The 42,727-nt window shown below is 33.2% G+C and carries 44 protein-coding genes and 3 tRNA genes; 26 read left to right on the forward strand and 21 right to left on the reverse strand.

What is annotated here, in order from left to right; translation table 11 throughout:
* The first annotated feature begins 482 nt into the window (after positions 1 to 482).
* The 7 genes from thrS to ACRBBL_RS23730 all read left to right on the forward strand — a co-directional run bounded on the left by thrS (position 483) and on the right by ACRBBL_RS23730 (position 8,624).
* The gene (gene thrS, locus ACRBBL_RS23700) at positions 483 to 2,426 is read left to right on the forward strand and encodes a threonine--tRNA ligase (RefSeq protein ID WP_431371583.1); all 1,944 of its coding nucleotides are present in this window, start codon (positions 483 to 485) and stop codon (positions 2,424 to 2,426) included.
* A 59-nt stretch (positions 2,427 to 2,485) separates the two neighbouring features.
* A complete protein-coding gene (gene infC / locus ACRBBL_RS23705; RefSeq protein WP_431371624.1) occupies positions 2,486 to 2,998 on the forward strand; it encodes a translation initiation factor IF-3 in 513 nt (170 codons plus the stop codon).
* Positions 2,999 to 3,033: 35 nt separating this feature from the next.
* Complete coding sequence (rpmI, locus tag ACRBBL_RS23710; RefSeq protein WP_077405387.1) at positions 3,034 to 3,231, forward strand: 50S ribosomal protein L35; 198 nt, start codon at positions 3,034 to 3,036, stop codon at positions 3,229 to 3,231.
* A 132-nt stretch (positions 3,232 to 3,363) separates the two neighbouring features.
* Positions 3,364 to 3,708, forward strand: coding sequence for a 50S ribosomal protein L20 (rplT, locus tag ACRBBL_RS23715; RefSeq protein ID WP_046756034.1), 345 nt, complete (start codon positions 3,364 to 3,366; stop codon positions 3,706 to 3,708).
* A 204-nt stretch (positions 3,709 to 3,912) separates the two neighbouring features.
* The gene (locus ACRBBL_RS23720; protein ID WP_431371584.1) at positions 3,913 to 5,835 is read left to right on the forward strand and encodes a tetratricopeptide repeat protein; all 1,923 of its coding nucleotides are present in this window, start codon (positions 3,913 to 3,915) and stop codon (positions 5,833 to 5,835) included.
* A 249-nt stretch (positions 5,836 to 6,084) separates the two neighbouring features.
* Entirely contained in the window at positions 6,085 to 6,267 is a 183-nt protein-coding gene (locus ACRBBL_RS23725) for a hypothetical protein (RefSeq protein ID WP_431371585.1), read from the forward strand.
* Between the two features lie 11 nt (positions 6,268 to 6,278).
* Positions 6,279 to 8,624 (forward strand): ATP-binding protein, encoded by a 2,346-nt coding sequence (locus ACRBBL_RS23730; protein WP_431371586.1) that lies wholly within the window; start codon positions 6,279 to 6,281, stop codon positions 8,622 to 8,624.
* A 47-nt stretch (positions 8,625 to 8,671) separates the two neighbouring features.
* On the opposite strand, the gene ACRBBL_RS23735 is transcribed toward ACRBBL_RS23730, so the two are convergent.
* The 4 genes from ACRBBL_RS23735 to ACRBBL_RS23750 all read right to left on the reverse strand — a co-directional run bounded on the left by ACRBBL_RS23735 (position 8,672) and on the right by ACRBBL_RS23750 (position 11,776).
* Positions 8,672 to 8,905 carry a hypothetical protein gene (locus tag ACRBBL_RS23735; protein ID WP_431371587.1) on the reverse strand — a complete coding sequence of 78 codons (234 nt, stop codon included), beginning with the start codon at positions 8,903 to 8,905 and terminating at the stop codon, positions 8,672 to 8,674.
* 149 nt (positions 8,906 to 9,054) lie between these two features.
* A complete protein-coding gene (locus tag ACRBBL_RS23740; RefSeq protein ID WP_431371588.1) occupies positions 9,055 to 9,294 on the reverse strand; it encodes a hypothetical protein in 240 nt (79 codons plus the stop codon).
* Between the two features lie 506 nt (positions 9,295 to 9,800).
* Positions 9,801 to 10,508, reverse strand: a complete 708-nt coding sequence (locus ACRBBL_RS23745; RefSeq protein WP_431371589.1) for a hypothetical protein — start codon at positions 10,506 to 10,508, stop codon at positions 9,801 to 9,803.
* Entirely contained in the window at positions 10,505 to 11,776 is a 1,272-nt protein-coding gene (locus ACRBBL_RS23750) for an asparagine synthetase B (protein WP_431371590.1), read from the reverse strand. The genes ACRBBL_RS23745 and ACRBBL_RS23750 overlap by 4 nt, the downstream gene beginning before the upstream one ends.
* A gap of 338 nt (positions 11,777 to 12,114) precedes the next feature.
* Between ACRBBL_RS23750 and ACRBBL_RS23755 the strand changes: the two genes are divergently transcribed.
* From ACRBBL_RS23755 to ACRBBL_RS23800, 10 genes are read left to right on the forward strand one after another with little or no spacing between them, the layout of a single operon-like run.
* Complete coding sequence (locus ACRBBL_RS23755; RefSeq protein WP_431371591.1) at positions 12,115 to 13,176, forward strand: hypothetical protein; 1,062 nt, start codon at positions 12,115 to 12,117, stop codon at positions 13,174 to 13,176.
* A 2-nt stretch (positions 13,177 to 13,178) separates the two neighbouring features.
* On the forward strand, positions 13,179 to 13,721 hold the full coding sequence (locus tag ACRBBL_RS23760; RefSeq protein WP_431371592.1) for a hypothetical protein: 543 nt from the start codon (positions 13,179 to 13,181) through the stop codon (positions 13,719 to 13,721).
* Between the two features lie 16 nt (positions 13,722 to 13,737).
* Positions 13,738 to 15,546: an OmpA family protein gene (locus ACRBBL_RS23765; protein ID WP_431371593.1), complete on the forward strand. Its 1,809-nt coding sequence runs from the start codon at positions 13,738 to 13,740 to the stop codon at positions 15,544 to 15,546.
* 6 nt (positions 15,547 to 15,552) lie between these two features.
* Positions 15,553 to 16,065 carry a hypothetical protein gene (locus tag ACRBBL_RS23770; RefSeq protein WP_431371594.1) on the forward strand — a complete coding sequence of 171 codons (513 nt, stop codon included), beginning with the start codon at positions 15,553 to 15,555 and terminating at the stop codon, positions 16,063 to 16,065.
* Between the two features lie 22 nt (positions 16,066 to 16,087).
* On the forward strand, positions 16,088 to 17,032 hold the full coding sequence (locus tag ACRBBL_RS23775) for a hypothetical protein (RefSeq protein WP_431371595.1): 945 nt from the start codon (positions 16,088 to 16,090) through the stop codon (positions 17,030 to 17,032).
* A 5-nt stretch (positions 17,033 to 17,037) separates the two neighbouring features.
* Entirely contained in the window at positions 17,038 to 17,532 is a 495-nt protein-coding gene (locus ACRBBL_RS23780; RefSeq protein WP_431371596.1) for a hypothetical protein, read from the forward strand.
* Between the two features lie 2 nt (positions 17,533 to 17,534).
* Positions 17,535 to 18,977: a hypothetical protein gene (locus ACRBBL_RS23785; protein ID WP_431371597.1), complete on the forward strand. Its 1,443-nt coding sequence runs from the start codon at positions 17,535 to 17,537 to the stop codon at positions 18,975 to 18,977.
* Between the two features lie 10 nt (positions 18,978 to 18,987).
* Positions 18,988 to 19,698, forward strand: a complete 711-nt coding sequence (locus ACRBBL_RS23790; RefSeq protein ID WP_431371598.1) for a hypothetical protein — start codon at positions 18,988 to 18,990, stop codon at positions 19,696 to 19,698.
* A 2-nt stretch (positions 19,699 to 19,700) separates the two neighbouring features.
* On the forward strand, positions 19,701 to 21,569 hold the full coding sequence (locus tag ACRBBL_RS23795) for a PASTA domain-containing protein (protein ID WP_431371599.1): 1,869 nt from the start codon (positions 19,701 to 19,703) through the stop codon (positions 21,567 to 21,569).
* Positions 21,570 to 21,575: 6 nt separating this feature from the next.
* Entirely contained in the window at positions 21,576 to 22,253 is a 678-nt protein-coding gene (locus tag ACRBBL_RS23800; RefSeq protein ID WP_431371600.1) for a hypothetical protein, read from the forward strand.
* A 355-nt stretch (positions 22,254 to 22,608) separates the two neighbouring features.
* On the opposite strand, the gene blaOXA is transcribed toward ACRBBL_RS23800, so the two are convergent.
* The 10 genes from blaOXA to tgt form a co-directional block, all read right to left on the reverse strand.
* Positions 22,609 to 23,493, reverse strand: coding sequence for a class D beta-lactamase (gene blaOXA, locus ACRBBL_RS23805; RefSeq protein WP_431371601.1), 885 nt, complete (start codon positions 23,491 to 23,493; stop codon positions 22,609 to 22,611).
* 2 nt (positions 23,494 to 23,495) lie between these two features.
* Positions 23,496 to 24,113 (reverse strand): hypothetical protein, encoded by a 618-nt coding sequence (locus tag ACRBBL_RS23810; RefSeq protein ID WP_431371602.1) that lies wholly within the window; start codon positions 24,111 to 24,113, stop codon positions 23,496 to 23,498.
* Between the two features lie 160 nt (positions 24,114 to 24,273).
* Positions 24,274 to 24,780: a hypothetical protein gene (locus ACRBBL_RS23815; RefSeq protein ID WP_431371603.1), complete on the reverse strand. Its 507-nt coding sequence runs from the start codon at positions 24,778 to 24,780 to the stop codon at positions 24,274 to 24,276.
* A gap of 31 nt (positions 24,781 to 24,811) precedes the next feature.
* Positions 24,812 to 25,168 carry a VOC family protein gene (locus tag ACRBBL_RS23820; RefSeq protein WP_431371604.1) on the reverse strand — a complete coding sequence of 119 codons (357 nt, stop codon included), beginning with the start codon at positions 25,166 to 25,168 and terminating at the stop codon, positions 24,812 to 24,814.
* Between the two features lie 19 nt (positions 25,169 to 25,187).
* A complete protein-coding gene (locus ACRBBL_RS23825; protein ID WP_431371605.1) occupies positions 25,188 to 26,336 on the reverse strand; it encodes a lycopene cyclase family protein in 1,149 nt (382 codons plus the stop codon).
* Between the two features lie 169 nt (positions 26,337 to 26,505).
* Positions 26,506 to 28,077, reverse strand: a complete 1,572-nt coding sequence (dnaB, locus tag ACRBBL_RS23830) for a replicative DNA helicase (protein ID WP_431371606.1) — start codon at positions 28,075 to 28,077, stop codon at positions 26,506 to 26,508.
* A gap of 145 nt (positions 28,078 to 28,222) precedes the next feature.
* Entirely contained in the window at positions 28,223 to 29,176 is a 954-nt protein-coding gene (locus ACRBBL_RS23835; protein ID WP_431371607.1) for an acetyl-CoA carboxylase carboxyltransferase subunit alpha, read from the reverse strand.
* Positions 29,177 to 29,227: 51 nt separating this feature from the next.
* Positions 29,228 to 30,139 carry a DMT family transporter gene (locus tag ACRBBL_RS23840; protein WP_431371608.1) on the reverse strand — a complete coding sequence of 304 codons (912 nt, stop codon included), beginning with the start codon at positions 30,137 to 30,139 and terminating at the stop codon, positions 29,228 to 29,230.
* A complete protein-coding gene (locus ACRBBL_RS23845; RefSeq protein WP_431371609.1) occupies positions 30,126 to 31,205 on the reverse strand; it encodes an LptF/LptG family permease in 1,080 nt (359 codons plus the stop codon). Before ACRBBL_RS23845 ends, ACRBBL_RS23840 begins: the two co-directional genes overlap by 14 nt.
* Positions 31,206 to 31,211: 6 nt before the next feature.
* Entirely contained in the window at positions 31,212 to 32,342 is a 1,131-nt protein-coding gene (gene tgt, locus ACRBBL_RS23850) for a tRNA guanosine(34) transglycosylase Tgt (protein WP_431371610.1), read from the reverse strand.
* 372 nt (positions 32,343 to 32,714) lie between these two features.
* On the opposite strand from tgt, the gene ACRBBL_RS23855 reads away from it, so the two are divergent.
* From ACRBBL_RS23855 to ACRBBL_RS23870, 4 genes are all read left to right on the forward strand, one after another.
* The gene (locus ACRBBL_RS23855) at positions 32,715 to 33,560 is read left to right on the forward strand and encodes a transketolase (RefSeq protein WP_431371611.1); all 846 of its coding nucleotides are present in this window, start codon (positions 32,715 to 32,717) and stop codon (positions 33,558 to 33,560) included.
* Position 33,561: 1 nt separating this feature from the next.
* A complete protein-coding gene (locus tag ACRBBL_RS23860) occupies positions 33,562 to 34,284 on the forward strand; it encodes a hypothetical protein (RefSeq protein ID WP_431371612.1) in 723 nt (240 codons plus the stop codon).
* Positions 34,281 to 35,234, forward strand: coding sequence for a transketolase family protein (locus ACRBBL_RS23865; RefSeq protein ID WP_431371613.1), 954 nt, complete (start codon positions 34,281 to 34,283; stop codon positions 35,232 to 35,234). The genes ACRBBL_RS23860 and ACRBBL_RS23865 overlap by 4 nt, the downstream gene beginning before the upstream one ends.
* A 173-nt stretch (positions 35,235 to 35,407) precedes the next feature.
* Positions 35,408 to 35,992 (forward strand): outer membrane beta-barrel protein, encoded by a 585-nt coding sequence (locus ACRBBL_RS23870; protein ID WP_431371614.1) that lies wholly within the window; start codon positions 35,408 to 35,410, stop codon positions 35,990 to 35,992.
* Positions 35,993 to 36,083: 91 nt separating this feature from the next.
* Here the strand turns inward: ACRBBL_RS23870 and ACRBBL_RS23875 are convergent, their stop codons facing one another.
* The 5 genes from ACRBBL_RS23875 to ACRBBL_RS23895 form a co-directional block, all read right to left on the reverse strand.
* The gene (locus ACRBBL_RS23875; protein ID WP_431371615.1) at positions 36,084 to 36,794 is read right to left on the reverse strand and encodes a hypothetical protein; all 711 of its coding nucleotides are present in this window, start codon (positions 36,792 to 36,794) and stop codon (positions 36,084 to 36,086) included.
* Positions 36,795 to 37,003: 209 nt separating this feature from the next.
* Positions 37,004 to 37,378 (reverse strand): hypothetical protein, encoded by a 375-nt coding sequence (locus tag ACRBBL_RS23880; RefSeq protein ID WP_431371616.1) that lies wholly within the window; start codon positions 37,376 to 37,378, stop codon positions 37,004 to 37,006.
* 88 nt (positions 37,379 to 37,466) lie between these two features.
* Positions 37,467 to 37,700, reverse strand: a complete 234-nt coding sequence (locus ACRBBL_RS23885; protein WP_431371617.1) for a hypothetical protein — start codon at positions 37,698 to 37,700, stop codon at positions 37,467 to 37,469.
* 11 nt (positions 37,701 to 37,711) lie between these two features.
* On the reverse strand, positions 37,712 to 38,221 hold the full coding sequence (locus tag ACRBBL_RS23890) for a GNAT family N-acetyltransferase (RefSeq protein WP_431371618.1): 510 nt from the start codon (positions 38,219 to 38,221) through the stop codon (positions 37,712 to 37,714).
* A gap of 206 nt (positions 38,222 to 38,427) precedes the next feature.
* Complete coding sequence (locus tag ACRBBL_RS23895) at positions 38,428 to 39,429, reverse strand: FKBP-type peptidyl-prolyl cis-trans isomerase (protein WP_431371619.1); 1,002 nt, start codon at positions 39,427 to 39,429, stop codon at positions 38,428 to 38,430.
* 80 nt (positions 39,430 to 39,509) lie between these two features.
* Between ACRBBL_RS23895 and ACRBBL_RS23900 the strand changes: the two genes are divergently transcribed.
* The gene (locus tag ACRBBL_RS23900; protein ID WP_431371620.1) at positions 39,510 to 39,902 is read left to right on the forward strand and encodes an RNA-binding S4 domain-containing protein; all 393 of its coding nucleotides are present in this window, start codon (positions 39,510 to 39,512) and stop codon (positions 39,900 to 39,902) included.
* 73 nt (positions 39,903 to 39,975) lie between these two features.
* Positions 39,976 to 40,476: a phosphoribosyltransferase family protein gene (locus ACRBBL_RS23905; RefSeq protein ID WP_431371621.1), complete on the forward strand. Its 501-nt coding sequence runs from the start codon at positions 39,976 to 39,978 to the stop codon at positions 40,474 to 40,476.
* Here ACRBBL_RS23905 and ACRBBL_RS23910 read toward each other — a convergent pair.
* Positions 40,468 to 40,983, reverse strand: coding sequence for a shikimate kinase (locus ACRBBL_RS23910; protein ID WP_431371622.1), 516 nt, complete (start codon positions 40,981 to 40,983; stop codon positions 40,468 to 40,470). The genes ACRBBL_RS23905 and ACRBBL_RS23910 overlap by 9 nt on opposite strands.
* A gap of 147 nt (positions 40,984 to 41,130) precedes the next feature.
* Between ACRBBL_RS23910 and ACRBBL_RS23915 the strand changes: the two genes are divergently transcribed.
* From ACRBBL_RS23915 to ACRBBL_RS23925, 3 genes are all read left to right on the forward strand, one after another.
* Positions 41,131 to 41,203: transfer RNA gene (locus ACRBBL_RS23915), tRNA-Lys, on the forward strand.
* A 55-nt stretch (positions 41,204 to 41,258) separates the two neighbouring features.
* A tRNA-Lys gene (locus ACRBBL_RS23920) sits at positions 41,259 to 41,331 on the forward strand.
* A gap of 58 nt (positions 41,332 to 41,389) precedes the next feature.
* Positions 41,390 to 41,473, forward strand: a tRNA-Leu gene (locus ACRBBL_RS23925).
* 93 nt (positions 41,474 to 41,566) lie between these two features.
* Here ACRBBL_RS23925 and ACRBBL_RS23930 read toward each other — a convergent pair.
* Positions 41,567 to 41,977, reverse strand: coding sequence for a hypothetical protein (locus ACRBBL_RS23930; RefSeq protein WP_431371623.1), 411 nt, complete (start codon positions 41,975 to 41,977; stop codon positions 41,567 to 41,569).
* Positions 41,978 to 42,727: the final 750 nt, after the last annotated feature.

Raw genomic sequence — 42,727 nt, forward strand, 5'->3', positions numbered from 1 at the left:
TGGTCGCCTTGCTCCTTTTTTGCTTCTGCTTTGTCTTTATATATAGTATAGTTTCTTTCCTTTATATATATGTACTTTGATTCGGGTTAACGATTACTCATTGATACTTATATTTATTAAATTGGAAATCGTGAATGTTCATTTGAGCCTTTGTTGGAGCTCCTCGCTTCGGCTCTGCTCAGCGTCCTATATAGTGTACTTATTACTATAATTGTTCTAATTTAAAGAGAGCGACTGGCGAAAGCGTGACCAGTTTTCTTTTTTTTAGACTAAAAAAGAAAATGGGAACCCCACTTCGACTCCGCTCAGTGAACTTTGTTAGGTATTGAGTCTTTGGTTGGGGTTGCAGTTCTACTGCGCTCAATGTGACAGGTGTTGGGTGTTATTTGAACGTTTTTATTATTTATTTTGATATTGTACCTATATATATTGTACAGGATTTTGGTTCGTATTATATTTGCGAGCTTAATATTTATTTTTGTATGATAAAAATTACATTGCCTGACGGCTCAGTTAGAGAATTTGATTCGAGTGTAACTCCAATGGAAGTTGCAAAGAATATTAGTGAAGGTTTTGCTAGAAACGTGATTTCTGCAAACTTTAATGGTACAACTATTGAAACTACCACTCCACTTACAGAAGATGGAGCGCTTGTTTTGTATACCTGGAGAGATGATGAAGGAAAGAAAGCTTTTTGGCATTCTTCTGCACATATATTAGCACAAGCAATTCTGGAATTGTATCCAGACGCTAAGCTATGGGTGGGTCCAGCTATCGATAAAGGTTTCTATTATGATGTAGACATGGGCGAAACCGCAATTACCGATAAAGATTTTAAAGCGATTGAAGATAAGATGCTAGAAATTGCTAGAGGAAAGCATGATTTTAAGATGCGCTCGGCAACAAAAGCAGAAGCTTTAGCCTATTATAAAGACAGAAACGATTATAAAGTTGAACTTGTTGAAGGTTTAGAAGACGGAACTATTACTTTTTGTGATCATTCTAGTTTTACTGATTTATGCCGTGGAGGTCATATTCCAAACACAGGTATTGTAAAAGCCGTGAAAGTAATGAGTGTCGCTGGTGCTTATTATAAAGGTGATGAAAATAATAAACAACTGACTCGTATTTATGGAGTTTCTTTCCCTAAACAGAAAGAACTAAAAGAATATTTAGAGTTATTGGAAGAAGCTAAGAAACGTGATCATAGAAAACTTGGTAAAGAACTAGAGTTATTTACTTTTTCACAAAAAGTTGGTCAAGGATTGCCATTATGGCTACCCAAAGGAGCGGCTTTACGTTCTCAGTTGGAAGGTTTCTTAAAGAAAGCCCAGCAGAAAGCGGGTTATGAAATGGTAATTTCTCCACATATTGGACAGAAAGAATTGTATGTTACTTCTGGACACTATGCAAAGTATGGAGAAGATAGCTTCCAAGCTATCACAACTCCAAAGGAAGATGAAGAGTTTTTATTAAAACCGATGAACTGTCCGCATCACTGTGAAATATATAACGCTAAACCTTTTAGTTATAAAGATTTACCAAAACGTTTCGCAGAATTCGGTACTGTATACCGTTATGAACAAAGTGGAGAACTACACGGATTAACGCGTGTAAGAGGATTTACTCAGGATGATGCACATATTTTTTGTACGCCAGATCAATTAGATCAAGAGTTTAAAAATGTGATTGACTTGGTAATGTATGTTTTCGGATCATTAGGATTTGACAACTTTACAGCACAAGTTTCTTTACGCGATCCTGAAAAGCCAGAAAAATATATTGGTTCTGATGAAAATTGGGAAAAAGCAGAAAGTGCTATCATAAATGCTGCAAAAGAAAAAGAATTGAATTATGTGATTGAATATGGTGAAGCTGCTTTTTATGGTCCAAAATTGGACTTTATGGTAAAAGATGCACTGGGAAGAAGCTGGCAATTAGGAACAATTCAAGTAGATTATAACTTACCAGAGCGCTTTGATCTTACCTATAAAGGTAGTGATAATGAGCTTCATAGACCTGTAATGATTCACCGTGCTCCATTTGGAAGTATGGAACGATTTATTGCAATTTTGTTAGAACATACAGGCGGAAATTTCCCTTTATGGTTGATGACAGAACAAGCAATTTTGTTACCTGTTAGTGAAAAATATGAGAATTACGGGAAAAAAGTTTTAACTTTGTTAGAAAATAACGACATTCGCGCCCAAATAGACAATCGCAACGAAACTGTTGGGAAGAAAATTCGTGAAGCAGAAATGAGCAAAATTCCTTTTATGTTAATCATTGGAGAACAAGAGGAAAAAGATGGCACAGTTTCTGTACGAAGACACGGGGCAGGCGATATCGGAACTTTAACTATGGAAGCATTTGCAGACTTAGTTAAAAAAGAAGTAAATAATAGCTTGAAACCATTTAATGTTTAACCTAAAATTATAGAACCATAGCAATACGAAGAAAAAGAAGTAGAGCTCCTCGAAGAGAAATCAAGGAAGATCCACACAGAATTAACAGAAAAATCAGCGCTCCAGAAGTACGACTTGTAGGAGATAACGTTGAAGTTGGTGTTTATCCGACGAGGAAAGCACTTGCCATAGCAGATGAACAAGAATTAGATTTAGTTGAAATTTCTCCTAAAGCTAATCCACCTGTTTGTAAAATAATGGATTACAAAAAGTTCCTTTATGAACAGAAAAAACGTGAGAAATCACTAAAAGCCAAAGCATCAAAGGTAACTGTTAAAGAAATTCGTTTTGGTCCACAAACAGATGAACATGATTACGAATTTAAGAAGAAACATGCTGTAAAGTTCCTTAAAGATGGAGCTAAACTAAAAGCATATGTATTCTTTAAAGGACGTTCAATCATCTATAAAGATCAAGGGCAAATTTTATTATTGAAATTAGCTCAAGAACTGGAAGAGTATGGTAAAGTAGAACAAATGCCAAAGTTAGAAGGAAAGCGAATGATTATGTTCATCGCACCTAAAAAGAAATAAAAATAATAAGCGAAGTATTTAAACAATTAGGAATTATGCCTAAAATGAAAACAAAATCCAGTGCTAAAAAGCGTTTTAAGCTTACAGGTTCTGGTAAAATTAAAAGAAAGCACGCTTTCAAAAGTCACATCTTAACAAAGAAGTCTAAGAAGCGTAAGCTAGCATTAACGCACAGTGCATTAGTACATGAAAGTGACGTTAATAGTATTAAAGAACAATTACGTTTAAAGTAATCCGTTCTTTCGGTTAAAACAATTTATAAACCCTGGAGTTAGGCCTATCAATATTGTAAATTTTTGATTTACGATTAAAAAAAGACTAAGTGTCGATTATCGACCGCCTACTACAAAAAATCATTTAAAATTATGCCAAGATCAGTAAACGCGGTTGCTCGTAGAGCCCGAAGAAAAAAGGTATTAAAACAAGCCAAAGGTTACTTTGGAAGACGTAAAAACGTTTGGACAGTTGCAAAGAATGCGGTTGACAAAGCTATGAGTTACTCATACAGAGACCGTAGAAACAAGAAAAGAACATTTCGTGCATTATGGATTACTCGTATTAATGCGGGAGCTAGATTAAACGGAATGTCATATTCTCAGTTTATGGGGAAAGTAAAAGCTAATGATATCGAATTAAACCGTAAGGTTTTAGCCGATTTAGCTATGAATCACCCAGAAGCTTTCAAAGCAATCGTTGATAAAGTAAAATAAATCGTCAAATAATATATTTCGCTTATAAAGCCGATACTTTTAGTATCGGCTTTTTTTTATGCCTTTACTTCGCATTACACCTCACAAATTGTTGTTACGAAACAAACTCCGCTCCTATTCTGAATAACATCATTTTAAAATCATTCAACTAAAAAATTAGTTTAAACTAAATATTTAGTTATATTTGTTGTGTAATTTTTTAAAATGATGAAGAAACTCAACTTTTTACCGCTCTTTTTCTTAATACTAAGTTTTGCTATTCAAGCTCAAGAAATAAATAACCATCCAAAGTTATTAGCTGCTTTAGAAGCTCAAAACTCATTGAAACTAGAAAGCTCACGAGAATTATTCAATTCCTTAATAAGGCTAGATGATGTTTCTAAAAAAGATAAATGCATTGCGTTACGAAAGCTAAGCATTCAAGATTGGAAGTTTTATAAAAATTACGAGCTAGCTAAGAAAAGACTTGTTGAAGCCATACAAATTGGAGACTATATTTCTGAAAGTTATGTTGTTCTTAATAGAATTGAAAATGAAGCCAAAAACTACTCAAAAGCATTAACAGCTGCTGAGAAATCACTTGAGAGTGCAACTTCTGCCGCCGATAGTACCTATGCAACTTATTTATATAGTAAAACCATACTAAGAGAAGCTTCAAGCTTTATATTACAAAAGAAACAACTAGATTTAGTTAAACTGCAGAAAGCTTCTACGCTACTACAAAAGATACTATCAAAAAATCCCACGCATGTAAATGCCGCCGAAGTTTTATTAGGTGTTTCGTTGCTTTTGAAAGATGGAAAGTTAGCTTTAAAGAGTTGGTTAGCGTATTATCGATTTGCCAATGCCAATGCTGCCTACACGTATTTAAAAGAACCTGCAAAAGTATTATTACTCGAATTGCCAATGTGGAATTCAAACACTATAAATTTTCAACGAACAAAAGCAATCATAGTCGCTTTAGGCAATTCCCGATTTTACAATTTCGCCAAACTAGTAGCACTAACTGAAAATAAGAGTTTACAGTCAAAAATCAAGACTGATGAAGAAATTCAAGACATTATGCATTATGCCAACTATCTACAAGAATTAAAAGATAGCACGAATGAATATTATCGCATAGCTACCATCGAAAAAGATGAAGATAAAATTACTCAAAATAGAGCTGCCTTTATAAGCACTTTTAGAGCTACTAATAATCGTTTAATGAAGAAGCTATCCATTTTTGAAAAGAATACTTCGGAATATAGTGTACGTGAATTTCGGGAAAAACTTAGAACTCATTTCGGAACTGTGCAAATTATTGCCTCTACAAGCAGCTCAACTACCTTAGGTTTGGTCATGGGACATATTGTAAACGAACGCACAGAAACCATTAAACAGTATAATCATGAGAGCGATTTTACCTTTACAGAAATAGATATGATGACCTCAAATGGATATTCAAGTTGGTTTTGGGAAGATCGTGGCGCAGGCGGATTTGCCGTTGAAAATGGCTTTTTACGAGTAAAACAACTTTTTAAATCATTACCTATCAATGCTTGGCAACGGATTACTGATCCTGTAAAAAGAGAAAAAATTGAAAAAGAAATTGCTGAAAAACTTTTTAGTAATAGTACGGATGAGAAAACTATTTTTTCTGGTTTATCACAAAAACTAGAAATGGATGCTTTGAATGACTTATATAACGACTTAAAATCTCAAGGTTACCAAGACATACAATTACAATTAAAGTTTATTGAAGTATATGAATCCTACAGAGATAGAGCAACAATGTTTGCGCATGAAGGAAGACATTCGTTAGACAAAAAAGTGCTCAAAAATAAATATAGAAATTTAGGTGCTACCGTTATTGAATATAGAGGTCGTTTATCACAAATAGTTTTTAGTAAAGAACCTCGTTTAGAATTGTCTAATATGATAAATGGTGTGAATACATCACCAACTGGCTTGTCCAATAAAATGATTGTAGATGTTGCAAAAGAATGGATTCTCAAAAATCATAGTAAAATTAAAAATTTTGATGCAACACAAACGCCAATTTCACAACTCTACAAACTTACCAACGCTCAAATAATTGCTTGTTATAAAGCTGTAGATCCTTTTTATATAGATTCAAAAAAATAATTCACTGTACTTCTATAGCAAGTATCTATTCACTATTGAAATTATGTCTAAATTCAAGAACTAAAAAACACCTAAGTTTCTAAAAGTTATACAAAATTCACGTTTTTCAATAAACCTTTTTTTTCGAATTCTTTGCATATTTCTACATAAATCGATAGAAAAAGAAAAAAATATTCAATTTAACCCTTAAAAGTTTGATATATTTTCAATTTATCATATTTTTAGCTCGAATTTCCCTATGTATTGCTTATGACTATTATTCTATTGATTACACTAGCCTTTAGTGTGTCTGATGTATTTAGAAAACATCCGCATTTTATTCCTTCCGAAGTATTCTCTCGGGATGAATCTTTTGAACTTCTAAAATCACCTCTTATCGTAATTTCTGGAGGATTGAAAACGTCAAATTTTTATAGAACTATTACTGTTTAGTACAATTTAAAATGTCCTACCTCAATAAACTATTAAAACGTAACGTACAGAAAGCGACACTAAATAAGAACGTATCTCTTAATGCTACGATTACAACCCTTATAGAAGATTTAAAAAAACGACTCTCTAAATATTATATACATTATGAGTTGAGTTCAAAACTTCAAATTTTTGACAATTCTTCAACCCAAGATAGAGTCGAAAATTTTCCGAATCTATATTTAGAAATAGAAGATTTTTTATCATTACAACCAAACGAAGATTTTGATAAAGTAAATTTTCGCAAAAAAATAAAAACCACATATTCGCTACTTAATGAAAAAGACGAGTTAAGAACTATTTTTATTGAAGACGATGAAACACAAAAAGTAATTCTTTCTCAACTCTTTTTAAAAGATGTATTGATTAAATCAAAAGATTTATTAGGCGATTTTACAAACCCTTTTTTAGTTGAAGCCGAAAAATTATTGGTAAGCTCACCGCTATCATTTGAAACAATAACACAACAAAAAGCGTCTACTATACTAAAAGAACTTTTTGAATATTCAAATTTGATTCAGAAAAGGATTCAAGAAAGTTTAGGCTTAAATGCAATGCTGAGCATCTATAATAATGCATACAACAAGCATTTTAATAATTATTATTTACTAGACAATTTTACCATTACTGTAAATTTAGTTCCCGAACAATTATTAGTTGCTGAAAATGTAAACCTTCCCAGCAAAGGGCAATTACATCGTTTGTTGAAATCACAAATTTCAAGCTTGGAAGATATCAATGTAAAGTTGAGTAAAGAGATTTTTCAAAAGTCTCAAATCCAAAAAGAACTTGAAGATAACGAAAAACTATACTCTGCAGTAATTCACAATTCGTTAGACGCAAATGTTATTTTTAATGTGGATGGAATCATTATTCGATCTAATAAAAAAGCTGCAGAATTCATCAATGCACACGAAAATCAGATCAATTTTTACAAGCTTTTACCAGAAGACTTTTCTATAAAATTGAAAAATACTATTGATAAGTTTTCTTTAAATACAGCTTCAGGTTTAGAACAGGAGTTTTTTGAGTTTGAAGTGTATGAAAATGAAGAAACAATTTATTACAACTTAAAAGTCAACCCAATATATATTAACAGTAAAATGTTATTTTTCTGCGTAATTCGTGATATCTCAAAAGATATTCGAAATATAATACGTATTGAAGAAGCTCGTATTATTGCGGAGAAATCTGCTAAAGCAAAAACGACTTTCTTATCAAACATGAGTCATGAAATTCGAACTCCTTTAAATGTAATTCTTGGGTTGTCTGAATTATTTAATCGTAAAGATTTTACAGGAAGTGACAAAGAATATGAGAATATAGAAGCCATTCGTTTTTCTACAGAAAATTTATTGATGATTGTCAATGACATCCTCGATTTCTCTAAGATTGAAGCAGGAAAACTAAATGTTCAAAAAGTTGATTTTAACTTTAAAGAACTAATTTCCAACTTACACAAAGGGTTCCGAATCAAAGCAGAAGAAAAAGGACTTGATTTTTCAATGAATATTACCAATTCAATTCCAAAATATGTTGTTGGCGATCAATATAGATTAAGTCAAATACTAAATAATTTGATTGGAAATTCGATTAAATTTACCAAAAAAGGCTTCATCAATGTAAATATTACTGCAAAAGAATTAGAAGACAAAACCATCCAACTATACTTTACAATTGAAGATTCTGGTTATGGGATTCCAAAAGAAAATCTCGATAGTATTTTTGAGAGTTTTTATCAGTCACATCACAGCGAGAAAAAAACAGAAGGTACAGGTTTAGGCTTAAGTATTACAAAAGAGTTGGTATCTCTTTTAGGAGGAAAATTGACTGTAAAAAGCAAAGTAAATGTAGGAACCTCGTTTAAATTTGACCTGAATTACAAAGTCAGTGATTTAAGTGAACTAGAACTCCAAAACACTCAAAACATAAACCATAACCTTCGCAATAAAAAGATTTTGGTAGCTGAAGATAATAGACTAAATCAACTATTCATTAAGCAATTATTAAAAAAGTGGGATGCTGAAACAACGATTGTTAGCAACGGACAAGAAGCCGTTGAAATTGTAAAGTTGCACAACTTTGATTTAATTTTAATGGACATTCAGATGCCCGTTTTAGATGGTTTGGAAGCAACTGCCGCTATTCGCGCATTAGAAAAAGAGAAAAAAAACATCCCAATTGTTGCGTGTTCTGCTGATGTATTCCCCGAATCGCGACAAAAAGCCGAAGAAGCTGGTGTTAATTATTACATCACAAAACCAATCAGCGCAAAATCAATTAATGAAATCTTATATTTATTAACGACAAGTAACTAATTATATAAAAAGCGAACTCAAAAGTTCGCTTTTCAATTTCTTATTTTTTACACACAATCTCTACATGTAGGGAATTCAGTTTGTGTAATACAATCTATAATAATACTAGCTGTACATGTTTTTTGCTGCGTTTCACAACAGATATCAGCTCCAGCAACTACAAGTGTTCGAATACACACTTTTTCTGAGTTAGTAGGATTTCCTCCTTGGCTCTTTAAAGCATCTAACTTAGAAATCGTTTTTTTGTTTAATGTAAAATTTTTAAGCTTACTTTTTTTCATAATAAATACTTTTAAATTGATTCATAATACAACAAAGCAACTCATAAATATTGAAGCTTCAAATTGAAGCAACCCCAAATTAGATGATTTGTGAAGCTAAAAATATGCATGCAAACTAAAAAAAGTGAACCGAAGTCCACTTTCTATTTTTAACAAAATCTTGCCAGTGTATCACAACCAACTAAAGTAACTGTACAATCAATTAGCGGACTCGTTACACATGCTAGTACATCTGCAGTATCTGCTGGACAAACGGCATGTCCTGGAGGTCCTTGACATGTTTTATTCAATGTTGGTGGCGGTGGTGGCACCATTCCTCCTTTTGCATTTCCTAAGTTAGAAATAGACTTTTTGTTCAGTTGTAAATGTTTAAAACTCTTTTTTTTCATGATCTACTAATTTTGATTCATCATTGAAAGTATAGAGATTTTCACAGGGAATAAAGCTTGTGTTCTTATCATTTATGAATTGTAAGAACAAAAAAGCGAACCGAAGTTCACTTTCATTTAATCGTAAAAAACACCTGTATGCCCAATTCTTTTGATTCCACTTCCACCTAAAATAGCTTTTGGATTCTCTATTTTAAATTTCTCTAACATAATTGATTTGTTTTTTAATCAATACTAGATATTTACCTAAATAGAAAATTAGTCTGTTTTTCTCCATTTAAACAAATCATCTGTAGCTGTATAACCTCCTTGAATAGCATTTGCATTCTCAACAATATACTTTTCTAATTTTTCTAACATAATAAATTGATTTTAAATTAATAATGAATTAAAACTATCAATAAATTTTAGCAGATAAAACTATAGAAACCATAAATTAGATGATTTACGCAAGTATATAAAATAAATGTAATTCTCATTTTAATATACGAAAAGTACTTTATAAGTTATTTTTTCCACTGGGAGTAAATACTGAAACAACGAGAATTTAGATAGTAAAAGATCACCATTTCTTTTGCGTTTACTAGTTTCATAGTTTCCGTTGCAAATGACTCTCTTCCAGGAGTAGTTTCACAGTCCGAAGAGAAATATTCATCAAATCGCATTTTCTTTTGGCTAACATTTTCTCGAAGTACAAGCAATGTTTTAGATGCTTCAAACATTTTTTTAAAAATGACCTTATAACCATTATCATCCAATTTAGGACAATCTATAGATATTAAAGAACCTGTTTGGTCAGAATCACTACTTTTTATTTCTGAAAAAACAACTTTTTTCCATTCCTTAGTAGGCTCAAAATCCTTTACGATATATCCTTTATGAAAATTCGAATCGATAGGAAGAGACCTATTATAGTCAATTTCATCAATGCTAACGATGTAATAAGTGTATTTTTTATTTCCTTTTTTAAATGAATCTTCTGAAGTTACATCTGGCAAATACACTTCTATATCATCCGCTATTAAAGTGCTGTCCTTTTTTATAAAATGATTAGAATATAGGATATTGTATGTCATGATTTGCGTTGAATCTGACTTCATATACAGTTCTTCCCCATAAGTATTTACCATAGAGAAACCTGCTTTCACCTGTTGAGCAAAACTACATTGAAAGAAAACTAAACAGATTATACTTAGTATATTGCTTTTTTTCACGTTTTCTGCTTCTTCTTTTTTGCTGCTGGAAATAGAATATTATTTAAGATTAATCGATATCCTGGAGAATTTGGATGTAATTCCAATTCTGTTTTTGGATCTCCTACTCTATGCTGGTAATCTTCTGGATCATGTCCTCCATAAAAAGTAAAGAATCCTTTTCCTTTAATTCCGTGAATATAACGACCTTCTCCATTGGTTCTGTTTTCACCTAAAATCAATACAGATGGTTTTATTTGTGAACGATCAAAACTTGTAGTTTGTCCCATAAAACCTTTTACCAAAGCAGTATGATTTTGACACAACATGGTTGGAATTGGGTCCCACTTTGCCGAAAAGTCCATCAATGTGAAGTAATCTGCATCTTTTACAATTCTTCTTTTAGAAGTCATATCAATTGAAGAAAACTCGTATTTAGTTGAGCTTCTCTCCAATTCAAAATCTGTAAATGCAAAGGTTTTATTATAATCAATCTTACTTTGATAATTTCTATCTGACACATCGCCATCAAACATAGGCTCGCAAATATCAACACCTTCTGCTGCCAATGCAATATCAAAACTATCTGTAGCGCTGCACATGGCAAACATAAATCCGCCACCAATCACATAATCGCGAATCTTCAATGCAACATCACGTTTTTCTTCTGAAACCTTACTATAACCAAGTTTTTTCGCCAATGCTTCCGCTTCTTTCTTCTCACGAATATACCAAGGCGCCGAACGATAAATACCATAAAACTTTCCAAACTGTCCCGTAAAATCTTCATGATGCAAGTGCAACCAATCATATTTTATCAAATCATCAGCTAGTACTTCTTCATCATAAACTACTTCATATGGAATTTCAGCATAGGTCAAAACCATTGTAACAGCGTCATCCCAAGGCACATTTCCTTTCGGAGAATACACAGCAACTTTAGGCGCTTTTTCCAAAATTACTGCCTCTTGATTTTTACTTGGGCTTGCAATTTCTTCCAACATCGTGTTCGTTTTTGCATCTGACAAAATCTCATACGAAACACCGCGAATTTTACACTCTTTCTCTACCGCATCAATCGCTGGTAACAAAAATGATCCGCCTCTATAATTAAGCAACCATTTGACTTTTATCTTTTTTTCGAGTGACCAATACGTAATTCCATACGCTTTTAAATGGTCTTTTTGAGATTCTGAATCCATCGGAATCAAAATATATGAAGCGTAACTACTCACTGAAAATAAGAGTACTAACGTGAGTGTGATGATGTTTTTAATTTTCAATTGCATGACATTTTATACAACGGAAAGATACACAAAAATTACATCGTTATAAAGAATTTAAGGTTTCTATAACAATTCCTACAAAAATTTATTTTTCAACGATCAAATACGTCTTTTTTATCCTTGCAATTCTTCTTAAAAACACAATTCAAAATTATTTTAATCTCTCTGAATGTGATTGTTACATCTAAAATCTAAAGATCGAATCTTCAGTTTATCAACACCAGTTTTATTCCCCCTACAAAAAAAGGGAAAAACACTAATATGAAAAGAATAAAAACACTTGTAGATAGCGATTTCTATGTAACTAGTTTTATAACTCTAAAATTTAACTACAACACTTTATGGAAAATACAGTAATTATCAACTCTATTGGAAATGCTACTCCAGGAGCTTCAAAAGTACTGTCGGATGCTTTAAAAGTTCCGCAAGATTATATTCTAAAACTATTGTATAACGCGCCTTCTATTTTATTTCAAAAAGTAGATGAAGATACAGCTCAAAAAGCAGAAGATACATTAACAAAATTAGGTTTAGATGTGTCCATCTGTACAAAAGATGATGAAATTGATTTAAGAACAGAGTCAATTGACATCAGTGTAAGTCTAGACAATATATTAGTATTACCGAAGGTCATTGAGCAATTGGCCGTTTTCTTAGGATGCAAACAATCGGAAGTATTAAACTTAATGTTGAATGAACCGAGTATTGTTCTAGGAAATGTTTCTGTCGCTACGGCGGAAGCATTACAAAAACGTACCGATGCCAATGTACATTTTTCAAATCCTCGTAAGGATGCATACACGATACTTATAAGCAAAAAAGCTGAAAATATTCAATTACGAAATGTTGAAAAAGTATTAAAAGCAACAGCAGAAGAAACAGCAGACGCGTATGTATTTGAAAACATATCATACGATCATTCTCAATTACTATGGAGACAATACCAATCTAACAAAGCTGTAAAACTACTAAACCAAAGTCATCAACTTGTATCTGTTATATTGAAAGATTTTGATGTTTCAAATGAAGAACACGTTGCATTCTTAGTTGAAAAAGTAGGCATGCCAAAAGAAATCTTAGAAGATATACATGCAGCACTTCCAATTTCTCTATTTGAAAACATTAACAGAAAAAATGCAAGTGCTATGATTACTGATTGTGATTCAATCGGGCTAACAACAGCTATTGAACAAGATTACAACTTCAAGAAAAAACTACATATAGAAGGTATTGAAGATGCTGAAAACGTAACGAAAATCTTAGCGCAATTTATCGCGAAAGAAGAGCTTCCTAAAGCAAATGCAACTAGCTGGACAAGCAAAGAAGAAGTTCCGCCACTAATTGCAAGATACCTTTTGGCACAACTAGAACAAGTAACATGTAACCCTGAAATCATCAACTAATTATGGAAACAAATATGCTACACTACCGAATTGCTGAACGTGGGAAAATGCATGCTTTAGACAAAAACTATAAAGAAGCACTACGCCATTATAAAGAAGCAATGAAACTCTCGCAACAAGAAAAAGATAGCGAGTTGTTTTTTCAGCATTACAGTCAATGTGTAATGGAAACTTTAGAGCTTTCTGGAGCACACGATCAAGTAATTTCATTTTGCGAAAACTATCGTTCCTTCTTAAAAGAAAAAGAACAAGATGTATTGGTTAGAAAACACAATGCGTATGTAAGTGAACGTCAAGCAATTCAGCATGTATTAAGAGAAGAACAAGACGAAGCAAAAACACTGCTTCAGGAAGTTCAAAAAGACCTTGGAAGAGGCAAGCAACCAATTACAGACGAACTCTTAGGTTGGTTGCAAAGAGGATACAGAGTCAGTAAAGATCAATTGACTAAACTCCAAAAAAAACATAATTATTTTATTGTGAGAAAAGAATCGGTAAATCCCAAAATTGCCATGGATTTACCCGAGGGCGTTTCTCCATTCTAACTTTTAAAAACAGAAAATGGCAGACGTAAAAACATTTGATCAAGGATCAAAAATACTACAAAACGTAGACGTGAGTAGTATGGTAACCGCGCTCGCCTTGGGTATTGCAGAAGCTCAAGAGCGGCTCGACACGAACTCGGTTTCGCAGCTTATTAGACTTTCAGAAAGTAAAGTAGCTGGGAAATCATTATTGGAATTAGGGTTTCAACCCGCATTTTATGCTTTCGATTATGCTGATATTTCAGCGCAAATAAGCTTAAAAATGGCACAGAAAGAAGAACTTGAAGTTGACTTCAGTTTATCTGTTGATTACAAAAACAACACGACTTTCGACAAAGACTTTTTTGACGAATTAAAGAAGAGCAAAGAAAATTCGACAAGTAAATATTCCAAAACGCAAAAAGACATTGCGCTTAAAGCAAGTACTTCCGAAGATATCACTATCAATGAAAAAACAACCAAAGTTCATCAAGAAGAAGGTTCGTATTCTAAAATAGAGAAATCAAAAGAACAAATGCGTGACGAGACGAATAACTTACGCGTAGAAAGTGTCATTGAAGACGAAAGAGTGCTTGAAGAAAATTCAGCAACAGCTGTATATATTGCCAAAGAAGAAGGCTATGTCGTTATTACTGAACCTTATATTCATACGAATACCGAAGGACTATTAAAAATGGCGCCAACGTATGTACCAGCTTCTAGCTCATCAAAACCAGTAATTACACTTAAAACAGGTAAAACCTTTGAAAAAGAAGTAGATTTTGCTACAACATTAGGAAGTGCAAGAACTGTAAACGGTGGAACTGTCACTGGAATTAATGGAGGTGGAATTCACAGAGCCAGTGGAAAAAAAGTCCATGAGTTTTTCTTTGACTGGGATAAATCTGATATCAATTATACCTATTCCACAGGTGTAAAATCAGATTCTTTGAACGAAGCAGATGTTACTGCATTGGCGATGTTGTTAAAAAGAGATACATCATTGGTAATTACTGTAAAAGGATATACTGATGGTAGTGGAAGTGCCAGCGCAAAAAATGCAGCATACAATGAAGCGCTTGGAAAAAAGAGAGCAACATCTTTTAGAAATAAACTTAGCAAAATTGCAGGTGTAACCTTTACAGATGCACGTGTAAAAGTAGAAACTGAAGGAGAAAGCTTAGCAAATGGAAGTACTGCAAAAGATGCAACTATTCGTAAAGTAACAGTTGTTTTCCCTAATGGTGCTCCAGATTATATCCTTTTCAATGGTGGAGAAATTACTAAAACTGGTGCTTCTCCAAAAAATACTGGACCAGACCATTTTGTATATGTAGAGCCAACAAATAATGGTGCTAATACAGGATTAGATATTACTTTCAAATACGGAGGAAAAACCTATGTATTACGCCAAGGTGCTACAAACAACCTATCATCTTTAGTAAATAGCAAAGGGAAATACCAAGAATTGTTTATTGAAAAAGTAAACGAATCATATTACTTATTACACGAAGAATCGAAGGTAAATTACTTTGTGCATTCTTCAGAAAACAAAGAAATTAATGTAAAGGTAAAAAATGAGGCTTCCGCCGATATGAACAAAGAAACGACAAAAGTGTATGTTGGTGAAACACAAAACGAATTCTCTAAACTAAAAAAATCGCAAAAAGATTTTAAAGGAGATCGTTCGTTGGCAATTAGCGGTTCATTAGATGTTCGTTATGCGCGTCAGTTTAGCATGTCTGTAGAAGGAAATGCATCTGTATCTGCACGTATGATTTCTGTACCGCCACCAACAGCATTAGAAAATTACATTCAATCGCTGACAAACACAAACTCAAATTAATAATTGATGAGCACGACACCTAAAGTAATACAACAAATTACCAACGCTCCATTGCCAATGATGCTAGAGAAGCTCGGAATGTCTATTGCAAATGCGCAATCGGCTTTAGATGCAAACTCTATTCGCTTGGCAAATGAATTGGCGACGGTAAAAATTAATCTAGGTGATGAAGAATACAATTTATTAAGCCTTGGTTTTGCACCCACATTTTACGCTTTTACAGAAGCTTCTGTAGAAATGAAAATGGAATTTTCTATGGCTGAATCTGAAAGCTACGGAGGCGCATTAGGATTCAGCTATGGAAATACAAGTAACTCCAACAGCAATTCTAACACAAATAACAGTAGTAGTGATGCTACTTCTACTCAAATGTTTGGAGTTTCTATTTCGGCACATTATTCACGTAAATTTTCTTCATCCGCAGAAGGCTCATCATCAATTGCAGCAAAGATTATATCGTTGCCTGCACCTGATATTTATCTTGAAATATTAAAGTCAACAATTAACACAGAAGAATAAATCAATTTAAAAATTATAAAATATGTTTAATAAAAATCCAGAAATAGGGCAAGAATTACTAAATGTACCTATGGGACAAATGATCGAAAGTATGGCAACATCTATTGCCAATGCACAGATGGCGCTAGATTCCAACTCGATCGAAGTAGCAGAAATGATGGGAGGATTAAGTCCTGTCAAATCTACCATTAACGGAAAAGAATTCATCAACTTTAAAGACAGTCGTGTATTCTTTGGAAAAGAAAAATTACAATTAGCAGATGCTGTAGAGGTATATAATGCGAATGCAGATGACGCTTACAAGGCATCTATTGGAGCTAAATTTCAACCTGGAGAAACTGAACCAGGATTTGATAAACCTGTTATAAAAATAACTGGAGCACCAAGTAGTAATAGTACTAAGTTTACGCCTGACGACCAAAAAAATCCAGAAGTGTATTATAGACATGTTGATGGGCAAACTACTACATTCTACAAATACAAATCAGATACTGAAAGTTATGTAGAATTAGATGAAGCAGATGATAGTAATGGAAAAAAGACACCAATCGCTATTTCTGGAAGAAAAATGCTAGTGCCAGGAACTGTAGAGAGAACTATCTACGTACCACAGAAAGTATCGATGTTAGAGCTTGGGTTCTCTCCTACTTTTTATCAGTTTGTTGATACAATTATTAAAGTATCAATCACGATCAAATTTACAAGAGAAGGTTCGTCTTCGTATGAATACAAGAGAAAATCTAAAAGTACAGACAGAAGCGCAAGTTTTAGCTGGAGAAGAGGTTTAAAAACCAACAAAACAGTAACAACTACGCAGGTAAATGCTAATTTTTCGCAGAAATATAGTTATTCAGCAGAAGGATCAAGTTTACTACAAACAAAACTAGTTCCAATTCCGCCACCAGCGGCATTAGAAGAGCGTGTTCAACAACAAATGGCTATTGCTAGAGAAGAAGCTGAAAACTAGTATCCATGGGTAGAATCACCAGAGAAATACAAAATGCACCCTTACCCGAGATGATTAAGTCTCTGGGTATAGGGATTGCACAAGCACAAAGAGCTTTGGATAGAGTTTCTATGGATTTAGCTAAAGAACTTGTAAATACCAAAGTAGAAATGGGCGGCGAAGAATATAGCTTACTCGCTTTAGGCTTTACGCCAACATTTTACCAATTTGTTGATACATTTTTTGAATGTAAAATGTCTGTTTCTATGATGGAATCAAGAGAGTTTGGAGCTTCTGTTTCAGTAACTGGAGGATTTAATGTAGGATTTGCAGCCGTAAGCGCTACCGTTTCGGCGAGTTATTCACAAAAATATCAGTATTCCGCAGAAGCAAGTTCATTAGTCAGAACCAAATTAGTTACCGTTCCAAATCCACCAGTTTTTGAACAACGTTTACAAGCAATGATTCAAACTGAGTTGGACAGTAAAAGACCCAATACGAATTCAAATACTAGTTCATAAAGATGGCTAAACATTGGAAAAGCTTTGTTAAAAAAGAAAAAGCTCCGAAGGAGGAAAACGCAGCTATAGCAGATATAGCTTCGTTGCTTTCTTCTGATGCTAAAAAATCAGACAAATCCTTAGAAGATGTTGCCGAATTTAGTACGAGTTTAAAATCATTGATTGACGAGCAAAAGAAGCTTGAAGATGAAATGGCAGAACTCACTGGTAAAAAGAAGGAGTCAAAAACAGACAGAAGGTATGAGAATGAAATAAAATCAGTTGATCAGAAGAAGAAAGAGGAAGCTGAAGAAGAAAGAAAGCGTCAAAAACGAAAAGAAAGTCACCGCAAAAAACAAGACGATCGTTGGGAAATAACACCATCTTTTACATCAAAAAAGAAAGATAGTACAAGTGTTACGCCTATTACTGAGAAGAAAAGAAAAGATAAACCAACAACTGGTTTTATTCACAAAAAGAAAGCTTCTCCACCTACAGCACGCATTCCAAAAATTCAGAAAAAAGCTGAAAATACAATTGTTTCAAAGAATAAGAAAAAGGCAACATCCTTACTAGAATTTGGAAAAAAAGTTCAAACAGGAAAGAAATCTTTTGACGATTTTACCAAGAACCCTAAAAAATCCGTAGCTAAGGTTCCTGTATTTAAATCGGCAAAGAAATCGGTAACGCCAAAACTAGCCATACCAAAACCGAAGTCAACACCAGTAACACAAAAACGAAAAGCGCAAAAGCCACCATCGCAAAAACCAAAAAGGCAAGAGAAAACATTATTAAAAAATACTGGCAAGCGCAATGTTATAAGTGAAATTGGCAAGAAAAAGAAATCCGCGGAAGCAATTTCTAATTCTGTAAAGAAAGGCTCGGAAAAGCTAGATTCTTTTATCAATAACGCAACCAAAAAGAAACCTGTACAAACGGTAAAAACCGTTGCAAAAAAGGCTTCTAAAGCAATTGATACTTTCAATACTGTTACCCAGAAAGTTTCAAAAGTTACTGATACATTCAATACAATTCATAAAACAGGAAATGATGTACAGACTGGAATTGAAAAAATAAACAGCGTTGTAAAATCTCCTGAATTGAAAACATTGAGTACCAAAGTTTCCAAAGGAATGGGCATTGTCAATAAAGTTGGGAAAAAACTAAATAAAGTTGACCAGTTGTTTAATACTGCCAACAAGAAGTTAGAAAAAACGAAATCAGTGACCAATCTATTTGAGAAAAAACTAAAAGCCGTTGATTTTATTAGCGGAAAGGATGCGACTACGAAAAATGCTTTCGATTTTGATTTCATCCAAAAACAACAAACTAAAAAAGAAGAAACAAAAAACTTTAATGTTGGAAATAAAAAGCTACAAGTTGATTTCAATACGATTAAAGATATCAAAAAAGGCTTTGATACATTGAAAACTGCTACAAAGAAAAAAGATAGTTTCTCACTTTAAAAATATACACATGAGCACATCAAATAACGCATTAACTCTAAAGCAAATACTATTAGGAATTTCTGATAGTTTGAATGAGGCACAAAACCATTTGAGGAATGTAAAACCTTATGACGAGTTTGGTAGACCCAATACATTGTATACGCTACCGTATTTGGATTTTAATTTACAGGTAGAAGCTGAATTTGAAAAAGAAACAAGTACTGAACCAACTTCGGCTGTTGCAGGAAGAACCGCAGCGCTAACACATACACGATCATATCAAAAAGGATATGCCAGATCGTTGGCTTTTAAACCCGTAGCAAATACAACTACTGACACAAAAGAAACGAATAAAGTAACGAGTACAATTTCTGGACGCTTTATCGCTGTTGTACCAAATGAAGGTTTGCCGCAAATGATTATCAACGCAACGCCAAAAGTGACTTCAAACATTCATATTTACGATATTGATGTTGAAGTATTTAACGCTGCTGGCGAAAAAATTTCTGATGCTTTGGTTGAGTTTAATTACAATCAACAGAAAACAGAATTATTAAATCCGAGCGCAACATTAAATCATGGAACTTCTTTTTTAAGCGTAAGCGAAATTAGAACAGATGTGAATGGAAAAGCTAAAACTCAGGTGCAAGTGGATAGTGTTGACTTTACAAATGGAAATATTTTGATTATAGAAGTCAACGTTGGAAATGTGCTCACTAAAATTTCAATTCAAAAATAGTCATGGCAATTAATATACAAAATATTCAATTTCAACATTTGTTGTTTGATGTAACTAATAAGCCTGCAAAAGGTATTAAGGTACAAGTTCAGTTTTACAACGTACTTACAAAATCGTGGTTATCACTTACTGATTCACTTGCTTTATCTACTGGAAAGTTATCGTACAAATTAACGATTCCGACTAGAATTTCTACAAAGAACCAAACGGTACGTGTAGTACGTGAAGTTATAAAATCTGGAGGAACACCTTCATTCAGAATTATCAATGTAACCAATAGTGGTGCGCTTCCAGAAGTTATTACTACTGCTTTTGATGCAATAGTTGAAGGCGACACAAAACTTACAATCGATTTTGGCAAAAGCTGGTTGTTAGATCCTGAAAGATACATTACAAAAGACGATCATATTGTTACAGCTTCACAAATTCCTATGTTTGAATTTGCAAATGAAATTCGTGCAATAAAAGAAGTAAATGATACTACAATAGCACAAGTTTCAGGGCTTAATGCTACTATTGTCTCGCTATCGGATGAACGAGAATTGCTACAAACGCAGCTTTCAACCGTTCAAAGTAATTTTCAAACGAACGCGCAAGAACTGTCAGATTTGAATGCAAGTTTGCAAACCGTAACGGCAAATTTAGCGAGCGAACGTACATTGAGAGAGACACTTGAAACAGATAAAACTAATTTAGAAGTTGAGCTTGCTACACAACGCGAGCAAATGGAAACCATGACTTCTTCAACGGGAGATATTTTTGCTGTTGAAATGGAAAGAGATTCAGCCATTGCGCAAGTTTCCAGATTAAACGATGCAGTTGCTTCTTTGTCTAACGAACGTGAAATACTTCAATCTCAACTCTTAACTGTTCAAAATGATTTTGAAACAAAGGAGCAAGAACTAGCTGAATTAAACACGAATTTGAAAAGTGTAAAAACTAATCTTCAAACCGAAAGAGCACTTAGAGAAACGCTTCAAACAGAAAAAACAAGTTTAGAAACACTTGTTGCTACACAACGCGAGCAAATAGAGACCATGCAAGTTGTAAACGTAGCTGATAGTAATTTTGAAGTTTTATACAACGGTTTACAACAAGAAGTAGCCGATATAACTTTAGTAAAAGATAATTTACAACAACAAGTTATAGACATAACTTTGGTAAAGGATAATTTACAGCAACAGGTGATAGCTGTGACTACTGAAAGAGATAATTTATCACAAGAAAAAGTAGCTTTCCAAACTACGATTTCTCAATTACAAACATCGGTACAGCAAGAAAAAGCATTGGTTACAGCAAAGAATATAGAACTACAACAAAAACAAACACTTGTAGATTCATTGCAACGTGAAACAGCAACTTTACAAGAAGAATTAGAGGAAGCTAGAGATTTTACGGTAACAGATCATCCAAACAAATTAACGGCAAGTAAAGTATATAGTAGCATTGTAAATGATGTAGTAAAAGCTGACGCTGAACTAGTGAATTCTAAATATAAACTTGCTAATGTGTCTTTAAATCTTAAAACTACGGTTGAAAAAGGACCAGACGGAACTGTTTTTGGCTTGTTAGATTATGAATCTGCCAAAGATGTAAATAGTGCCGCAATTAGTGATATTAGCATTGATATTGTACCAACTAACACATCTTCAACGACTGTAGAACAGAAAATGCCTAATATTTTAGGACTAACTGAAACTGCCGTTAGAAAAGTATTGGGCAACAACGGATTAAAATTAGATGCAGTGTATCATCCAACAAAAGATGATAAACTCATTGAAGGGCAATCATTTAAACAATCGCCAGCGCCAGATGCAACTATTGTAGAAGGACAAGAAGTAATAGTAATTTTCGCAAAACCAATAAACTAAAAAATTATGTCAAGCAATTCATATGATTATGTAAAAGATGCCTTTGCCGCACCACTAGGAGATTTTATTGCCGCTATTGGAGAAGGTGTTGGAGAAGCACAAGCAGCACTTGACGAAGGTTCGTTAAGACAAACATTAGAAATATATAATAGTGATCCTGATAAAGGTTCGGAAACGTTAAAAATGTTACGAGAAGTTGGGTATCAACCTACTTTTTATACGATTCCGAAAACGACAGCGAAAGCAAAAATTTCCTTATCAATTTCGCAACAAAGTACTAGCAATTCCATTCAAAATGGACGTGCATTTCGACCAAAAATGTATGCGACTCCGGTAAATGCATCCAATACAAATAAGTATAATTTAGGATTGAATGCTACCGCAGAAATTCAATTTGATATTGTTCCTGTGCCACCATCAGAAGCGCAAATCATTCGATTTTTACCAAATATAATTGAGAAAGATGATGGTAATGGAAATATGATAAAAAGAACTTTTGCAGAAATTAAAACTTTATTGACCGAATATGGACTTGGACTCGAATTTGGAGAGAATGTAGATGAAGAAACACTTACAGACGAATCTACTTTTGACACACAACTTCCTGCATTTGATGTTAACAAACCAAGTATGATTCGTGCAGATGATGTGATTACTTTAGATGTAGTTGCTGATGATTCTTAGTGTAGTTGTTGGTTTTTAGTTGTTGGTTGTTAGGCTAGACATTGTGTCATTCTGCATTTTATGTGGCATCTCATTTATATACCACAATCGTCACTTCGAGTAAAATTTCGGAGAAATTTTGTATCGAGAAGTACTTTGAAAGCAAATTGCTTCTCAGTAGATCTCGATACAAATTTGTTGTACAAATTTACTCGATCTAACCTGCTAGTAGTATGATAAAAAATCATTTAGAACTTCATTGCGAGGAAGCATGACGAAGCAATCTGTTTGTATTGAACTCAAAATAGTTTTTGAAACGAACAGATTGCCACGAATTTTTCAAAATTCTCGCAAAGACGTTTCCATTGATATATTATCAAATTGATAAATTAATAAATTCTCCCAAGGCTTTATAAGTAACCTCTTTTCTGTTTTTCTGAAATGCTTTTTGATCAAAATCCTTCGAAGTTGGTGCTACATTAGTCGCAAAGAAAAATACGTGATTACTACTTTCTACATAGCCCACAAACCAACCATTGTGATGCTCGCCCTCAATAGACCAACCAGTTTTTCCTCTTAAGACATAATTATCTGTTTCTTTGAGAATCATGATTTCTTTGACAATTGTTGAGGTGCGTTTTGAAATGGGTAAACTTTCTTGCTGAAAACGCTTTAGGAAATCAATTTGTTGAAATTGACTGATGCTTGCATTTCCTCTCAACCAAAAGTTATCTAAATTTATGGAATCTACTTTTATGTTTCCGTATTGCAATTTCTCTATGTATGCATTCATGCGCTTCACTCCTATTTTCCGTGCTACTTCCTGATAACAAGGAACACACGAACGTTGAAACGCTTGATGTAAAGTCAAATCTGCTTCCCAAGATTTAAAAAATCGTTTCTCTCCATTCCACTTGAAAATAGTGTTTTGATCTGCAACTGCTTTTGTTTCCAAAGCAATAATGGAATTCGGAATTTTGTAAGTTGAAGCTGGTAACTGTTCCTCAAATGCCCAAATAAAATCATTTGAATAGTACAATTCTGTTTTTGCATCATACAGTAAAATTGAGCCTTTTAGGTGTACAGAATCTATAATTTTTTGAAAACTTTCTTTCTTAATAAGATTATCTTTTGTTCTTTTCGTCAGTTCTTCTTCTGAAATCTTGTATTCTTTGGGCGCATTAGGCGCTAAGGCTTTTTCAGCTTCTTTTTTACAAGAAAAACAGAAAATACAGAAACAAAGGATCAATAGTTTTTTCATACTTATTCTTTAAGGTTGATAACAATTCCTCCAAATCTAGCTTCTTCAGCTATAAATTCTTTTTCTCCAATATAACACACATCAAGCTCGTATTTTTCTTGCTGATTCGTTCCAGAATAATATCCTTGACAACCATAACCGCCAATATGTGAATTAAAGAATTCTACGCTTCTGCCTGTATTGTCTGTAATTTTTGGGAAACATTCATGGCAAATTGATTTTGGATAGCGTTGACTAAATCCTATTCGCTCTTTCCCACAATTAGCGCAAAAAGCTTTCAGTTTTTGACTTTCCTTGAGAACTAATTCACTTTTTTCTTTATATCGAAAAAGTAAATTATCCCATGCTGCAATCGTATAAATTTCTTGATCTGAAAATTCCATTTTCCGTCTCAATTCATTTGTTGATTTTACGATGAATGGTGCCAAAATTTCTATATATTTTTCTATATGCTGAATGGTATTTGCTTGATATTCTAAATACCATTTTTCAGGCTTGGTAATGTAATTCCAAAATTCGAGTAGTGAACGAAATTTTTTAGTAAAGACATGTTGTGTTTTTGCTTCAGAGTGCGCGTTTGTATTGATACGATCTGGAAAAATCACAATCGTTTTCTTCATCTTTTTTAAATAATAGCAGTTTTTAGATTTATAAAGCATGTAATGTGTGTATACTTGCTTTTTGGAGTTGTTACTACTGCCAAATATTTTAGAAAATATATTCATAAGACAAACTTATATTCTTCCATTTTTCATCAATTGAATTTTCTTGAGCTACTCTTTATTCAATTTTCACTAAATCTTCTTTCATTTTTTTTAATCGATCTGAATATTCATCATCATCAAATTCATCAAGTAACAACTGTCTTTCAATAGCTATTATTGTAAGTGCTTTTAATTTAGCATCGATTTTTCCTGTGATTTTTAGTTGTCCAAATCCAGTTGCAATAATTGAATTGTCCATGGAAAGAATTAAATACTCATCTTCTTCTTGAATAGCATTCAGTTTTTTTAAATCTAATATCTCAGAACAGCCTTTGCTTTGGTATTCAAATCCCATTTCATCAATCTCATTAAACATCCACTTTACAATATTTCGAAAAAGTTTCTTCTCTCGGTACCAATCTTCAAGATTGAATAACATATCGGCACCATCATCATTTCCAAATGGAGAAAATTCATCTGTACAGTCATAATAAAAGTCAGATTGCATCGCCTTTACAAAGTTAGGATGCGAAGTTTCTCTTGAAGGTCCATCACCTTCTTCATTGTCAAAATAATAGTTCATAACGATGTGTATTGCTTACAATAGTGTTTTACTATTTGTTTGTTGCGTTTTTCAATTCAACTTTTCGTCCATCCAAATCCTGAATCAAAGCAGTTAAACCCCATTCCGTTTCCGTAGGTTTAGAAAGTATGTTCCAATTTGAATTCTCTAAAGTAACTATTTTACTTCTTAAATTGTCAACATCAAAACCAAGTCTTAGGGAATTATCAGCTTTTTCCATTGATTTTGTCAACGGATATATCTCAAAAACAAACCCGTTTTGTGCAGCTGCATAATGAAACGGTCCATTTCCATGTTTATGATATTCGAATTCAAAACCTAGTTTCTCATATTGATCTTTCAATAGTTCAGGATTCGATGTACGGATGACTAGTAAATTTAATTTCAAAATAGTGTATCTGAATTAATTAAGATCGCAACTGCTTCATTCCTGCTACCAAAAATGGTTTAATTGGCAAGCAACTCATCACTTTCATATCTTCCCAAACGGAGCTTTCATTTCCTAAAAATGCCAAAATAGTTTCAATTTCACGGTTTTTAAATATCGTAGCAAAGATTTCTTTTCCGTCCATTTTTTTAGATAGAATCACTTCTAACAAGGTTCTGTCATACCATTGATACATCTTGTCGCGAAAATTCAATTGTGGATTTGGGTGTTTTCCGTTTTTTAATAGATCGATGATTTGTTCCGTATGTTTTTGAACGAATTGAAATGTATAGCCACTACTTGCTTTCGTAAATCCGCCCGCAGTTCCTAAGTTGATAATGTGTTTTTCATTCGGAATGTTTCTTGAAAATTTTGCCAATGACATCGGGATAATTCCGAATTCTGTATGCAAAACTTCATAATCTTCAATCTCTAAATAGTCTTGAATGTAGTTTTTTAAAGCAGTTTTGTATTGCTCTTTTTCCAATACTTTTTCTGTAAATAATGTATATTCAACCAAGGCTTCCGTTTCGCTTGTTGGCAATACGTACATAAAAGTTGCGCCATGTTCTTGAGATAAACGAAAGTCCATTAAGCGACCAACATTCTTATCAAAAACAGGTTTTTTTGTTTTAATTACCCAACCTTCAAAATGTTGTAAGAGTGAATTTTCTGTGTCCATTTTTGGATAAAAAAGACTTGTGGAATTAAAAACATACGTAGCAGTATACGTAGTATTTTCAGTAGAAACTTCTGCAAGATCGTTCACCGTTGTAATTGCGGTAATGTTTTCTGATGTAAAGCTTACATTTTCAAACTGTTTTGCAAAATCTAACACAAAGTTATAAAAATCAATTCCTTGAATCATTTTATAACGATACGCTTTCATATCAAACTTACGTTGAAAATCATCTGACAGAAACTCCAATGTTTTCCATTGATGCGTCACAATTGATTCAAACAATCCGTTTCCTTTTTCCCAGAAACACCAAGTACGATCGTTTGTGTTTTTTTGTTCTTTGTCTATAACTAAAATATGCTTTTTGCACAACACTGGATCTTTCAAGATTCTGTACAGCAAACTTAATCCTGCACATCCTGATCCAGCAATTATGTAATCATATTTCATGTATAAAAGTGTTCTTTATAATAATTAGCACATATTAAAACATCGAATTTTTATCATTCCGCACTTGATGCGGAATCCACTTTAAAGTATTTTGGATTCCTGTCTACACAGGAATGACAACTGAAATTTTAATGTCACTAATAGCAGCTTATACAAAAATACGGATTTCTTAGAAAGGAACTTCGTTATCGTCTGGATTAAAATCATCGTTCATTGAACTACCAAAAGCTTCATCGGCACTTGGCAAATTGTCTGGTCTAAATGTATCATCATTGGCAGCAGCATTCATACTAGATTGCAGTTCAATTCCTCCATCTGTTGAAAACGGCGAATCAAAAGTTTCCAAGTTATCAAACTTACCTAAATGACCAATAAATTTCAATCGAATATTTTCCAAACCACCATTTCTGTGTTTTGCTACAATAAACTCTCCTTGTCCTTCAGTTGGAGAACGTTCTTCATCATCCCATTCTTCAATTTTGTAGTATTCTGGACGGTAAATAAACGATACAATATCCGCATCTTGCTCAATCGCTCCCGATTCACGTAAATCGGAAAGTAACGGTCTTTTAGTTCCTCCACGAGTTTCAACCGCACGCGATAACTGTGATAAGGCAATTACAGGAACATTCAATTCCTTTGCTAACGCTTTTAAGTTACGCGAGATGGTCGAGATTTCTTGTTCACGGTTTCCTCCTCCTTTTTGACTTCCTCCAGCCGTCATTAACTGCAAATAATCAATCATAATCATTCGAATTCCATGCTGAGAAGCTAAACGTCTCGCTTTTGCACGTAAATCAAATATGGAAAGTGAAGGTGTATCATCAATAAATAAAGGTGCTTTTTCTAGACCTTTTACTTTTACGTTTAATTGTTCCCATTCGTGTTTTGCTAATTTTCCAGTACGTAATTTTTCCGAAGACAAACCAGTTTCCGAAGAAATAAGACGTGTAATTAACTGAACAGAAGCCATCTCCAGTGAGAAGAATGCTACAGGAATATTTTGATCTACAGCAATATTTCGTGCCATCGATAAGGTTAGTGCCGTTTTACCCATACCTGGACGAGCAGCGATAATAATTAAATCACTCGGTTGCCAACCAGAAGTTAATTTATCTAACTGTGTAAAACCAGTAGGTACACCACTTAAACCTTCTTTATTAGAAATTTCTTCAATTTTTTTCTTGGCTTGAATTACCAAACTTTGCGCCGTTTCCGACGATTTTTTAATGTTTCCTTGTGTTACTTCATACAAACGCGATTCCGCTTTGTCAAGTAATGAAAATACGTCTGTAGTTTCATCGTATGCATCTTCAATAATTTCATTGGAGATTTTAATTAAACTACGTTGAATGAATTTCTGCAAGATGATACGTGCATGAAATTCAATATGTGCAGACGAGGAAACTTTCTGCGTAAGCGAGATTAGATAAAAATCGCCACCAACTACTTCTAAATTTGAATTTTTACGAAGTTGAGAAGAAACCGTTAATAAGTCAATTGGCTCCGAGTTTTCAAATAGTTGAAAAATGGCCTCATATACAAGCTTGTTAGCTTCCTTATAAAATGCTTCTGGACTTAGAATATCAATTACCTCATCGACCCCTTTTTTATCGATCATCATAGCACCAAGTACTACTTCTTCTAGATCGATGGCTTGTGGAGGCAATTTTCCTTTCTCAAGACTTATTAAATTGCTTTTATCAGTTTTATATGTTTTCTTAGGGTTTACATTTTCCATGACTGCGAAAGTAGGTATTCCTTTTACGTTTTGGAGTATATTTTATAATTCCAAATTGTTAATAAGTTCTTTTTTTTGTTAATAAGCGGAAAAAAAATCCGAAGCATAGACTTCGGATTTTTCTTGTTCCCTATGTAGTATAGGTTTATCCTTTAAATTCTCCCATTTTGGAGTATTTGTCCATGCGTGAACTTACTAAGTCTTCTTGTGATAAGTTTTTTAATTTGTCGTAATGAGCAACTATGGCATCACGAACTGCAACGAACGCTCCTTCACGATCGGTATGTGCGCCACCAAGTGGTTCTTTTACGATTTCATCAATTACTTTAATTTTCATTGCATCAGTCGCTGTTAACTTTAAAGCGTCTGCTGCTTTTTCTTTGTGTTCCCAACTTCTCCATAATATTGACGAACAGTTTTCTGGAGATATTACTGAGTACCATGAGTTTTCGAGCATTAATACGCTGTCTCCAACTCCAATTCCTAAAGCTCCACCAGAAGCACCTTCACCAATAATTACAGTGATGATTGGCACTTTTAAGCGTGTCATTTCAAGAATGTTTCTTGCAATTGCTTCTCCTTGTCCACGTTCTTCAGCTTCCAAACCTGGATATGCACCTGGCGTATCAATTAAGGTTACTACAGGAATTCCGAATTTTTCCGCAGATTTCATTAAGCGCAATGCTTTTCTGTATCCTTCTGGGTTTGCCATTCCGAAGTTTCGGTATTGACGTGTTTTTGTATTGTATCCTTTTTGTTGACCAATAAACATATATGATTGATCGCCAATTTTACCCAATCCACCAATCATTGCTTTGTCGTCTTTTACATTACGATCTCCGTGTAATTCTAGGAAAGAATCACCACATAAAGCGTTGATATAATCTAAGGTATACGGTCTGTTTGGATGACGTGACAATTGTACACGTTGCCAAGCAGATAGGTTTTTATAGATATCTTTTTTTGTGTCTGCTAATTTCTTTTCGATTTGCTGACATGTTTCAGTAACATCAATATCACTTTCGTGGCCTATTGCCTTACACTTTGTCAGTTGATCTTTTAGTTCCTTAATAGGTAGCTCAAACTCTAAATATTCCATGCTTTTGAGTATACGTTTAGTTGTTTCAGTTTACAAATATAAAACTTTAATTTAGGATATTTCACTGCCATCTACGGATTTTATTTTTCGGCGGTTTTTTATGATTCCATTTGCTACTACAGTTCCTAATACAAGTAAGCTTCCTGCATAAAATCCTGGGCTCATTTTTTCTTCTTCTGGAAAGAAAATTATAGCCAATATGATTCCATACACAATTTCTAAGTTATAAGTTAATACGACTGTATATGGGCTTATATATCGCATAATATGTGTTGAAGCTATAAATGCATAAGCCGTACATACAGAAGCCAGCAAGAATAGATAAAACCAATCATTGAAACTTAATATGAAGAAATCTGCTTGTGCAAAACCATTGGAAGCAAATGCTAAATAGATAGATATAAACGCTACACCTGCTACAAATTCATAAAATGAAATGGTAGAAGCATTGTGTTTTTCTACAAATTTCCCATTCAACACAGAAAATAATGCTGATAAAAACGCAGATATGACCCCAAGAATGATTCCGTTGATGTATTTGTATTCTGTATTAAGAATGATAGCAACTCCAACAATAACAATAATTCCAAAAACAATTTCGTACCAAATCATTTTTCGCTTATATACAATAGGTTCAATGAATGAGGCAAAAAATGCACCTGTAGAAAACATGACTAAAGTTATGGACACGTTTGAAACATCAATAGCACCAAAAAAGGTAATCCAATGCAATGCAACTACAATACCTGCTATTGAAAGTTTGGCAAATGTTTTTGGCGAAATTTTGAGATTGATCTTTGAGATTTTGATAAATGCAAACATCAATACTCCTGCAATTAACATACGATACCAAACTAGTGGAATTGCTTTAATTGTTATTAGTTTTCCTAAGACTGCTGTAAAACCAGCAATAAAGACTAATAGATGTAGATGTAAGTAATTTTTGAGTTTATCGCCTAGCATTATACAATAAATATATGGCTAATATTCCAAATACAAGGTTTGGAACCCAAACAGCCATCATTGGAGAGAAACCAGATTTCTCTGCCATTGTACCAAATACCTTGTCAAAAAAGATATAGATAAAGGCAATAGAGATTCCAAAAGCAAGGTTTACTCCCATTCCTCCTCTACGCTTCATAGAAGATACTGCAACAGCAATAATAGTTAGAATGAAAGCGGTAATTGGTAAGCTCCAACGTTTGTATTTTACCAATAAGTGTTTGTTTACATTTGGCGAACCTGATTTTTTTTCTTTTTCAATGAACTTATCTAATTCTTGATAGTTTAAGGTTTCTGCCATGTACGTTACTGGCGTTAAATCTTCTACTTGAAATGGAAATATGGTATCAAATTTACGTTCGCTCATCAAACTATCGTTCATTGCGCCAATTATACGCTTTTTGTATCCACGCAATGTATATGTGCTATCTTTTACATTGTATTTTATATTACGTGCTTGTATTTTGTACTCTAATACATTGTCTTTAAAATGTTCTAAGGTAAAGTCGTTCCCTGTACCAGTTTTGAAATCAAATCTTCTTAAGTATATAAAATCGTTATTGGTAATTTGCTTGTAAATTGTTTCGTTGTCACGCTCCTTTTTACGTCCTTTTTTGATGTATTCGAAACGAAATTCATTAAAACCTTTACTAGCATTTGGTACTATATACATTCCCATGACAAATGCTACGATAGCTACTATAGATGCCGCCACTAAAAACGGGCGCAGGAAACGTAAATAGGAAACTCCAGAACTTAATATTGCAATGATTTCTGTATCATTTGCCATTTTGGAGGTAAACCAAATTACCGAAAGGAATAAGAATATAGGAAATAAGAGATTGGCAAAATAGAGCACAAAATTTACATAATACAAGATAATTTCGTCAGCTGGCGCTTTAGATGCCAACATTTTATCAATATTTTCAGAAATATCTACCATGATCCCAATAGGAACAAATAGTAATAACATTACAGAGAATGTTAGTAGATATTTTTTAATGATATACCAATCTAATATTTTCATCTGCAATTATAGGCGTTTATCCATTTGTTTTACCATCTTATCTTTCCATTCTCTAAAATCTCCGGCTAAGATATGTTTTCTTGCTTCTCTTGTCAACCAAAGATAGAATCCTAAGTTGTGAATGGTTGCAATTTGTTTTCCTAACAATTCGTTTACTGTAAATAAGTGACGTACGTAGGCTTTTGAATATTCTAAATCGACATAGGTAATACCCATTTCGTCAATTGGAGAAAAATCGTCTGCCCATTTTTTATTTTTAATATTGATAGTTCCATGTGCTGTAAACAACATTCCGTTTCGTGCGTTACGTGTTGGCATTACACAATCGAACATATCAACTCCTAAAGCGATGTTTTCTAAGATGTTGATTGGTGTACCAACGCCCATTAAATAGCGTGGCTTGTCTTCTGGAAGAATTTCACATACAACATCGGTCATTGCATACATTTCTTCGGCTGGTTCTCCAACAGATAATCCTCCAATAGCATTTCCTACAGCTTCGCGTGAAGCAATAAATTCTGCCGATTGTCTACGTAAGTCTTTGTATGTACTTCCTTGAACAATTGGAAAAAATGCTTGACTGTAATCGTATTTGAATGGTACTTTTTCTAAGTGATTGATACAACGATCTAACCAACGATGCGTCATGTGCATAGAACGTTTTGCATATCTGTAATCGCACGGATATGGTGTACATTCGTCAAAAGCCATGATAATATCGGCTCCGATGGTACGTTGAATTTCCATTACATTTTCAGGTGTAAAGAAATGGTATGAACCGTCAATATGCGATTTAAACTTTACTCCTTCTTCTTTAATTTTTCTGTTAGCAGATAAAGAATATACTTGATAACCTCCAGAATCTGTCAAAATATTACGATCCCAATTCATGAATTTGTGCAATCCACCTGCTTTTTCTAGAATTGGTGTTTGTGGACGTAAGTATAAATGATAGGTATTTCCTAGTATAATATCTGGATTGATATCTTCTTTTAATTCACGTTGGTGTACACCTTTTACCGTTCCAACCGTTCCCACAGGCATAAAAATAGGTGTTTCTATTGTTCCATGATCAGTTGTAATTACTCCTGCTCTGGCTTTACTTTGTGGATCTTTTCCTTTTAAATCAAATTTCATGTATGAGTCGTCGCTATTGCCTACTATGTTGTTTGTGTGTTACCCCGAGATTCTTCCGGCGAAAGCCTTAAAAAAGAGCTTCGTAATTACATAGATAGTGGCATCATCAGTTGGCAAATATAAGTAAGATTGTAAAATGATTTTACTAATAAAAAATTAAAATTTGGGATTCTAGGAATCAATCTACATTTTTAATCATTCTTTTACGTTTCTATAAAAAGTTTATCAATTCATTATCAAACATTTACACACTTTTACCTACTTTATACTTTATTCACAGTATTTCGTTAATAAATGCCTGCAAACTTCTTTTGTTAACGCTATTTTATAACTTACTTTTGGTGCATTAGAAAAACTACTAACAAATACACAATGTCTGATAACAAAACGTTAGAAAATTTAGTTACTCAAGTACGTAGAGATATCTTGAGAATGGTACACAAAGTAAATTCTGGTCACCCAGGAGGTTCTTTAGGTTGTGCTGAATTTTTAGTCACTTTATACAATGATACCATGAAACTGAATGACGGTTTCGCAATGGATGGAAAGGAAGAAGATGTTTTCTTTTTGTCTAATGGTCACATTTCTCCTGTAATTTATAGCGTATTAGCGCATCGTGGTTATTTTCCTGTGGAAGAGCTAAACACGTTTCGTTTGTTAAACTCTCGCTTACAAGGACACCCAACAACACATGAAGGTTTGCCTGGAATTCGTATTGCTTCTGGTTCGTTAGGACAAGGAATGTCGGTTGCTATTGGTGCAGCTTTAACTAAGAAGTTAAATGGTGACAATAACCTAGTATATTCTTTACATGGTGATGGCGAGTTGCAAGAAGGACAAAACTGGGAAGCAATTATGTATGCTTCTGGGAATAATGTAGACAACTACATTGCAACGGTTGATTATAATAAGAAACAAATTGATGGTGCAACTGACGATGTATTGCCTTTAGGTTCGCTTCCTGCGAAGTTTGAAGCTTTTGGTTGGGACGTGTTGGAAATTGAAGAAGGAAACGACATCCAAGCTATCAAAGACGGAATGGCAGAAGCAAAATCAAGAACTGGAAAAGGAAAACCTGTAGTTGTATTGCTACATACAGAAATGGGGAACGGTGTTGATTTTATGATGAATACACATGCTTGGCACGGTAAAGCGCCTAGCGACGAACAATTGGAAAGTGCCTTAGCACAAAATCCTGAAACTTTAGGAGATTATTAGGATGAAAAAGCTTTTATATATATTTATTTTTTTAACGTCATCAATTTTAGTTGCGCAACAGAAATTAACACTAAAAGTTGAATTGGATTATTTGGTAGATTATACTGTTGGTCCTGAAAATAGTGGAATTACTTTTACTATGGGGTTTGATAAGAGTGGACGTTTTCTTTGGAGTGATTTTAAAATGTTTCAAACAATTTTAGAAAGTTCACTTAACAGATCTACTGGAGTGCCAAGTTTTTTTAAGGATGGAAAAACTCAGTTTATCCTCGATACAAAAACATTAACCGTATATGTTCATTTAAGTAATGAAAACAACACAATGTTTATGAAAATGAATATTGAAGAATTCTTTGCTGCACAGATTCCTAAATCAGAAAATGAACCTAAGGAAATTATGCTTTTATCTGAAAAAACTGATGAGAAAATCACAATTTTAGATAAAGTTTACAAAAGCTATAATGTTTATCCAAGTACTGAATTAAATAATGCACTCTCTGTGGTATTTGACAAAAAATTCCCTGTAAATAATGAAAAACTATTTGAAGGCTTTATTTCTTCAGTGATGAATAAAGTGGATAATAGTACATTGAAATCTATCGATTTGCCAAAAGGAGTTATTTTACATGTAAAAACCAAAAATGAAGTCTTACTGAAAGCAACGAACGTTCAAAAGACAAACAGAACTATTACAATCAACAACACACTAGAAATAAAAGAATGAAAAAATATACAAACACCGGAAATAAAGATACACGTTCAGGATTTGGAGATGGATTGACTGAACTTGGAAAAACGAATTCAGATGTTGTAGCACTTTGTGCAGATTTGACAGGATCGTTGAAAATGGGCGATTTTAAAAATAATCACCCAGAGCGTTTTTTCCAGATCGGAATTGCAGAAGCAAACATGATCGGAATTGCTGCAGGAATGACTATTGGTGGAAAGATTCCGTTTACAGGAACTTTTGCAAACTTTTCTACAGGTCGTGTGTACGATCAAATTCGTCAATCGGTTGCATATTCTGATAAGAATGTAAAAATTTGTGCTTCACACGCAGGAATTACATTAGGTGAAGATGGTGCAACACACCAAATTTTAGAAGATATCGGTTTGATGAAGATGTTGCCAGGTATGACAGTTATTAATACCTGTGATTACAATCAAACAAAAGCAGCTACATTAGCAATTGCAGATTTTCACGGACCTGTTTATTTACGTTTTGGACGTCCGAAAGTAGCGAACTTCACTCCTGCCGATCAAAAATTTGAAATTGGAAAAGCTGTACAATTAACTGAAGGAACTGACGTAACAATTGTTGCTACAGGACATTTGGTTTGGGAAGCGCTTCAAGCAGCAGAAACATTGGAAGCTGCAGGAATTTCTGCGGAAGTGATTAATATTCACACGATAAAACCATTAGATGAGGAAGCAATTTTAGCTTCTGTAGCAAAAACAGGTTGTGTTGTGACTGCCGAAGAACATAACTTCTTAGGTGGATTGGGAGAAAGTGTAGCACGTACACTAGCTTTAAACACACCTGCACCACAAGAATTTGTGGCAACACAAGATACTTTTGGAGAATCTGGAACACCAGCACAATTGATGGAAAAGTACGGTTTAAATGCTGCTTCTATTGTAAAAGCTGCTGAAAAAGTAATCGGAAGAAAATAATATAAGTCTAAGACTAGATCCCGCTCTTTAGCGGGATTAGTTCAACTTATAATTTTGAGTTCGTCTTAGATACTGAATCAAGTTAAGCAAAAGCTTCTCAAAATTTAGTTTCACTAAAGTAATAGATCCAAAAAAAAATCGTTTCTACTACTGTAACATTAAACATTAAGATTATGAAAAACAACCTATTATGTTTAGCATTGCTACTTGTATCTGCAAGTTGTTTTGCGCAGTTTGGAGTAAAAGCAGGATTAAACTTCAATTCTAACGGAGAGTTACGCGAAGTAATTACCACTGGAGAAAATATTTTAGAAGACAGTGGAGACGCAAAGATTGGCTATCATGTTGGAGTGTATTATGAAATTAATTTTAGCAAATTATATCTACGTCCAGAAATTGTATACACGAAAACAAAAAGTGAATACACTTCTAATGCATATGATATGTCTAAAATTGATGTGCCAGTTTTAGTAGGTATTGACGTTATTGGCCCATTAAGCATATTTGCTGGTCCAGCGTTTCAATATACTTTAGATAATGACTTCGAAAATAATACAATTTCTGATGTGAAGAATGATATTACCGTTGGATTTAATTTTGGAGCTGCTGTAAAAATAGGAAACATCGGATTGGATGTTCGTTATGAAAGAGGTTTTTCTGAGAATGAAGCGAGTATTTTAGATACTAATAATGTACAAATTGGAACTTTAGATTCAAGACCAAGTCAAATTATATTTAGTCTTTCATTACGATTATAGAATAGAATCAATTTTATAAAACATAGAAAAGCACTTCTTTACGGAAGTGCTTTTTTATTTTAATACGCTAAAACGAATTTATTGGCACTATTTATTTCATTTCAAATACTTTCCATGTATCCATTTTCTCATCAGCACTTTCTAATGTTATTTCTCTCATTCGGAATTTATTTACTTCAATTTTCTCAATTCGTTCTTCTTTTTTAGGTTCTTCAAATAAAATGTCAAATGTTACTCTGCCTTTGACTTTCCATTCTTCTTGATCCAAGCTAACTAATTCTAAGCCTTTAAATCGACTAGCGCAAGAAGAATAGTATTTCCCTAATTCAACAATTCCATCGTTATCTATATCAGATACTGGAAAAATATAGCTAGTTTCTAAGCAAGGTGAATCAACCTTTATTCGAGGAAGTCTTTTATCCGTAAAAATTACAGAAGCGGCTTCTTCAATAGCATTATCTGTTGTAATAAATAATTCTGGAATTATTAAAATTGAATCATTTACTCCATCTCCATTTATATCACCTAAAGATTTTATTTCAGAATATCGATCTAGATCATCAACTAATGTTGATGTTAAAACCACAATAGTAGTATCATTTAAACATTCTTTAATTCGTTTATGAATTTTCAAATTGGATAACAACTCCGCTTTTTGGGTAGGGTTTTCCCAATTATCTCTCCAACTATTAACTTCTGCGATTTCTTTTTCGGTCTTAATTCCTTTATCAGATTTATTTTTACAAGAAAAAGAAATTGATAGCAAGAGTAGTAAGAGTAATTTTGAGAATGTCTCTTTCATAGTATTTGCAATGTATATTAAACAGATTTTTGCTGTTTTTAGTATGGTTCAATCTAATTTTCAACTATAAAGCTAGTCTAAATTAAATCAAGGGATTTTTCATAAGAAAGAAAAATACAATTTTCGCTGAACTCATATCATTTACATAGAAGCAGAAAGCAAAAAAGCACCTCTTTTCAGAAGTGTTTTTTATATTTATGATGTTTTTTTCATTGAGTTTTAATCATTTCTTTTTCAATAATAACGTCTTCCGATTTGGTTCTACATAGTATTTTATTGTCATTAATTTTGATGATTTCAATGACAAATTTAACTCCGATTAATGATTCCATTTTTGGATCACTAACTTCCACATATTCTATTTCGTATTTACAATCCGTTAACCATGTTACTTTACTTACTGTTTTTAATCCTATTTTTGGATACGAATCCGTTTGAAACGAATCAGTTCGAATAGTTATCAAATCTGCATAATCAGGATCGGAATACGTGAATTCTCCAACTTTGAAATCCGAACATTTTTTTTCCTGCGCAAATGCAGTCAAGGTCAGAAGTAAAGTTACTATCATTAGTATTTGTTTCATATATGATAACGGTTTTTCGTCTATTTAAACAACTAATTTAGTGAATATAAATCGAATAGGATTCGCAAAGATTTAATAATTAATTCTACTATAGTAGTTTCTTTACACAAGAAAAATAAGCACATTCATTCCATTCTTTGAGTAACTGAATATATTTTGATTTCTTTTTTTTCCAATTCTCAAATAATTGAGATATCAAAAATTCAAATTCTTCTGGGCGCATTAGGATTCTCTCATTCGTATCAATTGATTCTATAATAACATAATCATCAAAAACTCCATACGAACTTTCTTTAGCTCCACTTGTTCTTATTTCGTTCATTTGATTTTGTTTTACTTGTCATTCAGTTTATAAAACCGATGCTCATCATAGAATTTTTCATTCTTTAAAATAGCATTTTTGAATATGCCTTCTTTTTTAAATCCATTTTTTTCAAGAACTTTCATCGAAGCAATATTATATTCAAAGACTCCTGCATAAATCCTATTCAGATCAAGCGTGTTAAATCCATAATCAGTTATTAATGCTATTGCTTTGGTGGCAATTCCATTTCCCCAATATGGTTCTCCTATCCAATATCCAATTTCTGCTGATTTTCGATACACATCTTTTTGGATAATTATTCCGATGATACCACAGAGTTTTCCTTTGTAATCAATTCCGAAATTTTGCTTTGGCTTTTCTTGCTCTGTTAGATTTATAAAAAAATCTGCGTCATTCTTACTGTAAGGATTTGGAATAGAATCTCTTAAATTGTCCCAAACTTTTTTATTATTCGCAAGTTTTGCCAATTCAGATATATCTAAAGAGCTAAGTGACCTTATTTTAATTTTTTCTTCCAATTTCAATTCTGATTTAATTAGGGAACTATGTATTCGGGTATAAAACATTGGTTTTCTCAAAATGAAAGCTAAAATAATTTCATATGAAATCAAAGAAAAAGTACGATTTATACTGAATTCACATGATTTACGCGTAAAAGCTGGAAACAAAAAAAGCACTTCCGTAAAGAAGTGCTTTTGTATATTTATTAAGTATGTTTTATGCTTTAGTTTGCATCTAGATAATCTGGAGTTCCATCTCCATCAGTATCCGTTAGTACAACCGTTCTAATTGTTGTAACTCCAGCATCGTCAGTATCTCTTGTTTTTACAATTTCGTTAGAAGCATACGTTGGTTCTGGATCTCCTGGGTTTAATGTGTATGTATTTTGAACTACTTCATTTACTGTAGCTGTTCCATCACCATCATCATCAGTATCTCTAAAATCAGGAAGTCCGTCTCCATCAGTATCATCATTAGATACATCTTTGTCGCCATCTAAATCTTCCATAGAAGAAAGTAATCCATCAAAATCAGTATCTAAATACACTACGTCGTATAGATTGAAAGAAAAGATTAACGGAGAATATACAGGAATATCTGGTTGCGCTAAATTAAAATATCCCATCCCAGAAGGCATAAAAACAGCTCCAATTCCGCCATTTCGAGGTTGTAAGAAACCATTTGCTCCTTCTACCACATCTTCGGCAGTTTTAAATTCTGGTAATCCTAACTGAAAACCTCTTACTGTACTTGTTGTTCCACTTACTAAAGGAATAGGAACTCTTGTTAATCGTAAATCGAAAGTTTCTAAGTCTAATAATTGACCGTGATATACCAAATCAACTTGATCGAAACTTGAATATGATTTTCCACCACCTTCACGTAGCTTTAGCACATAATATTTGTATTCTATATCAAAATATGTAGTTGTACGCTCTTCTACTTGGTTAATTAATGGAGTTTTATCAGCGTTAGCGCCTTCTATTTTCCCAAAAGCTATTCTAAAAGAATCATTTGCAGTACCTTCTGGATTCGTAAAGTCAAATTCCTCATAATTATAGAAATGTGTACTTAAAAATTCTACAAGAGCAGCATCGTCTTCAACTTGTTGTTCTCCTCTATCTCTTAGTTCTGCAAAAGAAACTGGATCATCATCACTTTTACACGAAAAAACAATCGCAAAGGCGATTATTGTTAAAAATGCAAATTTTACAAACTTCATCATTGTTTTTTAAATTTTGGGTTGCAAGATACAATTTTATCCTACTTTTGTATATTCTTTAACGTAGTTTTTAGAGTTTTTGTATGAGGATAGATAAATACCTTTGGTGCGTGCGTTATTTTAAGACCCGAAACATTGCCACAACGGCATGTAAGAAGGGACATATTAAGATAAATGGCGCTACTGTAAAGCCATCGAGAGATGTGTATCCTACGGATAAAATTGAAGTCCGTAAGGATCAAGTCACAAGACATTTAACCGTACTTGATATTCCACCAAATCGTGTTGGTGCAAAGCTTGTTGATATTTATAGAGTAGATACAACACCAAAAGAGAATTTTGAGCATTTAGAGTTATTAAAACATGCTAAAGAGCATTATCGCAAACAAGGAACAGGAAGACCTACCAAAAAAGATCGTCGTGAAATTGATGAATATCTAGATGATACTTTTGATGATGATGAAAGTAATTCTTAATTTTACTCTATAATTGAGCATTTAAATGCTTCGTGGATTTGTTTCGAAGTAGTTTATTAAAATTTTTAAAGTTATGACGGTAACGGGAAATATTATACTTAACCACCAACAAATTCAACATAAAACACGTCGTATTGCCTATCAGATTTTAGAATCTAATGTAAACGAAGGTGAAATTATCATTGCTGGTATTGCGAGTAATGGATTTGTATTTGCACAAAAGATAAAGGCTGAATTGGAGAAAATTACAGATGCAGTTATTACTTTGTGTGAAGTGAAAATTGATAAGCAAAATCCGTTGCAATCTGTTACTACTTCTATTCCTAAAGAAACCTACATTAATAAGCCTTTAGTGCTTATTGATGATGTTTTGAATTCAGGCACAACTTTAATTTACGGCGTAAAGCATTTTTTAGACGTTCCTTTGAAGAATTTTAAAACTGCAGTACTTGTCAATAGAAATCACAAAAAGTATCCTATAAAAGCAGATTTTAAAGGAATTTCACTTTCCACTTCCATTCAAGAACATATTGATGTTGTTTTTGCCGAAGAAGATACTGCTTACTTAGTGTAAAGTAGTTTTGATTTCTTCTACTAAATCTTCAATTGTTTTTTTATCTGTAAAAATACTATGCGTTGCTTGTTGATAGAACGCATTACGCTCAAACAAGTGTTTTCCAATAAACTCTGGTAAATCTTCATCAGAAATCCCGCTAATTAAAGGTCTTTTAGCTTTTTCATTTTTTACTCTATTGATAATTTCTGGAATTGACGTTTGCAGATATACCGTATGTTCTGTATACGTATGAATCAAGTTCATATTATTTGCGTAACAAGGCGTTCCTCCTCCTAAAGACAGAATCATTGATTCTTTTATTTCTAAAACTTCTTTCAAATACGAATGTTCTTTCATTCGAAAATAGATTTCGCCTTTCGTTTCAAAAATTTCGGGAATTGTTTTTCCTTCTTTTGTTTCAATATAATCATCTAAATCGAGCACAGGTAATTCCAATACCGTTCCAAGTAATTTTGAAACAGCACTCTTTCCACTTGCCATATATCCTAAAAGTACAATCGTCATTTCTCTATTATAATTTATTTATTTTTAAGGGCTTACAAAAATCAGAAAAAAAAAGATAAAATTAAATTAAAAAAGACTTGAAAAATAAAATTATGATGTTATATTTGCACCCGCATTCAAGGAATTAATTATAGTTAATTTATGAATGACCTGGTAGCTCAGTTGGTAGAGCATCTCCCTTTTAAGGAGAGGGTCCTGGGTTCGAGCCCCAGCCAGGTCACAAAGTGACATAAGTTTAAACTAAGTCATAAAAAAGTAAAATTATCAAGGTCTATGACCTGGTAGCTCAGTTGGTAGAGCATCTCCCTTTTAAGGAGAGGGTCCTGGGTTCGAGCCCCAGCCAGGTCACAAAAGTTAAGCAATCGCTTAACTTTTTTGTTTTATATTTACTGTAAAACCAAAGTACACCGAAGTGCTGGAATTGGTAGACAGGCATGGTTGAGGGCCATGTGTTCATTAGAGCGTGTGGGTTCGACTCCCATCTTCGGTACTAAGAAATTTTTTCTTAAAATAAAATCCCAACGGTTGTGTTGGGATTTTTTTGTGGATCACAACCTAATTATTGTCTTTATGCTAATAAAACTTATTTATTTTTTTTAAATCTATAAGAATTAGGATACTTGCTAAAACTAAATGTTAGCACTTCGTCTTTAAAACTGATAGACACCTTTCTTGGATAACTTTTCCCTAACACTTTATACTTAACAACACTTTCGCCTTGAAAATAAATATCCCAATCTTTATACGCTTCTATTGTTTTTTGATGAAGTTTGTATTTCAAAGAAGGAGCTTTAGTTCTTTTGAGATTAGGAAAATCTTGAAAATACCATTTCCCCCATTTTTTACAAATTGTATATTTAGTATCAAAATTTAAATGTGGGTATTCCCTATTTTCTGATTTTAAAATAGCAGTGAAACAATCTGAATCACGTACCCAAGTCATTGTTGTTATTGTTCCTTTTCTTGGAGTTAACAACTGCCAATCTCCTAACAAAAAGTAAAAATCAGATTTTACAATATTTGTCTTAGGTGTGAAGACCAAAAAAGCGACTAATACCATTGAAAAAATTAATGGTACATATACATAAACCCGTTTCATAATTTATTATGCTTCAGTTATAGTTGATATGATAATTATTTTTTGAAATAATAAAAACTTATCACTATTTCAAAGATCGTATTTCTGTTTGGTTCAGGTGTTGAATAACCTACTATTTTAGTGTTTTTTTTATTATTTCATCTATAATTTCAGATTCATAACTACAAAAAAATGACCTCTCGAATGAATTTTTAAATTTTTTATTTTGTTTTAACTATGAAGCATTCAAGAAACAAGAATTAGAATTAAAAAACTCATTTATCGGCTTCAAATCCTCCACCAAAAAAAATCGATTTTAAAAACTTTGGAGGTACAAATAAATTTCTTCTTAATAGTAAATTCTAAACATTATTGTTGGTTTTTTTGTTTATAAAGGCTATGGCTTTTTCTCTAATTCAATTCTTTATTTAGCAAGTTGTACTATTTGCAACTCACTATCGCAAAACAGTCTACTTTGCTCAATAGGTCTTCTAGACCTATTTCTTCCGCTCATCCCCAACGTTAAATGCCTAATACTTTCTATACAAGAACAATGATCCTTGTAACTGAAGCTCCATTGTTTTCACCACGTCAAATATTAGCTTTTTTTAATAATAAGATTCTTAACCTCTGGATTGTGGTTCCAGAGGTCGCCAGTTCGAACCC

The sequence above is a fragment of the Kordia sp. genome, from assembly GCF_050633145.1.
In the GTDB taxonomy this organism is placed as follows: domain Bacteria; phylum Bacteroidota; class Bacteroidia; order Flavobacteriales; family Flavobacteriaceae; genus Kordia.

Coding starts and splice junctions, on each gene's coding strand:
- ACRBBL_RS23900 (WP_431371620.1), top strand. CDS start 39,510: ATGAGGATAGATAAATACCTTTGGTGCGTGCGTTATTTTAAGACCCGA.
- ACRBBL_RS23845 (WP_431371609.1), bottom strand. CDS start 31,205: ATGAAAATATTAGATTGGTATATCATTAAAAAATATCTACTAACATTC.
- rpmI (WP_077405387.1), top strand. CDS start 3,034: ATGCCTAAAATGAAAACAAAATCCAGTGCTAAAAAGCGTTTTAAGCTT.
- ACRBBL_RS23905 (WP_431371621.1), top strand. CDS start 39,976: ATGACGGTAACGGGAAATATTATACTTAACCACCAACAAATTCAACAT.
- ACRBBL_RS23780 (WP_431371596.1), top strand. CDS start 17,038: ATGGGTAGAATCACCAGAGAAATACAAAATGCACCCTTACCCGAGATG.
- ACRBBL_RS23815 (WP_431371603.1), bottom strand. CDS start 24,780: ATGAACTATTATTTTGACAATGAAGAAGGTGATGGACCTTCAAGAGAA.
- ACRBBL_RS23750 (WP_431371590.1), bottom strand. CDS start 11,776: ATGCAATTGAAAATTAAAAACATCATCACACTCACGTTAGTACTCTTA.
- ACRBBL_RS23760 (WP_431371592.1), top strand. CDS start 13,179: ATGGAAACAAATATGCTACACTACCGAATTGCTGAACGTGGGAAAATG.
- tgt (WP_431371610.1), bottom strand. CDS start 32,342: ATGAAATTTGATTTAAAAGGAAAAGATCCACAAAGTAAAGCCAGAGCA.
- ACRBBL_RS23895 (WP_431371619.1), bottom strand. CDS start 39,429: ATGATGAAGTTTGTAAAATTTGCATTTTTAACAATAATCGCCTTTGCG.
- ACRBBL_RS23825 (WP_431371605.1), bottom strand. CDS start 26,336: ATGAAATATGATTACATAATTGCTGGATCAGGATGTGCAGGATTAAGT.
- ACRBBL_RS23755 (WP_431371591.1), top strand. CDS start 12,115: ATGGAAAATACAGTAATTATCAACTCTATTGGAAATGCTACTCCAGGA.
- ACRBBL_RS23860 (WP_431371612.1), top strand. CDS start 33,562: ATGAAAAAGCTTTTATATATATTTATTTTTTTAACGTCATCAATTTTA.
- ACRBBL_RS23885 (WP_431371617.1), bottom strand. CDS start 37,700: ATGAACGAAATAAGAACAAGTGGAGCTAAAGAAAGTTCGTATGGAGTT.
- ACRBBL_RS23725 (WP_431371585.1), top strand. CDS start 6,085: ATGACTATTATTCTATTGATTACACTAGCCTTTAGTGTGTCTGATGTA.
- ACRBBL_RS23910 (WP_431371622.1), bottom strand. CDS start 40,983: ATGACGATTGTACTTTTAGGATATATGGCAAGTGGAAAGAGTGCTGTT.
- ACRBBL_RS23840 (WP_431371608.1), bottom strand. CDS start 30,139: ATGCTAGGCGATAAACTCAAAAATTACTTACATCTACATCTATTAGTC.
- thrS (WP_431371583.1), top strand. CDS start 483: ATGATAAAAATTACATTGCCTGACGGCTCAGTTAGAGAATTTGATTCG.
- rplT (WP_046756034.1), top strand. CDS start 3,364: ATGCCAAGATCAGTAAACGCGGTTGCTCGTAGAGCCCGAAGAAAAAAG.
- ACRBBL_RS23855 (WP_431371611.1), top strand. CDS start 32,715: ATGTCTGATAACAAAACGTTAGAAAATTTAGTTACTCAAGTACGTAGA.
- ACRBBL_RS23740 (WP_431371588.1), bottom strand. CDS start 9,294: ATGAAAAAAAAGAGTTTTAAACATTTACAACTGAACAAAAAGTCTATT.
- ACRBBL_RS23810 (WP_431371602.1), bottom strand. CDS start 24,113: ATGAAGAAAACGATTGTGATTTTTCCAGATCGTATCAATACAAACGCG.
- ACRBBL_RS23785 (WP_431371597.1), top strand. CDS start 17,535: ATGGCTAAACATTGGAAAAGCTTTGTTAAAAAAGAAAAAGCTCCGAAG.
- ACRBBL_RS23770 (WP_431371594.1), top strand. CDS start 15,553: ATGAGCACGACACCTAAAGTAATACAACAAATTACCAACGCTCCATTG.
- blaOXA (WP_431371601.1), bottom strand. CDS start 23,493: ATGAAAAAACTATTGATCCTTTGTTTCTGTATTTTCTGTTTTTCTTGT.
- ACRBBL_RS23875 (WP_431371615.1), bottom strand. CDS start 36,794: ATGAAAGAGACATTCTCAAAATTACTCTTACTACTCTTGCTATCAATT.
- ACRBBL_RS23880 (WP_431371616.1), bottom strand. CDS start 37,378: ATGAAACAAATACTAATGATAGTAACTTTACTTCTGACCTTGACTGCA.
- ACRBBL_RS23765 (WP_431371593.1), top strand. CDS start 13,738: ATGGCAGACGTAAAAACATTTGATCAAGGATCAAAAATACTACAAAAC.
- ACRBBL_RS23865 (WP_431371613.1), top strand. CDS start 34,281: ATGAAAAAATATACAAACACCGGAAATAAAGATACACGTTCAGGATTT.
- ACRBBL_RS23870 (WP_431371614.1), top strand. CDS start 35,408: ATGAAAAACAACCTATTATGTTTAGCATTGCTACTTGTATCTGCAAGT.
- ACRBBL_RS23775 (WP_431371595.1), top strand. CDS start 16,088: ATGTTTAATAAAAATCCAGAAATAGGGCAAGAATTACTAAATGTACCT.
- ACRBBL_RS23795 (WP_431371599.1), top strand. CDS start 19,701: ATGGCAATTAATATACAAAATATTCAATTTCAACATTTGTTGTTTGAT.
- ACRBBL_RS23800 (WP_431371600.1), top strand. CDS start 21,576: ATGTCAAGCAATTCATATGATTATGTAAAAGATGCCTTTGCCGCACCA.
- ACRBBL_RS23790 (WP_431371598.1), top strand. CDS start 18,988: ATGAGCACATCAAATAACGCATTAACTCTAAAGCAAATACTATTAGGA.
- ACRBBL_RS23735 (WP_431371587.1), bottom strand. CDS start 8,905: ATGAAAAAAAGTAAGCTTAAAAATTTTACATTAAACAAAAAAACGATT.
- ACRBBL_RS23720 (WP_431371584.1), top strand. CDS start 3,913: ATGATGAAGAAACTCAACTTTTTACCGCTCTTTTTCTTAATACTAAGT.
- ACRBBL_RS23835 (WP_431371607.1), bottom strand. CDS start 29,176: ATGGAATATTTAGAGTTTGAGCTACCTATTAAGGAACTAAAAGATCAA.
- ACRBBL_RS23730 (WP_431371586.1), top strand. CDS start 6,279: ATGTCCTACCTCAATAAACTATTAAAACGTAACGTACAGAAAGCGACA.
- dnaB (WP_431371606.1), bottom strand. CDS start 28,077: ATGGAAAATGTAAACCCTAAGAAAACATATAAAACTGATAAAAGCAAT.